This is a genomic window from Paenibacillus sp. MSJ-34, assembly GCF_018918005.1.
GTDB lineage: Bacteria > Bacillota > Bacilli > Paenibacillales > Paenibacillaceae > MSJ-34.
Map to the genome: position 1 here is coordinate 1 of NZ_JAHLPR010000020.1, position 57671 is coordinate 57671.

At 52.2% G+C, this 57671-nt stretch carries 51 protein-coding genes (1 of these 51 running past the window's edge); 31 read left to right on the top strand and 20 right to left on the bottom strand.

The annotated features are described in order from the left end of the window. Positions 1 to 121: 121 nt before the first annotated feature. From proB to KQI79_RS11580, 3 genes are all read right to left on the bottom strand, one after another. Positions 122 to 1219 carry a glutamate 5-kinase gene (gene proB / locus KQI79_RS11570; protein ID WP_216538395.1) on the bottom strand — a complete coding sequence of 366 codons (1098 nt, stop codon included), beginning with the start codon at positions 1217 to 1219 and terminating at the stop codon, positions 122 to 124. A 1142-nt stretch (positions 1220 to 2361) separates the two neighbouring features. Then, positions 2362 to 3576, bottom strand: coding sequence for a pyridoxal phosphate-dependent aminotransferase (locus KQI79_RS11575; RefSeq protein WP_290370072.1), 1215 nt, complete (start codon positions 3574 to 3576; stop codon positions 2362 to 2364). Between the two features lie 108 nt (positions 3577 to 3684). Beyond that, on the bottom strand, positions 3685 to 4149 hold the full coding sequence (locus KQI79_RS11580) for a hypothetical protein (RefSeq protein WP_216538396.1): 465 nt from the start codon (positions 4147 to 4149) through the stop codon (positions 3685 to 3687). 139 nt (positions 4150 to 4288) lie between these two features. Between KQI79_RS11580 and KQI79_RS11585 the strand changes: the two genes are divergently transcribed. Then, positions 4289 to 5083, top strand: a complete 795-nt coding sequence (locus KQI79_RS11585; RefSeq protein ID WP_216538397.1) for a carbon-nitrogen family hydrolase — start codon at positions 4289 to 4291, stop codon at positions 5081 to 5083. Positions 5084 to 5103: 20 nt separating this feature from the next. Beyond that, on the top strand, positions 5104 to 6984 hold the full coding sequence (locus tag KQI79_RS11590) for a glycoside hydrolase family 3 protein (protein WP_216538398.1): 1881 nt from the start codon (positions 5104 to 5106) through the stop codon (positions 6982 to 6984). Between the two features lie 789 nt (positions 6985 to 7773). Here the strand turns inward: KQI79_RS11590 and KQI79_RS11595 are convergent. Further along, a complete protein-coding gene (locus tag KQI79_RS11595; protein ID WP_216538399.1) occupies positions 7774 to 8136 on the bottom strand; it encodes a c-type cytochrome in 363 nt (120 codons plus the stop codon). A 178-nt stretch (positions 8137 to 8314) separates the two neighbouring features. Between KQI79_RS11595 and KQI79_RS11600 the strand changes: the two genes are divergently transcribed. The 7 genes from KQI79_RS11600 to KQI79_RS11630 all read left to right on the top strand — a co-directional run bounded on the left by KQI79_RS11600 (position 8315) and on the right by KQI79_RS11630 (position 14256). Further along, on the top strand, positions 8315 to 9094 hold the full coding sequence (locus KQI79_RS11600; protein WP_216538400.1) for a gluconate 2-dehydrogenase subunit 3 family protein: 780 nt from the start codon (positions 8315 to 8317) through the stop codon (positions 9092 to 9094). A gap of 26 nt (positions 9095 to 9120) precedes the next feature. Continuing rightward, complete coding sequence (locus KQI79_RS11605) at positions 9121 to 10845, top strand: GMC family oxidoreductase (protein ID WP_216538401.1); 1725 nt, start codon at positions 9121 to 9123, stop codon at positions 10843 to 10845. Between the two features lie 26 nt (positions 10846 to 10871). Beyond that, positions 10872 to 11600, top strand: coding sequence for a twin-arginine translocase subunit TatC (gene tatC / locus KQI79_RS11610; protein ID WP_216538402.1), 729 nt, complete (start codon positions 10872 to 10874; stop codon positions 11598 to 11600). Positions 11601 to 11619: 19 nt separating this feature from the next. Continuing rightward, positions 11620 to 11832: a twin-arginine translocase TatA/TatE family subunit gene (locus tag KQI79_RS11615; RefSeq protein WP_216538403.1), complete on the top strand. Its 213-nt coding sequence runs from the start codon at positions 11620 to 11622 to the stop codon at positions 11830 to 11832. A gap of 145 nt (positions 11833 to 11977) precedes the next feature. Further along, positions 11978 to 12811, top strand: a complete 834-nt coding sequence (locus KQI79_RS11620) for an AraC family transcriptional regulator (RefSeq protein WP_216538404.1) — start codon at positions 11978 to 11980, stop codon at positions 12809 to 12811. A gap of 79 nt (positions 12812 to 12890) precedes the next feature. Further along, entirely contained in the window at positions 12891 to 13814 is a 924-nt protein-coding gene (locus KQI79_RS11625) for a hypothetical protein (RefSeq protein WP_216538405.1), read from the top strand. 19 nt (positions 13815 to 13833) lie between these two features. Next, positions 13834 to 14256 (top strand): VOC family protein, encoded by a 423-nt coding sequence (locus tag KQI79_RS11630; RefSeq protein WP_216538406.1) that lies wholly within the window; start codon positions 13834 to 13836, stop codon positions 14254 to 14256. 4 nt (positions 14257 to 14260) lie between these two features. On the opposite strand, the gene KQI79_RS11635 is transcribed toward KQI79_RS11630, so the two are convergent. Both KQI79_RS11635 and KQI79_RS11640 read right to left on the bottom strand, forming a co-directional pair. After that, positions 14261 to 14953 carry an HAD family hydrolase gene (locus KQI79_RS11635; RefSeq protein WP_216538407.1) on the bottom strand — a complete coding sequence of 231 codons (693 nt, stop codon included), beginning with the start codon at positions 14951 to 14953 and terminating at the stop codon, positions 14261 to 14263. A gap of 67 nt (positions 14954 to 15020) precedes the next feature. Next, on the bottom strand, positions 15021 to 15938 hold the full coding sequence (locus KQI79_RS11640) for a LysR family transcriptional regulator (protein WP_216538408.1): 918 nt from the start codon (positions 15936 to 15938) through the stop codon (positions 15021 to 15023). Positions 15939 to 16095: 157 nt separating this feature from the next. On the opposite strand from KQI79_RS11640, the gene leuC reads away from it, so the two are divergent. The 11 genes from leuC (at position 16096) to purT (ending at position 34444) form a co-directional block, all read left to right on the top strand. Then, positions 16096 to 17517, top strand: coding sequence for a 3-isopropylmalate dehydratase large subunit (gene leuC / locus KQI79_RS11645; protein WP_216538409.1), 1422 nt, complete (start codon positions 16096 to 16098; stop codon positions 17515 to 17517). Between the two features lie 20 nt (positions 17518 to 17537). After that, positions 17538 to 18140: a 3-isopropylmalate dehydratase small subunit gene (gene leuD / locus KQI79_RS11650; RefSeq protein WP_216538410.1), complete on the top strand. Its 603-nt coding sequence runs from the start codon at positions 17538 to 17540 to the stop codon at positions 18138 to 18140. 421 nt (positions 18141 to 18561) lie between these two features. Then, on the top strand, positions 18562 to 20037 hold the full coding sequence (locus KQI79_RS11655; RefSeq protein ID WP_216538411.1) for an N-acetylmuramoyl-L-alanine amidase family protein: 1476 nt from the start codon (positions 18562 to 18564) through the stop codon (positions 20035 to 20037). 15 nt (positions 20038 to 20052) lie between these two features. Then, positions 20053 to 20553: a GerMN domain-containing protein gene (locus tag KQI79_RS11660; RefSeq protein ID WP_216538412.1), complete on the top strand. Its 501-nt coding sequence runs from the start codon at positions 20053 to 20055 to the stop codon at positions 20551 to 20553. Positions 20554 to 20805: 252 nt separating this feature from the next. After that, complete coding sequence (locus KQI79_RS11665) at positions 20806 to 23592, top strand: S-layer homology domain-containing protein (RefSeq protein WP_216538413.1); 2787 nt, start codon at positions 20806 to 20808, stop codon at positions 23590 to 23592. An 80-nt stretch (positions 23593 to 23672) separates the two neighbouring features. Continuing rightward, complete coding sequence (gene nth, locus KQI79_RS11670; RefSeq protein ID WP_216538414.1) at positions 23673 to 24347, top strand: endonuclease III; 675 nt, start codon at positions 23673 to 23675, stop codon at positions 24345 to 24347. 18 nt (positions 24348 to 24365) lie between these two features. Continuing rightward, positions 24366 to 24638 carry an NAD/NADP transhydrogenase alpha subunit gene (locus KQI79_RS11675; RefSeq protein ID WP_216538415.1) on the top strand — a complete coding sequence of 91 codons (273 nt, stop codon included), beginning with the start codon at positions 24366 to 24368 and terminating at the stop codon, positions 24636 to 24638. Between the two features lie 401 nt (positions 24639 to 25039). Next, positions 25040 to 28765 (top strand): dynamin family protein, encoded by a 3726-nt coding sequence (locus KQI79_RS11680; RefSeq protein ID WP_216538416.1) that lies wholly within the window; start codon positions 25040 to 25042, stop codon positions 28763 to 28765. Between the two features lie 312 nt (positions 28766 to 29077). Further along, positions 29078 to 30871: an ABC transporter ATP-binding protein gene (locus tag KQI79_RS11685; RefSeq protein ID WP_216538473.1), complete on the top strand. Its 1794-nt coding sequence runs from the start codon at positions 29078 to 29080 to the stop codon at positions 30869 to 30871. Further along, positions 30868 to 32676, top strand: coding sequence for an ABC transporter ATP-binding protein (locus tag KQI79_RS11690; protein ID WP_216538417.1), 1809 nt, complete (start codon positions 30868 to 30870; stop codon positions 32674 to 32676). Before KQI79_RS11685 ends, KQI79_RS11690 begins: the two co-directional genes overlap by 4 nt. Positions 32677 to 33265: 589 nt before the next feature. Continuing rightward, positions 33266 to 34444, top strand: coding sequence for a formate-dependent phosphoribosylglycinamide formyltransferase (gene purT, locus KQI79_RS11695; RefSeq protein WP_216538418.1), 1179 nt, complete (start codon positions 33266 to 33268; stop codon positions 34442 to 34444). Here the strand turns inward: purT and KQI79_RS11700 are convergent. The 6 genes from KQI79_RS11700 to KQI79_RS11725 all read right to left on the bottom strand — a co-directional run bounded on the left by KQI79_RS11700 (position 34431) and on the right by KQI79_RS11725 (position 39076). Beyond that, on the bottom strand, positions 34431 to 34766 hold the full coding sequence (locus KQI79_RS11700; protein ID WP_216538482.1) for a hypothetical protein: 336 nt from the start codon (positions 34764 to 34766) through the stop codon (positions 34431 to 34433). The genes purT and KQI79_RS11700 overlap by 14 nt on opposite strands. Next, positions 34672 to 35088: a M56 family metallopeptidase gene (locus KQI79_RS28235; RefSeq protein WP_367398169.1), complete on the bottom strand. Its 417-nt coding sequence runs from the start codon at positions 35086 to 35088 to the stop codon at positions 34672 to 34674. The genes KQI79_RS11700 and KQI79_RS28235 overlap by 95 nt, the downstream gene beginning before the upstream one ends. Before the next feature lie 7 nt (positions 35089 to 35095). Further along, positions 35096 to 35245 carry a BlaI/MecI/CopY family transcriptional regulator gene (locus tag KQI79_RS28240; protein ID WP_367398171.1) on the bottom strand — a complete coding sequence of 50 codons (150 nt, stop codon included), beginning with the start codon at positions 35243 to 35245 and terminating at the stop codon, positions 35096 to 35098. A 2-nt stretch (positions 35246 to 35247) separates the two neighbouring features. Beyond that, on the bottom strand, positions 35248 to 36615 hold the full coding sequence (locus KQI79_RS11715) for a DUF4129 domain-containing protein (protein WP_216538421.1): 1368 nt from the start codon (positions 36613 to 36615) through the stop codon (positions 35248 to 35250). Between the two features lie 417 nt (positions 36616 to 37032). After that, positions 37033 to 38106 (bottom strand): DUF58 domain-containing protein, encoded by a 1074-nt coding sequence (locus KQI79_RS11720; RefSeq protein ID WP_216538422.1) that lies wholly within the window; start codon positions 38104 to 38106, stop codon positions 37033 to 37035. Between the two features lie 10 nt (positions 38107 to 38116). Continuing rightward, on the bottom strand, positions 38117 to 39076 hold the full coding sequence (locus tag KQI79_RS11725; RefSeq protein ID WP_216538423.1) for an AAA family ATPase: 960 nt from the start codon (positions 39074 to 39076) through the stop codon (positions 38117 to 38119). Positions 39077 to 39227: 151 nt separating this feature from the next. On the opposite strand from KQI79_RS11725, the gene KQI79_RS11730 reads away from it, so the two are divergent. The 7 genes from KQI79_RS11730 to KQI79_RS11760 all read left to right on the top strand — a co-directional run bounded on the left by KQI79_RS11730 (position 39228) and on the right by KQI79_RS11760 (position 48321). Continuing rightward, positions 39228 to 40037 carry a GDSL-type esterase/lipase family protein gene (locus KQI79_RS11730; protein ID WP_216538424.1) on the top strand — a complete coding sequence of 270 codons (810 nt, stop codon included), beginning with the start codon at positions 39228 to 39230 and terminating at the stop codon, positions 40035 to 40037. A 30-nt stretch (positions 40038 to 40067) separates the two neighbouring features. After that, the gene (locus KQI79_RS11735) at positions 40068 to 41030 is read left to right on the top strand and encodes an ABC transporter ATP-binding protein (protein WP_253298100.1); all 963 of its coding nucleotides are present in this window, start codon (positions 40068 to 40070) and stop codon (positions 41028 to 41030) included. Further along, the gene (locus KQI79_RS11740; RefSeq protein WP_216538426.1) at positions 41023 to 42009 is read left to right on the top strand and encodes an ABC transporter permease; all 987 of its coding nucleotides are present in this window, start codon (positions 41023 to 41025) and stop codon (positions 42007 to 42009) included. The genes KQI79_RS11735 and KQI79_RS11740 overlap by 8 nt, the downstream gene beginning before the upstream one ends. Positions 42010 to 42053: 44 nt before the next feature. Continuing rightward, on the top strand, positions 42054 to 44039 hold the full coding sequence (gene parE, locus KQI79_RS11745; RefSeq protein ID WP_216538427.1) for a DNA topoisomerase IV subunit B: 1986 nt from the start codon (positions 42054 to 42056) through the stop codon (positions 44037 to 44039). 12 nt (positions 44040 to 44051) lie between these two features. Beyond that, the gene (gyrA, locus tag KQI79_RS11750; protein WP_216538428.1) at positions 44052 to 46487 is read left to right on the top strand and encodes a DNA gyrase subunit A; all 2436 of its coding nucleotides are present in this window, start codon (positions 44052 to 44054) and stop codon (positions 46485 to 46487) included. Positions 46488 to 46975: 488 nt separating this feature from the next. Then, positions 46976 to 47872 (top strand): transposase, encoded by an 897-nt coding sequence (locus KQI79_RS11755; protein ID WP_216538429.1) that lies wholly within the window; start codon positions 46976 to 46978, stop codon positions 47870 to 47872. Between the two features lie 275 nt (positions 47873 to 48147). Continuing rightward, positions 48148 to 48321, top strand: coding sequence for a hypothetical protein (locus tag KQI79_RS11760; RefSeq protein ID WP_216538430.1), 174 nt, complete (start codon positions 48148 to 48150; stop codon positions 48319 to 48321). Here KQI79_RS11760 and mgtE read toward each other — a convergent pair. After that, positions 48279 to 49637, bottom strand: coding sequence for a magnesium transporter (gene mgtE, locus KQI79_RS11765; protein WP_216538431.1), 1359 nt, complete (start codon positions 49635 to 49637; stop codon positions 48279 to 48281). The genes KQI79_RS11760 and mgtE overlap by 43 nt on opposite strands. A gap of 172 nt (positions 49638 to 49809) precedes the next feature. Between mgtE and KQI79_RS11770 the strand changes: the two genes are divergently transcribed. Next, on the top strand, positions 49810 to 50217 hold the full coding sequence (locus tag KQI79_RS11770; RefSeq protein WP_216538432.1) for a MarR family winged helix-turn-helix transcriptional regulator: 408 nt from the start codon (positions 49810 to 49812) through the stop codon (positions 50215 to 50217). Here KQI79_RS11770 and KQI79_RS11775 read toward each other — a convergent pair. From KQI79_RS11775 to lepB, 5 genes are all read right to left on the bottom strand, one after another. Then, a complete protein-coding gene (locus tag KQI79_RS11775; protein ID WP_230192371.1) occupies positions 50214 to 51527 on the bottom strand; it encodes a CapA family protein in 1314 nt (437 codons plus the stop codon). The two genes, KQI79_RS11770 and KQI79_RS11775, sit on opposite strands and share 4 nt — an antisense overlap. Continuing rightward, positions 51520 to 52230: an RluA family pseudouridine synthase gene (locus KQI79_RS11780; protein ID WP_216538475.1), complete on the bottom strand. Its 711-nt coding sequence runs from the start codon at positions 52228 to 52230 to the stop codon at positions 51520 to 51522. Before KQI79_RS11780 ends, KQI79_RS11775 begins: the two co-directional genes overlap by 8 nt. A gap of 5 nt (positions 52231 to 52235) precedes the next feature. Beyond that, positions 52236 to 53105 carry a class I SAM-dependent methyltransferase gene (locus KQI79_RS11785; protein ID WP_216538433.1) on the bottom strand — a complete coding sequence of 290 codons (870 nt, stop codon included), beginning with the start codon at positions 53103 to 53105 and terminating at the stop codon, positions 52236 to 52238. A gap of 106 nt (positions 53106 to 53211) precedes the next feature. Further along, positions 53212 to 53538: a helix-turn-helix domain-containing protein gene (locus KQI79_RS11790; RefSeq protein WP_216538434.1), complete on the bottom strand. Its 327-nt coding sequence runs from the start codon at positions 53536 to 53538 to the stop codon at positions 53212 to 53214. A gap of 199 nt (positions 53539 to 53737) precedes the next feature. After that, positions 53738 to 54289, bottom strand: coding sequence for a signal peptidase I (lepB, locus tag KQI79_RS11795; RefSeq protein ID WP_216538435.1), 552 nt, complete (start codon positions 54287 to 54289; stop codon positions 53738 to 53740). Positions 54290 to 54408: 119 nt separating this feature from the next. On the opposite strand from lepB, the gene KQI79_RS11800 reads away from it, so the two are divergent. Continuing rightward, complete coding sequence (locus KQI79_RS11800; RefSeq protein WP_216538436.1) at positions 54409 to 54981, top strand: cob(I)yrinic acid a,c-diamide adenosyltransferase; 573 nt, start codon at positions 54409 to 54411, stop codon at positions 54979 to 54981. Between the two features lie 414 nt (positions 54982 to 55395). Next, positions 55396 to 56076 (top strand): TerC family protein, encoded by a 681-nt coding sequence (locus KQI79_RS11805; protein ID WP_216538437.1) that lies wholly within the window; start codon positions 55396 to 55398, stop codon positions 56074 to 56076. 84 nt (positions 56077 to 56160) lie between these two features. Here the strand turns inward: KQI79_RS11805 and KQI79_RS11810 are convergent, their stop codons facing one another. Then, complete coding sequence (locus KQI79_RS11810; RefSeq protein WP_230192369.1) at positions 56161 to 56700, bottom strand: DMT family transporter; 540 nt, start codon at positions 56698 to 56700, stop codon at positions 56161 to 56163. Between the two features lie 142 nt (positions 56701 to 56842). Here KQI79_RS11810 and csaA point away from each other — a divergent pair, with 142 nt between their 5' ends. Next, positions 56843 to 57178, top strand: a complete 336-nt coding sequence (gene csaA, locus KQI79_RS11815) for a chaperone CsaA (RefSeq protein ID WP_216538438.1) — start codon at positions 56843 to 56845, stop codon at positions 57176 to 57178. A gap of 18 nt (positions 57179 to 57196) precedes the next feature. Here the strand turns inward: csaA and KQI79_RS11820 are convergent, their stop codons facing one another. Then, positions 57197 to 57671, bottom strand: partial view of a hypothetical protein gene (locus KQI79_RS11820; RefSeq protein WP_216538439.1) — the 3' portion only. The gene runs 686 nt beyond the window's last position; only the last 475 of its 1161 coding nucleotides appear in the window; its start codon lies off the right edge, out of view — the gene reads right to left on this strand; it ends in the stop codon at positions 57197 to 57199.

Sequence of the window (57671 nt, forward strand, 5' to 3'; positions counted from 1 at the left end):
TCGGGTTCTTTAGCATACGCATTTTTGAAAATTGCTTTCAAAAACACGTTTACATCGATAATTTTAACTCAAGCACCCCAAATTGAGCCTCAATCGCCCGGTTTATTCCGAGATCCTATGTTTATTTCAAAGATATCCATTCGTCGCGGTGAATAATTTCCGCGCGGGGGAGCTCGATGCGTTTTTGAATTTCGTCGGTGCTGAGGCCTGCGACGGCGCGAATCTGCGTCGAATCGTAATTGACGATTCCGCGCCCGATCACTTGGCCGTCCATGTTAAAGACCTCGATCACATCGCCCGAACGGAAGTCTCCTTCGACATGCTTCACTCCGACGGGAAGCAAGCTTTTGCCCCGGGAGATGAGCGCCGCTTCCGCACCGCTGTCGACGAATACTTTGCCGCGCGGGGTCGAGTGGAAGCCGAGCCACTGTTTCTTCATCGGCAGCGAGTGGCGCTGCGTATCGAAGTACGTGCCTTTGCCGTTTCCGTAGACGGCTAGCTGCAAATCGCCGCGTTCCGCCACTTTTCCGACGAACGTCGGGACGCCGCCGCGCATCGCCACTTTGGCCGCTTCGACCTTCGAGCGCATGCCGCCTGTGCCGACGGCGGAACCGGAACCTCCGGCGACGGCATAGATTTCGTCGGTAATTTCACCGATCCGTTCCAGCCGCTTCGCCGCCGGATCTTTCCGCGGATCGGCCGTGTATAACCCGTCGGTATCGGTAATGATGATCAGTCCGTTCGCTTTGACCAGGTTCGCGACAAGGGCGGAGAGCATATCGTTATCCCCGAACTTCAGCTCATCGACCGATACGGTGTCGTTTTCGTTAATAATGGGGACGATCTTTTGCCGCAGCAGTTCCTCGATCGTCATTTGCGCATTGCGGATCCGATTCCGGTTGCTGAAGTCGGAACGGGTCAACAAGATTTGCGCCGCGCAGATCGAGTAAGCGCCAAGCGCTTCTTGGTACGCTTGCATGAGCAATGCTTGACCGACCGCGGCCGCCGCTTGCTTCTCATGCAGCAGCTTGGGGCGCGAGGGATACCCAATCTGCCGGAAACCGGCCGCCACGGCGCCGGAGGTGACAAGCAGCACCTGGGTGTCCGAAGCTGCAAGCTGGGCCAGCTCATGCGCAAAAAAAACGATTTTATCCCGGTTTAATCCGCCTTCGTCCGACGTGAGCGAACTGCTGCCGATTTTTACAACGATGCGATGCATGAAATCACTTCCTAAAAGTTTTGAGAGCGTTACATCTTTGACCAGGCTTCGATCAAAACTCGCTTCGAAAGCACTAGCGTTGCATTAAATCTTCTAGCTGGGATGCGGTACCATGGAAATATAACGGATTTCCGAGGTCTTATTTTTTGAATTCCAGTCGAATATTTGGAATTAACGGATTTTCGAACCGTTAACATGTCGCGATCGGCTGAGGATCCTTGGTTTTGTGAAGTTTCGACAAAAATAGAGCCCTCAAAATCCGCTAACACCGCCAAAATTGCGTTATTGGATCAAATAAGGCCTCCAAAATCCGTTAACCTTGTTCATCCCTATCGCAATCATCGGTTTGAAACGCAGTAAAACATTCGGTGCAACGCTAGTGCTTCGAAAGCCTATGTAACTGCAAAAATCCATTTACAAAAGCCGATTTCAGCAAATTTCACCCGAGCAACTGCAAAAATCCAGCTATTTTTGCCCAATGGACCCTAAAATCGGTGAAACGAACTTCATTAGATGGATGATTGCAGCTACTGCGCTCAAAAAGCGGTTTTGATCGAGAAATTAGATAATTGCAGTTACTATGCTCAGTAGCGCCTGTTTCATCGAGCAAGGAAGGGACCTCAGCAGCTACTGTGCGCCAAAAACGGTTCAAAGGGCGCAAACGAGCGGAAGCATCGCGGCAGCCATGACGCGCACTACCCGAAAACGGCAGCCGCCGAGATCTAGTGCCCCTACGTATGCTTCCTTCGTCGTAAACAAAAAGACCTTCATCCCTTGAAAAGGACGAAAGTCTGGCTTCCGCGGTACCACCTTTTTTGGCGATTTGCATCGCCCTGCTCGCATGCCTTGTAACAGTAGGCACTGTCCGGCATTTCGGCCGGCCGTTCGGGGGTAGGTTCAAAAAGCGTCCGACGGCAAGTTCTTGCAGCCTTTGGAACTTGCTCTCTGAAGCGTCACTTTCTTTTTTACTGGTCCCGTCATAACGTTTCTTTTCTTATAAGAATACATGAGATTCCAACGGTTGTAAAGGGAAGCCGGCACGGTGCCGGCCATACGCTTGCTGTTCCCATAGGGCGCTGTCGGACAGCAATGCCCAAAGGAACGGATTGCCGCAGTTCTCCGGCGATCCGCCGATCCCGTTACTAGCCGAACAAGTTCAATCTGCCGATTCGCTCGGCGGCTTCTTCCAGCCGTTCCTCGTTCGTCAGCAAGCCTACGCGCACATAGCCTTCGCCGTGAGCGCCGAACCCGACGCCCGGCGCGACGACGACATTCGCCTGCGCAAGCAGCATATCGGCGAACTCCACAGAGCCAAACGGCTTCGGAACCGGCAGCCAGCAGAAAAACGATCCGCTCGAAGGCGAAGCTTGCCATCCGATTCGATGCAATGCGCGATAAAAGACGTTTCGGCGCCGTTCGTACCTATCGACCAGATCGGTTACGCATTGCTGCGAAGCGGTCAGCGCGGTCGCCGCCGCCGCTTGGATGCCGCCGAACAGGCTGACGTAGTAATGGTCCTGCATCAGGTTGATCAATCGAATCACCTCGCGATTTCCGAGCGCAAATCCGACCCGCCATCCGGCCATGTTATACGTCTTGGAGAGCGTATAAAATTCCACTCCGACGCTTTTGGCGCCCGGCTGTTCCAGGAAGCTGACGGGGCGGTTTCCGTCAAAACCGATCGCGCCGTAGGCGAAGTCGCTCGCCACCACAATGCCGTGCCGTTCGGCGAACCGGATCGCCTCTTCATAGAAAGCGGCGCTTGCCGTCGCTCCTGTCGGATTGTTCGGATAGTTGAGAAACATCAACTTCGCTTTGCGCAGCGTTTCCGCATCGATCGCGCCGAAATCGGGCAAATAGCCGCCGGCTTCCGTCAACGGCATGAACGCCATCTCGGCTCCCGCCAGGGCGACGCCGGACCAATAATCGGGATAACCGGGATCGGGAACGAGGCATACATCGCCGGGGTTCAGCAATATTTGGCTAATTTCCACCAATCCCGTCTTTCCGCCGAATAGTACGGCCACTTCCGTTTCCGGATCGAGCTCGACGCCGTAATCTTGGGCGTATCGCTCGGCGACGGCTTCCTTTAAGAAAGAAAATCCGCTGAAAGGCGGATATTTATGGTAAAGCGGATTGGCCGCAGCCTCTTGCAAAGCGGTTACGATGTGTGGCGGAGTAGGCCTGTCGGGATTTCCCTGCCCAAGGTTAATGACATCATGGCCTTCCGCGATACGCGCGCTCGCCTTTTGCGCTAATCCGGCGAAAAATTGTTTGGGCAGCCTTTGCATTCGCACTGCGGCTTCAATCGGCATGACGCTGCCTGGCGGTTCTTGTGCGGTCGTTTTTTTCGGCATGTACATTCTCAGTTCACTCCATCCACATCCGGTTCATACGAAAACCGTTCATTCCGATAATTATACTTAATTTAGCATGTTTTCACCGGAGTGTATAGAGGAATTCCGCTATTTCGCCTGATGAATCAACTCGAGAAACGGTTTGATGTCCGCTTTAAAGACTAGCAAATACGGCTTGCGTTCTTTTTTGGAAAATACTAATAGCAGCGGCTTTTTATGCGGACAGTGGATCAAAAAGACGTCATTCACCTGCACTTTCACGCCTTCGATATCGACATCCGCCGTGCGTTCCAGCGGCACTTTGTAAATGTAGCCGCATTTTTCGTCAAGGTCCAATTGAACGGCCAAGCCGGTCGCCGATTGCAGCCAGGACAGGGCTTCCCGCTGATATTCGGCGTTGTTCGGAACGATTTTCGTTACCTTTTCCGCACCCATATCGTAGACTTGGACGGGATCCGCCTTCGCAGATTGATTTGGCTCGGCGAAGATGTGCGCGGGCGCGGAGACGATCAGCATGGCGACGATGACGGCGATCGACAACAATTTGCAACGACCAATACTTAATTTGCTCATGATAAAACTCCTTTAATGAGGGATCGAATTTGCGTATCCTGCGGATATCACGTTATAATGTGCCCATCTTGACATGGAACCATGACACGATATGATAAAAAAAGATTCGAAGGAAACCACCCCAAAGGAGGATGCCGCTATGACGGAGCAAGTGCGGATATCGCTGCTGCAAATGGATATCAGGATCGGAGAACCGGACACGAATTTCGCAAACGCGGAACGAATGATTGCGGAGGCCGCTTCTACCGCCGATAAACCGGATATTATCGTCATGCCTGAAATGTGGAATACCGGTTATGCGCTTGACCGCATTCATCAAATCGCGGATCGTAACGGAGAAAGAACGAAGCAAGTGATGTCGGCATTGAGCAAAGCCCATCAGGTGCATATCGTTGCCGGGTCGATCGCCGAGAAGCGGGGAGACGATATTCTTAATACGATGTACGTGTTCGACCGCGACGGAACGATGACGGCGCAATATTCGAAAATTCATCTGTTCCGGCTCATGGAAGAAGAGAAATATTTGACAGCGGGCGATCGGGCGGGCAAGTTTGAAATCGAAGGGATACCGGCAGGGATGATGATATGCTACGATATCCGCTTTCCAGAACTGTCGCGCAAACTGGCGCTTTCGGGCGCGAAAATGCTGTTCGTGCCGGCCGAATGGCCGAATCCTCGCCAGCATCATTGGAGAACGCTCCTCACGGCCAGAGCGATCGAAAATCAAATGTACGTCATATCGTGCAATCGCGTCGGCGTCAGCGGGACGACGGAATTTTTCGGCCATTCGATGATTGTCGACCCTTGGGGCGAAACGGTTGCCGAAGGCGGCACGATCGAAACGATCGTTACGGCAAACATCGATTTGGCGCTTGCGGACAAAGTTCGCAGCACGATACCTGTCTTTGCGGACCGAAGACCGAACTTATATTAAAAAATACGGAAGTGATGATGATGAATAAAAAGGCGGTCGGTTGGAGCGTTACAGCCGTCATTGTATGTCTTGTCATCGGATTTGTATGGTGGAATTACGCGCGTCCGGATCGTATTCCGCCCGCAGCCGGCACGAATCAATCGCAGCAACCGGCAGATTCGAACGACAATGGCAATACCGAAACCGGCGAAGAGCCGGAAGACGAGCTTCCGCCTGCCGATCAGACGAGCGAAGCGGTGCGAAGCTTGATGGACGGACTCACTTTAGAGCAGAAAATCGAACAAATGTTGATCGTCGATTTGAACTCGCTCGGCGCGGCGAACGGGGAAGAGGCGGCCAAGCTATTGAAAGGCCGGCATTACGGCGGGGTCATTTTATTCCGGAAGGACGTACCTTCGCTGGAACATACCGTACAGCTTCTGCATGATTTGAAGGAGGCGGCGGCGCTGCCGATTTGGACGGCAATCGATCAAGAGGGCGGAACCGTCGTTCGTTTTCCTTGGGGAACGAAGTTTACGGGAAACATGGCCATAGGAGCCGCCGGCGACGAGCGGTACGCGCGCGAAACCGGCCGCTACATCGGCAAACAGTTGAAGGCGTTAGGCTTCAATCTGAATTTCGCGCCTTCGCTTGACGTGAACAACAATCCCGACAATCCGGTTATCGGCTTGCGCTCGTTCGGTTCGGACCCGCATGACGTGGCCCGGCTTGGGACGGCGATGATCGCCGGATTTCACGAGGCGGGAATTGCCGCAACGGCAAAGCATTTCCCCGGACATGGCGATACGGATGTGGATTCGCATCTCGGCTTGCCCACCGTTCCTTACGATATGACGCGCCTGGAAGAGGTTGAACTCGTGCCTTTTAAACAGGCCGCCGCCGATGGCGTCGATATGATTATGACCGCGCATATTACGTTTCCTCATATCGAAACCGCCACCGCCGTCTCCAAAAAGGACGGTTCGGAAATTACGCTTCCGGCGACGCTGTCCCCCCGCTTCTTGACGGACATCGCGCGGAAAGAAATGGGCTATGAAGGCATCCTCGTGACGGACGCCCTGAATATGCAGGCGATCGTCTCGCAATTCGGGGAAGAGGAGGCGGATGTGACGGCCGTACAATCGGGAGTCGATATGCTGCTTATGCCGCCGCATCCGCGCCAAACGGTCGACAATATCGCCGCGGCCGTGAAGGACGGTCGTATCCCGGAAGAACGAATCGATGAAAGCGTCGAACGGATCCTGACGTTGAAAGAGAAGCGCGGATTGTTGGAAGAGCCGCTTGTCTCGGTGAAAGAACAGTTGGCGGACGCGAAAGCGGCTTTCGCCGACAAGGAAGCTGCCGCAATGGAACGGGAAATTGCCGAAAAGGCGGTAACGATGCTGAAAAACGAAGACGGCTTGCTGCCTTTCGAAACGGCGCGAGGGACGAAGCTCGTTCTTATCGCACCCGGCAACGCCTATGATGCGATCCGCAAATCGATCGAACGGACGACGGCCGGACGGGCGTTCCAACTCAGCGGTTGGAAGATGTCCGAATCGTTGACGAAAGAGCAGCGAAATTCGCTCTCTGCGGCCGACCATATTTTGATCGTCACGAACAATTTGCATACGGACGGGACGCAGCGGGATGCGGTCGCGGCTACGCTGAACACCATCGCCGATCTGGGCAAGAAGGCGGCCGTCCTGGCGGTCGGTTCGCCGTACGATATTCGTTATATTCCTGAAGCATCGGCCTACTTGGCCGTATACGGCGTACCGTCCAGCGCGAATACCGACGCGGGAGTGCGCGCCGTATTCGGAGAAATCGAGCCGACGGGCAAGCTGCCTGTGGACATTCCGGACTTAAAGAGCCGAACGATGATGTACGCGCGCGGCAGCGGGCAAAACGATAGCCCCTAACAAACCAAAGAAGACCTCGCTTCGATCTTGGACGCGGGGTCTCTTTAGTGAGCGGAAAATCATGAGCTACTTTGTTATCATTCATTAGCAAGCGGAAGTACCGGTATTTCCCGGAGCTAATGATCGGAATGACGTAATTTTTGCAACTAAACGCGTCGTCACTAGCATTGCATCAATTTTCAAACAGGCTAGGATGACGCAGCAAAGTAGTCATCTTTGCCACTGGCGTTGCATTAACTTCTACCGCCCTGCTCCCCAAGTTCGCGGACACAGGAGACGCTAATTGTGACAAATGACCCGATTTCGGCCAATTTGCGGACAGACGATCCTTTATTCGCGGTAAAAGCGTAAAAATAAGCCCTGCGACGAACGGATAACGGAGCCAATGTCCGCTGAAACAGCGAATAAGCGGTTTTGACGCATAATAACGGTCGTACGGTCCGGATAGCAATTTCTCAATGCAACGCCATTGCATCTTTGCAAAACATCCGCCCCAGCGGGAAGGAATAGTCAGTCAATGAAGGATCTTTCATTCAAAAGCCTGCAACTTTTTCGATGGGTAAACACGTGCATTTTTGAAGGAATTGGTATTCGCCACGTGAGTTGCCGGGCAATCTCGCAGGAGAACTTGCATGAAGTCGAATCTGCAGTTTTCTTCGATGCAACGCCAGCGGGGCGCCACTCGATTTGTATGATTTTTCGTCTACCAGCCATACAAAAAACATGCGGAACATACTCCTAATAAAAACGGGGCATTTCGCATGTTTTCACGTTCCCATGATATGAATGTTATTTTTTCGCTGCCAACCAGTCGGCGACTGCGGAAATTTCGTCGGCGGACAGTTTGTCCTGGAACGGAGGCATGCCTCCTTGTCCGTTGGCGATAATATCGTGGATTTGGTTTCGGTCGTATTTGCCGCCGACCGCCTGCAAACTCGGTCCGACGCCGCCTTCCAAATTGCCGCCGTGGCAGCTGATGCAATTTTGTTTTACAATGGCGTCCGCGTCGACCGTGGCGCTTGGCGTTCCCGTTTCTCCCCCCGGAGCGGGCGTTTGCGTTTCCGGCGGCTTCGATTTCGCACCGCAGGCCGTTACCGTTATTAGCAGCGCCGCAATTGCCGCGATGACCCACACCAACTTGTATTTGCGCATATGGAACCCTCCTCGAAGTCTATAAAATCACCATTAGCTTTACCAATTTGCGATCTTTCATTCGCATGCGGCAACTCTCTTTCCCTGAAACGGACGTCACGCCCTATTTTGCATAATCGATACTCGAATTGAAAATACTGACTCCATCGAATTAATTATTCTGGAGGTCAGATCTACTATGCCAGAAGAGAACAAGATCAAGCAGCCGCCGGACGAATCCCGGCGCAAATTTCTAAAATATTCGGGGACGGCCCTCGGCGGCGTCGTTGTCGGCGGCGTCATCGGCGGATTGATCGGCGCCAATACGAAGAAGACCAAACCGGCTCCTCCGCCGGCGCCGGGACAGAAGCCGGGTGAAAAACCGACACGCGACTACAATCGCGCGTTAATGTTTTTCAATCAAGAGCAATTCGCGTTGACGGAAGCCGCTGCCGAACGCCTTTATCCGGAGGACGAGCTCGGCCCCGGCGCGAAAGGTCTGGGAGTGGCGTATTATATCGACCATCAGTTGGCCAGCCTGTGGGGCGTAAATGCAAGGGAATATATGATGGGTCCCTTCATCGCGGGCGAGAAAACGCAAGGAAATTATCCGAGCATTCGCCGCAAAGATTTGTTTACGCTCGGGCTCGCCGCCATGCAGGACTTAAGCCAGAAAAAATACAAGAAATCGTTCTCCGATTTGGCCGCCGAGGAACAGGACGCGGTGTTGGAACAAATTCAAAACGGCGAAGGCGTCAAAATTAACGGCGCGACGAGCCTTAACTTTTTCAAATTGCTATTATCGCTGACGTTGGAAGGGGTATACTCCGATCCGCTGTACGGAGGGAACAAAGATATGCAAGGGTGGAGGATGCGCAATTATCCCGGCAATCAGATGAGTTACCTCGACATTATCGATAAAGAGGAATTTGTCAAAATCGAGCCCGCAAGCTTGCACGATCATATGTCCGCCCATTAACGAATTGAGAGAAGAGGTGAGAAACGATGGCAAAGAAAATGGATAAAGTGCCGGTAGTTATCGTCGGATTAGGATGGGTCGGCGGCATTATCGCCTCCGAATTGACGAAAAACGGTACGAAAGTGGTCGCGCTGGAACGGGGCAAAGGAAGATCGACGAAAGATTATTATATGGTGCATGATGAGCTGCGTTACGCGTTGCGATACGATTTGATGCAGGATTTGTCCAAAGAAACAATTACGTTTCGCAACAATGAGAAAATGAGTGCGGTTCCGATGCGGGAGTACGGGTCTTTCCTGCTCGGCGAAGGTGTCGGAGGAGCCGGGATTCACTGGAACGGCCAATCGCTGCGATTTTTGCCGTACGACTTCGAGATTTATTCGAAAACGGTCGAGCGTTACGGGAAGAAGAAAATTCCCGACGGCATGCTGATTCAAGATTGGGGCATTACATACGACGAATTGGAGCCTTATTTCGACAAATACGAAAAAATGGCGGGCATTTCGGGAGAAGCGGAGCAAAATCCGATGGTAGGCAAACGCTCCAACCCGTTTCCTACCCCGCCGATGAAAATGTCGCCGGCCTTGAACATGTTTAAGGAAGCGGCCAAGAAGCTCGGTTACCATCCGTATGCGATGCCGTCCGCCAACCTGTCGGAAAATTATACGAATCCCGACGGCATTGCGCGGGCCGCTTGCCAATATTGCGCTTACTGCGAACGTTTCGGATGCGAATACGGGGCGAAAGCCGATCCGGTCGTAACCGTCATTCCGGTAGCGGAAAAAACGGGGAACTTCGAATACCGGACGTACGCCAATGTGACGAAAATATTGCATGACGGCAAAAAAGCGACAGGGGTCGTTTATAGAGACGCCATGACGATGGAAGAATACGAGCAACCTGCCGACATCGTCGTTCTCGCAAGCTATGTGTTCAATAATGTCCGGCTGCTGCTTACATCCAAGCTCGGCAAACCGTACGATCCGAAGACGGGCACGGGCGTAATCGGCAAAAATTACGCTTACCAGGTCAACGGCGGCGCGACGACGGGCTTTTTCGACGATAAACAATTCAACACGTATGCGGGAGCCGGTTCGTTGGGCGTCGAATTCGACGACTTCAACGGCGACAACTTCGACCATTCCGACCTCGATTTCATTCACGGGGCCGGCATACGCATATCGCAAACCGGAAACCGTCCGATCGCCAGCAACCAAATTCCGCATGACGTCCCGTCTTGGGGCAAGGAATTCAAGCAAGCTTCGATCAAATACGCGAACCGTGTGCTCAGCGTCGGCGCGCAAGGAGCGAATATGCCGTGGAGGCATCATTACTTGGATTTGGATCCGACCTATAAGGACGTATACGGATTGCCGCTCTTGCGCATTACGTACGACTTCGAAGATCAAGACCGCAATCTCGTCAAATTTATGGCGGAGAAGACGGCTCAGGTCATGAAAGAGATGAAGCCTACCAAACAAGAGACGTCGGGAGAATTGGTTTCGTACAACATCGTCCCGTACCAATCCACCCACAATACGGGCGGAGTCATTATGGGATCCGATCCCGGCACGTCGGCCGTCAACAATTATTTGCAAATGTGGGATGTCGATAACTTGTTCGTCGTCGGCGCTTCGGCATTTCCTCACAATAGCGGATACAATCCAACAGCGACGGTCGGCGCCCTAGCCTACCGGGCGGCGGAAGGAATCGCCAAATATATGAAGCAAGGCGGCGGTTCGCTCGTTTAATGCAGGAAGAAGCTGGAGGTGATTCGGTGGAACATCTGGAGCAATGGATCAGCCATTTAGCCGAATTGCGCAAACGGTTGATTATGATAAGCATATGGTTTTTCGCCGCATTATGCGTCGGGTTCTACGCCTCCCCGCGAATTTTAACGCGGATTAAGGAGATGCCGGCTGCGAGCAAAATAGAGTGGAACGTATTTTCGTTTACGGACGGCCTATTTCTGTATATGAGATGCGCTTTCGTATTCGCGGTGTTGTTTACGCTGCCGGTGCTGCTCTATCATATCTGGGCCTTCGTGCGGCCCGGGCTGACGGAGAGCGAAGCGAAGGGGACGCTGGCTTACGTCCCGGCGTCGTTCGCCCTGTTTCTCCTTGGCGTGTCATTCGGCTATTTCGGCGTATTTCCGATGATGATCGGATTTATGGAACAGATGAACCAAAGCGTCGGCGCGGTGGAAACGTACGGCATCGACAACTACTTCTCCTTTCTGTTCAATGTCGTTTTTCCGCTTGGAGTCGCCTTTGAAATGCCGATCGTCGTCATGTTTCTCACCAAACTGAAATTGCTCTCGCCGGAGAGGCTCAAAAAAACGAGAAAATACGCTTACGTCTTCCTTGCGGTCGTTGGCGCCTGCATTACGCCTCCCGATTTCGTGTCGCATTTATCGGTGACCGTACCGCTTATTTTGCTGTTTGAAACGAGTTTGTTGTTATCCGGCCGCTACTATCGGAAGCTTGCCGCATTGCCCACGAACTAACGGAAAGGAGGCGAATCCGATGTTGAACAATATTGGCGTTTCGGGACTGGTCATTATTTTAATGATCGCTCTGATCGTGTTCGGCCCGGCCAAACTGCCGCTGCTCGGCAGAGCGTTTGGCGATACGCTGCGGGAATTCCGCAACTCGACGAGAAACATCGAGGAACCGGACGAGACGGTTAACGATGCAAAGGCGCAGAATAAGGAAGACGACCTGCCGAAATTGATTTGACATATCATCGGCACTACATTCATGATTCGCATGCAGCCCTCTGCAACGCATCCTATTGTTGCAATTGGGGCTGCATTTTTTTGCGCGATGTCCCGATAACATGGTACTGTATACATACCTTAAAACGAAAGGGAGCGGGAGGCACATGCGAACTTTTATTCCACTTCAACCGCCGACGCTGCAGCAGGAATGGTCGGATCCGAACTACCGGTATCGGGAATATGCGCCCGGCGACAGCCTGAAACCTTATGTCGCTTGCTATTGGACCGTCGACTTCCGCGCGTCGGGTTCGAGCCGGTTGCATCGTATCATACCGGATGGCTGCGTCGATATTATATTTGACCTGAGATCGCCTTCATTTGCCAAAGGGGGTTTCGTGGCGGGGTTGATGACGGGGTTTGAAGCGATGAACCTGTCAGGCGAGCACTCCTTATTCGGCATTCGTTTCCACTCGGATACCGTACGCCGCTTTATAAGCTATCCCGTCTCCGAATTTACCGGCACCGGGCATCATGTATATCTGGAACATATATGGGGCAATCACGCCTTGATGTTAACGGAACAAATCATGGCAAGCAACGGTACTGCGGAAATCATTGAACAAGTCGAAGACGCGTTATTGCAACGGTTGATTCGATCCGAATCCGATACGGACGATTTGCTGTTCACGAGCATGCAATACATTTACGCAAGCCAAGGCCTTATTTCCATCCGCTCCTTGGCGGAACATTTGAATTACAGCGAAAGAAATATAAGAAGAACGTTTCAGCGCGAGTTGGGTGCCGGGCCGAAAGAATTTGCGGGCATTGTCCGGTTTCAATATTTGCTGCAAGAGCTTTATCGCGGCTCGCAGGCTCGCTTAACCGATCTTGCCGCAAAATACGGATACTACGATCAGCCGCATTTTATCCATCATTTTAAACGCTATTACGGGTTGTCTCCCAATCAGGTTTTTAAAGCAAGTACGGAAATGAAGTAAGGTTGTCCGTTTTTTACAATTCGAAACGGCCTAAGCGTGCGATAATGGTTAGTGAATTTATCGTTGGGGAGGAATACCGATGAATATTGTCGATCCGTCGCGTTTGGCGCTGGCACGGTCCTTTATGAAGCAGCATGCAAGACCGCTGGAACGCGCAATCTATGCATATGAGTTCGAATCGGATTCAAGCGCTCAAGTGTTGGAGGAGCTCGTAAAGTTTCAAAATGCGGACGGCGGGTTCGGCCGCGGATTGGAGCCCGATCTCCGCTGTCAAGAATCGTCCGCTTTGGCGACGACGCGCGGACTTGAGATCTTGGGACTGTTGCCGCCTTCGGATGAGAGAAATGCGATCGTACGGAAAGCGCTCGACTATTTGGCAGCAACGTATCGGGACGAGCGGCGCGGTTGGGATATTATCCCGCCCGAAGCGGAGAACGCTCCGCGCGCGGTCTGGTGGAACTACGGCGCCTTCTCCGATCATTGGGGCAATCCGAATGCGGATATCGTCGCTTATTTTCTGGACTACCGATCACTCGTAACCTATGACAAGCTCGATATGCTCGTCCGTTATGCCGTCGACTATTTGCAGAATGAATGCGATTTGAAGGAAATGCATGAAATGTTCTGCTTCTTGCGTTTGGCCGAGCGGCTTGACGAAGGGGAGCGTGCGGCAATCGAAGCCAAGATGCGGCTCTTCCTCGATAACTGCGTTCCGACGGATCCCAAGCAGCGCAAAGGTTACGGGGCTGAACCGCTGCAAGTAGCCGATTCGCCGAAATCGCGTTATTACGGGAAATATGCAGACATCATTCCGGGCGAATTGGATGCATTGATCGCCGGCCAAGGCGAGGACGGGGCATGGGCGCCTAACTGGACTTGGTACCAGTACGAGGAAGAATGGCGGAATGCCAAGGAAGAATGGAAAGGGATCATTACATTGCAATCGCTGCGAACGCTGCGGAATTACAATCGTCTCGGTTCAACCGCAGCGGAAGAGCAATAACGAGGAGGAGGATTCATTGATGAAACCGCGAATTTCAGTCCTTACGTTAGGCGTGGACGATCTGGAAAGAGCGTTGGCATTTTACCGCGACGGATTGGGGCTGCCGACGGAAGGGATCGTCGGCACCGAATTCGAGCATGGGGCCGTTGCCTTCTTCGACTTGCAGAACGGCGTGAAGCTCGCCATTTGGAAACGCGAAGATCTTGCCCATGAGGCGAAGGTTGTCCGCACTCACAACAGTCCGACCGAATTTACGATCGGCCACAATGTAGCCAGCAAGGAAGAAGTCGACCAAGTGATGAAACAGGCCGGAAAAGCCGGCGCCACGATTACGGACCCGGCGCACGACACTTTCTGGGGCGGATATTCCGGCCACTTCCAAGATCCGGACGGCCATTTATGGGAAGTCGTCTGGAATCCGGCATGGGAGCTCGAAGAATAGAAGGCTACAGATAATCCCTGATCCGATCGATCGAATCGATCTCCGCGAGCGGCTTATGATTCGATTCGGGAGCCTTGTGCCGGTGATTGAACCAGATCGCCCGCCAGCCGGCTTCGATGGACGGGGCGATATCGTTCACCCAGTTGTCCCCGACATAGATGAGACGCTCGGCGGGGAGTCCGACTCTCGCCCGGTATACGTCGAAAATGCGGGAGTCGGGCTTGGCGAAATCGAGCTCGTCCGAAACCAGAATATGCCGCTCTTCGACGAACCGGCTCAAGCCTAAACGGTCGATCTTATCGCGTTGATGCTTAACGGGACCGTTTGTAATAATGCCCACCAAATAACCGTTCCGGCGCAAGTCGCCCAGCAGCCGGGGCACTTCTTCGAACGGAGCGATGCGGCGCTGCGCTTGCTCGTATTCGGCTTGAAACCGGTCGGCTTCCTCTTCCGCCAAATCCAGCCCGAAGTCGCGGCATGCATGGATGATGCGCAGCCTCCGGACTTCTTCCAGCCGGAGGCTGCCCGCCGCATAATCGTTCCACAGCGTATCGCTGTAATGGCGCGTTCTTCGGAACAGCGCTTCCCCGTCGACCGAATGGTCAGGCCCGAAAAATCGGCTTAACGTATCATCAAACGGTTTTAACTGATCGTACATCGTATCGTCCACATCGAAAATAACTCCGCATGGTTCCATTTTTTTCTCCCCATTCCCTGTGTTGGTTTACTTTCTGTTTTGCCTTGCCCCCGACAGTCGCCGACAGTCATTGGAAATGCTTTTGCACCGTCGAAGTGAAAAATTCGATAAACGCCTCGGCCGCTTTGGACAGATAGCGCCCTTTGCGGTAGGCGATCACCAGCGTCCGTGTCGGCGCATGGGCGGTGCCTGCCAGCGGCAAATAAACCGGTATAAATTCGCTTCGTTTAGCGCGCGCAATAAATTGCGGCACAAAGGCGATTCCCATGCCGGCGGCGACGAGCGACTGAACCGTATCGATATTGCTGCTCTCGAATACGATATTCGGCGCAAATCCGGCGCTTTGGCATAAATCGAGCGCAATTTGGCGGAATCCTTGCCCTCTCTTCAGCACGATGAACGGTTCCTCGCGCAATCGCTCAATATGCACCTCTTCGCCGCTTTTGGCATGCTGCAAGGCCAATCGGTGCTGCGGCGGAACGGCGAGCTCGATTTGCTCCTCGATGACCGGTTCGTACGTTAACGATTGTTCGGCGAGCGGCAGCGACAATAAGCTGAGATCGGTCTGGCCGCTGGCGGTCAGCTTCTCCAAATTGGCGGTCGTATCCTCCGTCAGAACGATTTCGATTTCCGGATAACGCTCCCGAAACGCCGGGAGCACGTAAGGCAATATGTGGGAGCCCGTAATCGGCAAGCTGCCGACGACGACCCTGCCTTTGCGCGTCGAGGAAATATCGGCCATTTCCTGTTTCAGCTGTTCCATCGCGTCGACAATCTTCTGCGCTTGTGCGACGAAGACGGAGCCCGCATGCGTTAATTCGACGGAATTCGTATTGCGCTGGAATAGTAGAACGCCGATTTCTCTTTCCAGTTTGGACAACTGCTGGCTTAAGGACGGCTGGGCGATGTGCAGCTTCTCCGCCGCGCGCGAGAAATTCCGCTCTTCCGCGATTTGAATGGCGTATTGAAGTTGACGCAGTTCCATGGCAAACCTCCTGTATCGTTTTCCTTCGATTATCGTTTTCTTATAGTTTGTAACTATTACACTTATAGATATTATATCTTGGAACAATGAATAAAGAAATGATATATTCGCTTTAAGGTGTAAGGGAGCGAGACGCTCGACAGAGAAAGGGTGAATCATGATGGCAAAAACGATGTACGAAAAAATTTGGGAAAATCACGTTATCCATCAGGAAGCGGGGAAACCGGGCATTATTTATATCGATCTTCATCTTGTGCACGAAGTAACTTCGCCGCAAGCTTTTGAAGGATTGCGTTTAAGCAACCGCAAAGTCCGTCGTCCCGACTTGACATTTGCGACAATGGATCATAATGTGCCGACGAAAGACCGCTTTAACATTGCGGATCCGATTTCCAAGCAGCAAATCGACACTTTGTCGAAAAACTGCGCCGATTTCGGCGTAAAATGTTTCGATTTGAACAGTATCGATCAAGGGGTCGTCCACGTTATGGGGCCGGAGCTTGGCCTTACGCATCCCGGCAAAACGATCGTATGCGGCGACAGCCATACGTCGACGCACGGCGCGTTCGGCGCGCTCGCGTTCGGGATCGGAACGAGCGAAGTCGAGCATGTGCTGGCCACGCAATGCTTGCAGCAAGCGAAAGCGAAAACGCTCGAAGTCCGTTTCGTCGGCAAGCGTAAAGCGGGCGTAACGGCGAAAGACTTGATTCTAGGCGTCATTGCGAAGTACGGCACCGATTTCGCGACAGGATATGTTATCGAATATACGGGCGAGGCGATTCGCGGATTATCGATGGAAGAACGGATGACCGTCTGCAATATGTCGATCGAGGCCGGCGCAAGAGCGGGTCTGATCGCTCCCGACGAAGTGACGTTCGAATATTTGCGCGGACGCGAATACGTGCCGCAAGGCGAGGCGTTCGACCGCGCGGTGCAAGAATGGAAGAAGCTTACGACCGATGAAGGCGCGGTTTACGACCGCGTCGTCGAGTTCGACGTGGACAGCTTGATTCCGCAAGTAACCTGGGGCACGAGCCCGGGCATGGGTACCGATATTACGTCGGCCGTTCCGGATCCGCAGAGCTTTGCGACGGAGAACGAGCGGAAAGCGGCGGAAAAAGCGCTCGAGTATATGGATTTGAAACCGGGAACTCCGATGACGGATATCGCCGTCGACTATGTGTTTATCGGCTCCTGCACGAACGGCCGGATCGAGGATCTGCGCGCCGCGGCGCAAGTGGCCAAAGGATATAAAGTGTCCGATCGGGTGACGGCGATCGTCGTGCCGGGCTCGGGACGGGTGAAAATTCAGGCGGAGAAGGAAGGCCTGGACAAAGTGTTTATCGAAGCGGGTTTCGAATGGCGCGACGCGGGCTGCAGCATGTGCCTTGCGATGAACCCGGACGTACTGCAGCCGGGACAGCGCTGCGCGTCGACATCGAACCGCAACTTCGAGGGACGCCAAGGACGCGGAGGACGCACGCATCTCGTATCGCCGGCCATGGCGGCGGCGGCTGCCATTAAGGGACGGTTCGTAGACGTCCGCGACTGGGAATTCAAAACGGAAGCAATCGTGTAATAGAGAGGAGACGATTTACAATGGAACCGTTCAAACAACTGACAGGAATTGTGGCGCCGGTCGACCGCGTCAACGTCGATACGGATGCGATCATTCCGAAGCAATTTTTGAAACGCATCGAACGCACCGGTTTCGGACAATTTCTATTTTTCGAATGGAGATTTCATGAAAACGGCGATATCAATAACGAATTCGAAATGAACAAACCGCGCTATCAAGGGGCTTCCGTTCTCATCTCGCGGGCCAACTTCGGCTGCGGATCTTCCCGTGAGCATGCGCCGTGGGCGATTCTGGATTACGGATTCAAATGCGTGATCGCGCCTTCTTTTGCCGACATTTTCTATAATAACTGCTTCAAAAACGGCATTTTGCCGATCAAGCTGTCGGAAGAGCAAGTAGAAGAGCTGTTCCAGCGCACGGCGGCACATGAAGGATACGAATTGTCCGTCGATTTGGAAAACAAGACAATAACCGACAAGCACGGCCTTGAGATCGCATTCGATTTGGACGAACACCGAAGACAGTTTTTGCTGCAAGGCTTGGACGATATCGGTCTGACGCTGCAGCACGAAGCGGAAATTGCTGCGTACGAAGAAAAGCATCAAGCGAGACTTGCATACTAATAGGGGTTGTCCAAAAAGTCCCCTTTCGATCACAAGCATGTCTGAAAGGATGTTCGACATCGAATCTTGCGTTTACGAAGTATGTTTCCTCCGGAAACATTGCAGGTGCTCATGCAGGTTTTGCCTACACTCCGCTCCTCCTGAAAGTTTTGCATAGCAAAACTCGCTTCGGAAGCATACGCTTCGGGTTCTCGCAACCTTCTCGGTGCTGAAAAGTTGACTTTTTGAACTCGCATTATAATCTAATACGACTAGCAAATTTTACTAGAGCTTCGAACGCCGGAAACCGGCGTCGCCGAAGCTCTTTTTTTGTCAGAACCTCGCAACTTTTGCCCGTTTTCGACGTCTAATATAAAGCGTGTACAATTTCCTGTCCGAAGCGGCAGCAACGCAAAAAAATTGATGAATGTAGGGGTGAATGATGAGGAAATTAACTGTTCTGCTGTTTTTCTGTTTCACATTGCTGGCGATTCCGGGATTGGGACATGCGGCGACGAATCCGACGCTTTACTTAGACGGAGAGTCACTATCGCTTCCGGAAGAAATTACGATGAAGAATAATTCTGTCATGATTCCGCTTCGTGTCGTGGTAGAGGAGCTAGGTTTTCAAGTCGATTGGGATGCGAAGACACGTACGGTGACCATACATAAAAGCGATCAAGTAATTAAGCTTGTGGTTGACAAAAAAGAGGCGGAAGTAAACGGAAAGAAAATTGCGCTCGACACGCTTCCGTACATTAAGAGCGGCACGACGCTCGTTCCGCTTCGCTTCGTTGGCGAGCAAATGGGCCTCGTCGTCGACTGGGACAACGCTACGAAATCGGTCTACCTGTTTACGGCGGATTACGGTTCCGAAGTAACCGAGCCGTCCACTCCGGCATCCCCGCCGTCTGACGGCGACGGAACGGTCGGCAAGCCTGGCGCAAGCGAAGGACCGGAAGACCATGGCGGCGCGGCCGGCCCGGACGAGAGCGAAACGGCGTCGGTCGGCACGATCTCGTTTGCGAACGACCGCTTATGGATCGGCATAGCCGGCTCGGTCAAGCCGAAACAGCAAACGTTGACGAATCCGGATCGGATCGTGGTCGATTTGCCGCATACGAAATTTACGGACGCCTTCTTGAGCGGCCAAAGTTTCGATAACACCGGGCAAGGCCGCGTGGAAGTGGAAGATCATCCGGTCGTCGAAAGCATCCGCTTTTCGCAATTTACGGACTCGCCCGCTACGGTGCGAATCGTCATCGATTTGAAGCAGCGCCATCACTTCCGGGTCAGCACGGATCCGGACGTCGGCCTGGTCATGATAGACGTCAGCGAGAATGCCGTTCCGGATTCCAATGCGGACAAGCCTGCCGACGGGAAATATGTCGTCGTGATCGACGCGGGGCATGGGGACCACGATCCGGGAGCGATCAGCGTACGCAAACGCAACGAGAAGGATTTCAATCTTGCGCTCGCGCTTAAAGTAAGAGACGCATTCGAGAACGATCCCGACGTTCAAATTATGATGACAAGATCCGACGATACGTTTGTCGATTTGTACGATCGTGCCGGGTATGCGAACTCGAACGATGCGGATTTATTCGTTTCGATTCATGCGAACAGCATCGATAAGCCTTCCGTCAGCGGAACCGAAGTTTATTATCGAACGCCGCAAAGCGAGGAATTCGCGAAGGTGATGCATCGCAACGTAGTTCGCGGCGCCGGATTGCCCGATCGCAACGTGCGCACGGCCAACTTTGTAGTTATCCGGGAAACGACGATGCCGTCCGTATTGCTTGAAATCGGATATTTGACGAATACGACGGACGAAGCATTGCTGTTTGACGAAGATTTCCAAAAACGGGTTGCGCAGTCCATTAAAGACGGCATCAAGGAATACTTGGGATTACAATAAGGCGAGGTGACGCTAATGCGTAAAATAGTAACGTTAAGTTTCGTTCTGCTGCTTATTGCCGCCGTCTTCGCCGGCTGCGGCGCCAAAACAAAGCAGCAGCAAGGGGCGGTTGAGCCGCCTCCGCTCGAGACGGCGAACGTACATGTATACTTTACGGACGATCAATTGATGGAATTGACGGAGAAATCCGTTGAAATTTCGTATGAATCTCCCGATCAAAAATATATGGCGGCGCTGCAAGCTCTGCAGCACACGGACGACCCGAATTTGATTTCCTTGTGGGCGAAGGCGGAGTTTCTGTCGGCGGACAACAAGGAAGGCGCGCTGACGGTGGATATGAATATTCCGGCAGAGGCGCGGCTGGGAGCTCCCGGCGAGGAGCTTGCGGTGAATGCATTGCTGCAAACGATGTTCCAATTTGACGAAGTGCAATCGATCGAACTGTTGGTAGACGGGCAAAAAGTCGAATCGCTCATGGGACATGTCGATTTGCAATCGCCTTTTCAAAGGAATTAAAAGAAATTAGGCAGGAATCCTGCATAGTTGTGTCGAATTTGAACATATGCGGGTTCATAAAGTCTTGCTTACGGCAAAGGGAAGTATTCGAATTGATCGTCAAAACTCGCATCGGGGCGTCGCCCGCGCATGGACGCGGCGCTTCCGAAGCGAGTTTTGCTGCGCAAAACGGGGCATTTGCTTTGCTTCGCGAAGACTTTACCGCAACATCTTTCACAGGATGCCAAACAATTAGGGAGAGGAGATATACATATGAAAGCAAAAGTAATTTCGTTTACGTTGGCCGCGATGATGGTGCTCGGCACAGGCAGCGCGGCATACGCGGAAGTTGTGCCGGGGGGGCTGTCAGGCGAAAATTCTTCGTCGGACACGTCTGCATTCAACCAGACGCAATCGTCGTCCGCGCCGCTCTTCAGCGATGTGAAAAGCGGCTTTTGGGCGGAAAAGCATATTACCAAATTGGCTTTGGAGAAAATTTTGTTAGGCAATAACGGCAAATTTCGTCCGAACGATCCCGTCACCCAGCAGGAAGCGGTAACGATGGCGATTCGTTTCATGAATTTGGAGCAAGAGGTGAATTCGGGCAATTCCGTCGCTTTCCAGGAAGAATTTAAAGTCGGCACTTACTTCAAACCGTATGTCGCTTTGGCCTTCCAAAAAGGACTGCTGGACAAAAACGAGGAAATGACCGAGGAAAACATGAAAGAGCCTTGGGGCGACAAAAAAGCGACGCGCGAATGGGTAACCAAAATATTGGTGCGCGCGATCGGCAAGCAAAACGAAGCCCAAGCGGCGATGACGACGCAGACGTCGTTCGCGGACAACGGCAAAATTTCGCCTTCCGCCCTCGGCTATGTCAATGCGGCCGTATCGCTCAAGCTGACGACGGGGCTTGAAGGCAATAAATTCGAGCCGCAAGGCAACGTAACGCGAGCGCAGTTGGCGACGTTCTTCAGCCGGGGCGGTCAATACATCGATGTGAATTACAGCAACGTATATGAAGGCGTCATTACGAACCTGACGAGCACGTCGCTCGATTTATACGACCAGAACGGGAAAATACATAGTTTTGCACGGACGCCGGGAGCCGCTTATTTCCGCTTCGATGCCGAATATTCGATTTCCGCGAGTGACGTGAAGCCGTATTTGAAAGTATCCGTCATCGAGAACGAAGGCGCGGCGGCATATGTGGAAATTTTGGATTTGAAGCCGCAAATGGAGACTACGGAATATAAATTCGACCGCCTGCTGACGACAAGCGGCAAAACGCAATTGCTCGTTCAAGGCGCTAGCGGCGGCGACAATCTGATGGACATCGACAACTCGGTGACCGTCCTCGATCAAGCCGGAAACGAAATCCAGCTGAGCGAACTTCCGCAAAAGAGCACGATTGAAGTCAAGCGCGAAACGTTTACCCAGGATCGTAAAATTGTAATCGTTCAAGTGAAGAGCGCCCCGGTGAACAAAGTAAGCGAAGGAACGGTCGTTTCCGTCGATACGGCTCAAAGTACGGTCAAAGTGAAAGATTCGGCCAATCAGGAAGAAACGTTCAAGGTCGCCGACAAGGCGGAGGTACGGTATAAGGACCGGTACTTGTCGAACGGTCTTGCGGACATTAAAGCCGCCGATTTGATTTCTTACCGTGTCGAAGACGGTGTCATCGTGTCCATCGAAGTGAAACAGACGAGCGAGTATACGGTTAAAGGCATGCTTTTCAACTTAGACGATAATAGAACGTTTGTTTCCTATTTCAAAGATAACGATAAATCGAATATCGAAACCAGATTTTTGGCCGATCGGGTGGAAGTATCGATCGACGGATTGGCGAAAGCGAGTCTGGACGATTTGATCGCGGATACCGAGAGCGGTGATATGATCGAGGTTGCGATCAATAACGAAGGCCAAGTAACCAAAATCGTCGTTTCGAACCGGAAAGTCAAGACGTTGAACGAAGCGACCGTCGTGCTTTACGACACGAAAAACAACTTGCTGGTCGTGCAAGACGAGAACGTCAAGCCGAAACCGGCGGCATATACGCTATACGTCGACCAAGATACGAAGCTGGATATCAACACGAACATTACCAAGCTGAGCGAGCTTGAGGCGTATCTGCCGCCCGAGACGCGCGTAAACTTGACGTTTATCGACAACAAGGCGATTATGGTGCAAAAGGTGTATAAATACGACGGCATTCTGAAATATATCGATTACGGCAAACAGACGATTACGCTGACGACGGCGAACGGCAAGGAGCTCGTTCTTCCTTACGAAGGCAACGCGGCCGTATTCTTATACGGCAAAAACAACGCCTCCTTCGCGGATTTGAAAATCGGCGGGCCGGTCTCCGCGCAATTGAACAACAAGCAAGACAAAGTCGGCCGCATTTCGATCAAAACGAATGTACAGTTCGAGGTTGACACGGTGAACGCGAAAGACAAAAAATTGCGCGTCAAAACGGCCGACAACCGCTTTGAAGATTATGTGATCGATTCCGTTCCGGTCTTTAACGAGAACAACGAGCTTAGCGCTCTCGCCGATTTGGCTCCGGAGCAAGTCGTTACGATTCAGTTCGCCGGCAATGTTCCGACTTCGGTGCACCGCGTGAAATTGACTTACGCCAAAGTTGAAGCGGTAGATACGTCCAGCCAGAAAATCATCGTCAAAGATTTCGAAGGCAAGACGCAAGAAGTCAAATTGACGACAAGCTATCAAATCCAACGCGGCAACTCCAGCGACGCCAGCTTGAGCGGCTTGAAAGCGGGAGAACGGGTCGAAATCCGTCTGGACGCCAATCAAAATACGGTTGTCAAAGTGCTGCCGGAGATGAACGGGCGGTCCTTCTGGAAGTTCGATCGGACGTACAACGAAGTTTACGTGAAACGTACGGCCAACTTGGGCGAGAAAATTCAATTCGTTCTTGCGCCGAATGCATATATTCATCAAGGTGACACAATATTAAACGTGCAATCGCTGCAAGATGGTGATAAAATTAATATATATTTCACTAAAGATAAAATTGTCGAAATTGAGAAGCTATAAGTGTTGATCCCCAAACCGTTCTGACATGGATTCATCCGCGGCGGAACGGTTTTTCCCGTTGTAAGGAGGTTAAGAACCGTATGAATGCAGCGAAAACCCGGGAAGCGCTCGGGAAAATTGCGGAAATGTTCCCGGACGCCCATTGCGAATTGAATCATTCCAACCCGTTCGAACTGACGATCGCCGTGCTGTTGTCCGCCCAATGTACCGATGAAACGGTGAACAAGGTGACGGCGACATTATTCCAGAAATACCGCAAGCCGGAAGATTATATATCGGTCCCGATCGAGGAGTTGGAACAAGATATTCGGCGGATCGGATTATTTCGCAGCAAAGCGAAACATATTCAGCAGTTATGTCGTATATTGTTGGAGCGGTATGACGGCGAGGTGCCGCGCGAGCACGAGAAGTTGGTCGAACTGCCGGGCGTCGGCCGCAAAACGGCCAATGTCGTCGTTTCGAACGCGTTCGGCGTACCCGCTATCGCCGTTGATACGCATGTCGAACGGGTCGCCAAGCGGTTAGGCTTTGCGGCTTGGAACGACTCCGTGCTGGAAGTGGAAAAGAAGCTGATGCGCAAAGTGCCGAAGGAAGAGTGGACGCTGACGCATCATCGGCTCATCTTCTTCGGCAGATACCATTGCAAGGCGCAAAACCCCCAATGCGAAGTTTGTCCGCTGCTGGACGACTGCCGCGAAGGGAAAAAACGTATGAAATCAAGCCCGGTTTGGAAAGATAAGGGTGAAAAAAACTAGAGCAGAGGATGAGACCTGATGAGATGCATCTCCGTTTACACCAATAATTTTGAACTGTTTTCCGACATTTACGAGCAAATAATCGCCACGCCGCTTCAAGAGAACGAAGAAACGGAAGTGGAAGGAATTACGGTCAGCGACTCGGGCGAAGCGCCGGAACATTATTTGGAGAAAATGAAAGCTAGACCCGACGTCGTCGTGATGAAGGTGAAAGATCGCGATATTACGATATTGCAGCACGGCAAAGTATTCGAAATTTTTATTCCGGCAAAAGAAAAAGTCGTTCACTAGAAGAAGCTTGCGCGAAGTAGAATGTTTTCTTGTCCGGCCGAATCCTAGCGTTGCATCGAAAGTTTTACTGCGTTTTCAAACTGATGATTCCGACGGGCGATGAAGAGGGTAACGGATTTTGAAGGCTTTATTTTGTCCCAAATAAGACCTCGAAAATCCGTTATATGTTAGCACTATCATCCCAGTTCGAAAAATGTAAGGCAACGTTAATATGCCGGCCGGCTCCTAAAAACCGAAATGTTATGGTAAAATAAAGTAACGGCGTAAACCGGATATTTCCGGTTTACCCTATCAGAAATTTTACATTCCGATAGGCATACAAAAGCCGCCTTTACCAACGGACCGGCTTCTGTGTGAGTGCTCCGACAGGAGCTTTTTTCATTTATGATAGGGGAATAGGAATGGCATTGTATACAGCAAACGAACAAACGAGGCGGCTTTCGATGCTGCAAGAACTGGAACGCGAATTGATGGAAGCGCATCATCATGCGAGCGCTTCGAAAATCCGGGAGTTGCAAGCGAAATGGGAGGCCGGCCAGGTTGCATTGGCCTTCTGCGGGCATTTCTCCGCCGGCAAATCCACATTAATTAACCGGCTGTGCGGCAAATCGATTCTGCCTTCCAGCCCGATTCCGACGAGCGCCAACGTCGTCACGATCCGGAACGGAGAACCGGGAGCGGTCATTACGAAAATGGGCGCTAACAGCGACGGAAGCGGCGAAAAGGAACGAATTGCGGTTCCGCTGGATCAAGTGGAGGCATACTGCGTGAACGGCGCAGATGTGGAGGCGGTTCAGCTTACGGACCGGATTCCTTGGCTCGGCGATCGCGCGGCGCTGCTCGATACCCCAGGCGTCGATTCGACGGACGACGCTCACCGGCTATCGACCGAATCGGCGCTCCATCTGGCCGATGTCGTGTTCTATGTGATGGATTACAATCATGTGCAATCGGAGATGAATTTCGCGTTTGCCAAGCAGATCGCGGATTGGGGCAAACCGCTTTATTTGATCGTGAACCAGATCGACAAGCATCGGGAGCGGGAATTGCCGTTTGCGGATTACCGGAAAAGCGTGGAGCAAGCTTTTGCATATTGGCATTTAGAGCCGGCCGGCATTATTTATTTATCATTGAAAGAACCGGATCATCGCTATAACGAGTGGCATAAGCTGGAATGGCTTGTCCGCCGGCTTATGGAGCGGGCGGAAGCGCTATGCCGCTACAGTGTCGAACAATCGGCGGCGCAGCTTGCGAAAGATCATATGCGTTGGTTTGCCGCGCAAAACGAGCCGCTCAAGCGGCAATTGCTTCAGGAAGCGGGCGGGGAAGAAGAAGCCGGAAGGCTGGACGAGGAGCTGGAGCGGCTGCAAGCCTGTATCACGGAGGCGAAGCAAGCGTCCGGTACGGAGCGGGAACAGTTCCGGAAGGAATTGATGTCGCTGCTGGATAATGCCAATCTCATTCCGGCCCAAACGCGGGATTTGGCCGGGGCTTATTTGGAAAGCCGCAAACCGGGCTTCAAGGCCGGATTCCTGGCAAGCAAAGGCAAGACGGCGGCGGAAATCGAGCGGAGATTGGCGGCGTTTCACGGCCATTTGCTGGAGCAGGTGCAGGCGCATGCGGACTGGCATGTGCGCGATTTGCTGCGCCGGCTGGCGCAGCGCGCCGGAGCGGACGAGAACGTCTGGACGGAGACGTTCGAGCAAGAGCTCGGCGGGATGACGCCGGCCTGGCTGGCTTCGCTCGTGAATCCGGGCGCCGGATTCACGAGCGAATATACGATGAACTACGCGAAGTCGATTAGCGCGGAAGTGAAATCATTGTACCGCAAGCGGGCGCTTGCCGCTGCGGAACCATTATTCGAGCGGCTTGCGGCGCAGGCGGCGGAGCAAGCCGCAGAGCTCGAAGCGCGCGAGCGCGAACTGCTCGAGCGCGCGCAATCATTCGCTCGCTTGCGCGGCATCGAGCGGGAGGAACAGGCGCGCGAAGCGCGCCTGCAAGCGCTGCTGGCCGCGCAGCGCGGCAGCGCCGAATCCGGCGCAGGCTTGCTGCCGGATTTGGCGCAAGCGCCTGCCGCCGGGGCGGACCGCCCGGCGGCGGAACAGCCGCCGCAGGCGGCCGGCGGCGCCGCGCACGGCGCGCCGGGGCAAGCGCCCGCGCGCGCGGCGGACGCGGGCGAGAGCGCTCCGCCTGCGGCAAGGAGCGCCGCCCCGGCTGCGCGCGAGGCGCTGCAAGCCGCGGCCGCGAAGCTGCGCCGCGCCGCGGGGCTTGTCGCCCCGTACCCGGCGATGCAATCGCTCGCGGCCGGGCTCGCGCACAAAGCGGAGCGGCTCGCGGAGAGCCGCTTCACGATCGCATTGTTCGGCGCATTCAGCGCCGGCAAATCGTCGTTCGCCAATGCGCTTATCGGCGAATACGTCTTGCCGGTCTCGCCGAACCCGACGACGGCCGCCATCAACCGTTTGATGGCGCCGCAAGACGGTTGGCCGCACGGTACGGCCAAAATAATCGTCAAAACAAAGGAAGCGGTGCTCGAAGAAATCCGCTATTCCTTGACGATGTTAGGCATGCCCGGCGAAGAAGCGAAGAAACTGCCGGAAGCCGGCATCATGGAAGCGATTCGCGCGCTGCGCCCCGAACATATTCATCCGGCGGGCAAACCGCATTACAGCTTCCTTAAAGCTGTCGAACAAGGATGGGATGACGCGGAACCGTTGTTCGGACAAGAGGTGCGCGCGGATCTCGAGCAGTACCGCGCCTATGTGGCGGAGGAAGCCAAATCATGCTTTGTGCAACTGATCGAGCTGCATTACAGCTCTCCGTTGACGGACCAAGGCATCGTACTCGTCGATACGCCCGGCGCCGACTCGATCAATGCGCGGCATACCGGCGTCGCCTTTAATTATATTAAGAACGCCGACGCGATCTTGTTCGTGACGTATTACAATCATGCATTTTCTCAAGCGGACAGCCAATTTTTGCATCAATTGGGCCGCGTGAAGGACAGCTTCGAGCTTGATAAAATGTTTTTCCTCGTCAACGCCGCCGACTTGGCCGCTTCGGAAGAGGAATTGCAAGGCGTCGTCGATCACGTCTCAGCCAATTTGCTGGAGCATGGCATTCGCTTCCCGCGCATTTATCCGGTATCGAGCGTAAACGCCTTGGATGCCAAATTGGATGGGAATCCGGCGTCGCTTCAACAGTCAGGTTTAACGACATTCGAACGGGATTTTTCTCGATTTATAATAGAAGAATTAGGCCAGATGGCGATTCAATCCGGGCTGCAAGACGTTGCGCGCGCGGCGCATGTCGTGCGGCAATGGATCCAAGCCGCGCAATCCGACGAGGCGGAGCGGCAGCGTCAGGCGCAGCGTATGAAGGAAGCGCTGCAGGCGGCGCTGACGGAATGCGAGCGGTTGAAAGAACCCGATTCGAGCGGCGAGCAGTTACTGGAACAGGAAATTCAGGAACTGGCTTACTATGTCAAACAGCGAGTTCAATTCCGTTTTGGCGAATTGTACAATGCTTCCTTCCACCCGTCCACGTTGCGGGAGGACGGACGGGACATGCGCAAAGCGCTGCAAAGCTGCTTGCTGGAATTGATCCGGACGCTCTCTCTGGAGCTGTCGAACGAAATGCTCGCCACCTCGTTAAGGGTCGAACATTACGCCAAACGGGAAGCCGTCAAGCGCGCCGAAGCGCAAATCGCGGCAATTGCTTCACTTATTCCGGAATTTACGTCACAGTCGCTAACGAGCCCGGATTGGGAAGCGCCTGCCGTTGACGAGACGCTCGCAACGGACCCAATCGATCCGAAACGGTTATGGTCATATTTCAAAAACGCGAAATCGTTCTTCGAAGGCGACGGGAAGCAGCGCTTAAGACAGGCGCTGGAAGCGGATTTGGCCCCTGCCGTCCAAAGATACGTCGAATCGCATCAAGCTCGTTATATCGACGGTTATACGTCTCGTTTCCGGCGTTTGCTGCAGCAATATGCGGCCGAATTGCGGGAGAGCGTAACCGAACAAGCGAACGGCCTGATCGCATCTTTCACCGAGGAAACCGATGTATCCAAGCTGCGGCAATTGCATGAACAGTTGCATAGTGAGTTGGAATCATCATCCTGAAACTTCGTAACGATATCAACTGCATCAAAGAAATGGACTGCAAAAGCCCGATACTAAGTACGTATCGCGGCTTTTTGTCTTACCTTTCCTATTAAACGGGAAGGATTTCGACCTTTCAAGCGAATCCGTCGGATTTGTTGGCTGAATTGTAGGAAGATGGAATGTAAAGGTTCAAAATGGGTGAATTCCCTCTTTGAACCTTTATCATCATGATGTTAAACTTCATAAATATTCCGTAGCAAATCAAAAGGAATCGCGAACGCGCGTGCCGCTGCGGACCGTTTGTACGGACATTTTTAGGGGGAGAGAATGATGGACGTTTTCAGGAGACTCAGGCGATTTTATTGGGGTAAAATGGGTTTGCTTCTCGCTTCGATTGTCAGCTTGATGGTTGCAACCGCACTCGGACTTGTCTATCCGAATATGCTGCGCATCCTCATCGACGATGTATTTAAGCAAGAGGAATACGGATTGGTGCTCGGACTCGCGCTCACCGTCCTCATCGTTGTCAGCATCAAAGGGTGCATGCAGTTTTTGCACGGGTTTTTCGGAGGAAGACTAGGCAACTTCGTCGCTTACGGCATGCGCAACGCATGTTACGAGAAATTGCAGTTTTTATCTTTTCGTTATTACGATACGGCCAAAACGGGCGATTTAATGTCCCGTTTAACCGCAGATTTGGAAGCGATTCGAAATTTCATCGGCTTCGGGTTCGCCCAAATTCTCAATATGTTTCTTATGATTATATTCGGCGGAATCATGATGGTCTCCATCAATTGGCAGCTTACGCTCATTACGCTCATTGCCATCCCGGTTCTCGCTTATACGGCGATTCGCTTCGAATCGAAAATACATCCGGCGTTCCGCGAAATGCGGATTGCAATGAGCCAATTGACGACGGCGGTCCAAGAAAACATAACCGGCGTTCGCACCGTCAAATCGTTCGCGCGGGAATCGTTTGAAATCGACAAATTTTCAGGCAAGAACGAAGCTTATAAAGACAATCAAATCTACGCCTCCAAGCTTTGGGGCACCTATTTTCCGATTATGGAACTGCTGGCCAGCCTCAGCATCGTCATTTTGCTGGGCGTAGGCGGCAGCCTTGTCGTCAACGAGACGATTACGCTTGGGGAACTGGTAGCGTTCTTTAGTTTAATCTGGTATATCGTCGGCCCGATGTGGGGGATCGGTTTCCATATTAACAACTATACGCAATCAAAGGCGTCGGGAGAACGCGTACTTGAACTGCTCGATCAACCGTCGGATGTCCAAGACTCGGAACAAGCGGTCGCGCTCGAAGCGGATCGCGTCCGGGGCCATGTCCGCTTCGAAGACGTGTCGTTCGGCTACATAAACAAAGGGCAATCTTTGGCGAACGTATCTTTCGACGCCCCTCCGGGCAAAGTGATCGGCTTGATCGGCGGAACCGGCGCGGGCAAGTCGACCATTATTCAACTGCTAATGAGAGCGTATGACGTCAAAAAAGGAAAAATTACGCTGGATGGAATCGATATACGCGATATTCGGCTGGAAAGCTTGCGGGAACAAATTGCAACGGTGTTCCAGGAGACGTTCCTGTTCTCGGCCACGATCCGCAACAATATCGCCTACGGCATGCGCGATGTGACGATGGAACAGATCATTCGGGCGGCACAACTCGCGAAAGCCCATGATTTTATTATGGAGCTGCCGGAAGGATACGATACCGTTGTCGGCGAACGCGGAATGGGATTGTCAGGGGGGCAGAAGCAACGGATCGCCATCGCACGGGCTTTGCTGAAAAATCCGAAAATATTGATTTTAGACGACGCGACAAGCGCCGTCGATATGGAGACGGAGCATGAAATTCAGGCCGGTTTCCGCGAATTGATGAAAGGCCGTACGACTTTCGTCATTGCGCATCGAATTTCGTCCTTGCGCCATGCCCATGAAATTTTGATGCTCGATCAAGGACGGATCGTGCAGCGGGGCACGCATGACGAACTTATTGCGCAACCGGGTCCGTACCGCGATGTATATGACATTCAATATGCCGATAAAATCGCTTTGGATCAATCGGACGACATATTACAGCCGACTTCGGTAAGAGAGCAGGTGAACCAATGAGCGCGTCTCAACAACGTTTCGTATACCAAGACGACGATGTGATCGAAAAGGCGTTTAACTGGAAGCAATTCCGCCGCTTGTTCGCCTATATGAAGCCGTACAGCAAGCAGCTGCTGCCGGTCGTGCTGGTCATGATGGTGCTTGGCACGATTACTCGTTTGGCCATTCCGTTTTTGATCAGTTTGGCGATCGATAAAGCGATCGCTCCCAAACTCGGCAATCCGAATTTATCGCTATTGTATATTTATACAGGCGTTGTGCTCGCCCTATACATTATTCAATGGGCGGCCAATACGTACCGCATCAAATTTACGAATGTGATCGGACAACGGGTCATTTACGATTTGCGTGCGGATTTGTTCAAACATATTCAAAAGCTGTCTTTCCGATTTTACGATACGAGACCGGCCGGTTCGGTGTTGGTGCGGATCACGAACGACGTTAACTCTCTTCAGGATTTGTTTACGAACGGTGTCGTCAACCTGGTGATCGATTGCGTGCAACTGATCGGTATCGTGATCATTTTGCTCGTGCTCAATTTCAAGCTCGGTCTAGCCGTGATGATTACGGTTCCGATCATGTTTCTCGTTTCCACCAAGCTGCGCAAAAAAATCCGGCTTGGCTGGCAAGACGTACGCATTAAGCAATCTCGAATCAACGCCCATTTGAATGAAGCCATTCAAGGCATTCGCGTGACGCAGGCTTATGTGCAGGAAAAAGAGAACATGAAATTTTTCGACCATATGAATACGGTTAACTTGAAATCTTGGAACCGCGCTTCTGCACTGAACCAAATGTTCGGTCCTTTTATCGAAATTACAGGGGCGATCGGGTCGTTCATTTTGTTCTGGTACGGATCGTTTCTGATTCAGCACGGGGAACTGACGATCGGTTTGTTCGTCGCTTTCGCCAACTATGTCGGCAACTTCTGGGATCCGATCAATCGTCTCGGTCAAATGTATTCGCAATTGCTCGTCGCGATGGCTTCCTCCGAACGGATCTTTGAGTTTATGGATGAACGGCCGACCGTCGGCGAGCTTCCGGATGCGAAAGCAATGCCGCACATTCGCGGAGACATCGAATTTGATAATATCGTATTCCAGTATGAGGTGGGGAGACACGCGCTGCGCGGCATTTCCCTGAAAGTGCAGGCCGGGCAATCGATCGCACTCGTCGGCCATACCGGTTCGGGCAAAAGCACGATCATCAACCTGCTCAGCCGGTTCTACGATCCCGTTGAAGGAAGGGTGCTCGTCGACGGTATCGATTTGCGCGATATTACGATTGAAAGCTTGCGTTCGCAAATCGGAATCGTGTTGCAGGATACGTTTATTTTCTCGGGAACGATCCGTGACAACATTCGCTTCGGACGGCTGGATGCGACCGACGAGGAAGTGGAAGCGGCGGCGAAGGCCGTCTTCGCTCACGATTTTATTATGGGATTGCCGCAAGGCTATCGAACGGAAGTGCAGGAGCGGGGCAATATTTTATCGATGGGGCAACGCCAATTGCTTTCGTTCGCCCGGGCGTTGCTTGCCAATCCGCGCATCTTAATTTTGGACGAAGCGACAGCCAGCATCGATACCGAAACGGAAGTGAAAATCCAGGAGGCGTTGAAAACGCTGCTGCAAGGAAGAACTTCTTTTATTATCGCGCACCGGTTATCGACGATCCGCCATGCCGACCATATCGTCGTCCTCGACCACGGCTTGATTAAAGAACAGGGAACGCATGACGAGCTCATGGCGATGAGAGGAACTTATTACGGGCTGATCGAAGCGCAATATAAATTTTTGTCGGCATAATTTGTCGGCTCGCGAGACTGCTCCGCTATGCGGAGCAGTTTTTGCGTTTTCGAGAGATAGAGCGATTGTGCTTTTTTTGGCCCTTTTGTGGAAATCCCCTTCGTTCAGAAAATGGTCTCTGTCGGTCGGATCACTGATCGATGGAATGTTGTGCATTTCGCCCTTTTGTAGAAATCCCCTTCGTTCAGAAAGGCGATTTCGTTCAGGCGTTACCGCAATTTTGATCGCCGAGCGATGTCTTAAACGAGTAATCATTTCAGCCTGGTGACGCAGTGGCTGCGCTGCTCACGGCATAACTGGGCCCCGTCCTTGCTATCAAGTATGCATTATGATGAAGTGCGGCAGCAAGCACGTGAGTATTCTGCCTTCTGAACGAGGGGGATTTCGACAGAAGGCGGATGAGAAGACATGCCGGCATCAAAAGAACCAGAAAAAGGAAACGGTCCCGAACCAATACAGAGAAAAGACTACATCAAGAAGCGCCAATAAAGAGCCACGACAGGTACGATCCGCTCGGCGCAACCGGCTTGCATTTTATCGTTGAAACTAGCACAATTGAAACATGAAAATAATAGGAGGACGAGTTGCAATGAATGTACGATCGAATCACAAACCAGTTCGCAAAATGATGCTCCTCGGTGCGGGCGAGCTCGGCAAAGAGGTTGTAATCGAGGCGCAGCGTCTAGGGGTCGAAACGGTTGCAGTCGACCGTTATGAAGGCGCGCCGGCGATGCAAGTAGCGCATCGCTCTTACGTGATCGATATGCTGGACGGGGAAAAGTTGACGGCGCTGATTCGCAGCGAAATGCCGGATTTGATCGTGCCCGAGATTGAAGCGATCGCCACGCAGGCGCTTGTCGAGCTGGAGCGGCAAGGGTTTCGCGTCGTGCCGACGGCCAATGCGGCCAGGCTGACGATGGATCGTGAAGGCATTCGCCGGCTGGCTGCGGAAACGCTCCGTTTGCCGACCGCAAAATACGAATTTGCGAGCAGTTTGGAGGAATTGGAGCAAGCGGTGGCCGATATCGGTACGCCATGCGTCATCAAACCGCTCATGAGTTCTTCCGGTAAAGGCCAAAGCGTCTGCCGAACGCCGGACGACGTGAAATCGTGCTGGGAGTACGCCTTGGAAGGCGGACGCGCCAAACAAATGCGCGTAATCGTAGAGCAATTCATTGAGTTTGAATCGGAAATTACGCTGCTCACGGTTCGTTCCGCCGGCGGAACGATCTATTGCGAGCCGATCGGACATGTGCAGAAAGACGGCGATTATGTAGAATCGTGGCAGCCGCATCCGATGACGGCGGAGAGAATCGCCGAGGCGCGGGAAATCGCGAAGTCCATTACGGATGCGCTTGGAGGATACGGCATTTACGGCGTGGAATTGTTTGTCACGAAGGAAGGCATCGTGTTTAGCGAAGTTTCGCCTAGACCGCATGATACCGGTATGGTGACGATGGCGACGCAAGACTTGTCCGAATTCGCGCTTCATGTGCGCGCGATCCTGGGGCTTCCAATCCCGTCGGTTCGTCTATTGTCGCCCGGAGCCTCTACTACGCTCAAAGCGGATCGCGATCATCAACGGTTCGATATCGGCGGAATCGACGAGGCGCTGGCGCTGGAAGGCACGCAAGTGCGCATTTTCGGCAAGCCGGAAACGAAGCCCGGCCGCAGAATGGCCGTCGCGTTATGCGCCGCCGCCGATATCGAAACCGCGCGCGCAAGAGCGAAAGAAGCGGCGGGTAAACTTTATATTACTTATGAATGATGATTTCATGTTCATATTTGCGGTAGATGCGATCCATAAAATCGGCGACGGCTATTTTAAGTTCGGGGCCTTGCAATTGATCGATGTTTACATTTGTGTTGTCTAAATATTGATTCACGACAGAGCGGTTGATTTCCGTATCGTCGGCTTCCACGCCCGCTTTTTGCGCTTCAACGTATGTCATCCACCAGGACAGCATGATTTTGAAATCTTGTTCGTCCGAGAGATCATGCGCGAACACGATAGGGTCGTTCTTGTATAATTGGGCGCTGCCGTCCTTGAATCGGACAATGGCGCGCTCCTCCGGCGCGGAATGGGTCAATGCGGCGCAACCGAGCAATAGGAAGAGAAGCAGTCCCGCGGCAGACCATCTGAATGTTTGCGGTCTGTACCTTGGCGATCATGGCGATTCTTCTCTGCAATTGCTTTTTCGAGCCTGAGAAGCTTGCCGTGAAAGGCTGCCGGGACAGTTCGGAAACGTCCTCCAGCAGTTTGATCATGGCGTGCCCGTACGCTCCGGATTCCCCCGGCCGGATGCGAGATAAAACGAGCGCATCGCATGCGATTTCCTGATCCGCCCGCATCCGGTAATAGGCGTACCACAAAATCGGGTTAAACCAATGCAACGCGAGCAGACAGCACATGAGGCAATTAACGGTTCCCCTCCTTACCCAACATCTTTTTCAAGTCTTCGATGTCGTCGGGGGTCAAGCGATGCCGCTTGATGAAATGGGCCAAAGCCGGCTTTAAAGCTCCGCCGAACACGCGGTCGAGAAATGATTCGCTTTCCGCTTCAGTAATCGTTAGTTGTCAAACCCTAGTTTATCGGATTTGTCCACTTGCGAACGCATTTGTTGCACTTCGGCATCGTTTATTTTACCGGTTCCGTAGCGGGCGCGGTTGTACAATTCGGCTATTAAGCGAAATTCGTCCGAGTCGGCCGAGCGGTTTTCGCCTGTTTTGGATTGCGTTTCACTTAGCCACCGGCTTACTTCGTCCAGCGTTTCGCGTGGAGTATAAGAGGCATGAAACGAGTAGCCTTTTTGCACCGAGCGTTTAATCAGCATGCGGTATAAGTAGCGTACCCGGAGCCGGTTATCCGCCAATGCTTCGTACGGGAGCTCGCGCTCCGGTCGTTGCTTGCCCGGGAAAATTCGTGTTTTCAAGCGCTGTTTCATCATTTGCAATGTCAATAAATTGGTATGTTCGTCCATATATCCGTTCTCTTGTTGGTCGGCATCGTAGGCGCGGAACAACCGCATCAACCATGCCCAAAGCGCCGGCATCCAGCGGCGGACGATGCTTCTCAGAACGAAGAAGATTAAGGCGGCGGCTGCGATTCCTGCGATGATCCAAGCGATAACGTTCAATACGGTTAAAAGGAGCTGCATCCATTCGGAAGTATGCCGCTCTTCCTGCGGCAGGGGCAGAAGCGGAGCAGGTGCCTGCTCCGCCGAAGGGGGAGGTTCCGATACAGGGCGCTCCCGGAACAGCCACGCCATGAGCCGGCGAAACCACGACCACAGCACGACGGATAAATCCGGTATAACGTACGCGGCAAGAAGAACGGCAGCCGTTAACGCCGCGGAGTAGACCGCATTGAATTTGCGGATCGCTTTCGGAACGGCGGAACGGCCGGGTTCGTCCAGGTTGGCGCGGCTCAGATGCATTCTGTTCGAGATTGTGATCGTATAGATGACGCTGACCGTTCCTGCGACGGCAACCGCAACGGCGTACGGTTTCAACGAATCGACCGCTTGCATGAGCAGAAAGGCGACAAAATAGGAGAGAATGCCGATCCAATAATACGGCAGCGGATAGACGGTATAGCCGTTCTTCTCCGAAATTTGCGCACTGCGGTAACAGAGGACGGCAATGGCGGCGAACGCCGGAAGATGGCTCGGCTGCCACCCCATCAACAACCATGCGGCGGCGACTCCGGCCATCGCAAGACCCAGTCTGACGAGCATTTTCCTGTTCGTCGGAATGATCGAACCGATCGCGCAGCAAGCCGCGCATAGGATTAGCGAGCTGCCGAACCAATACGGGAGGGCGGCAGGACCTACTCCATATACGCCGGCAATGAGCAGGAATGGAAAGTAAAACAATATTTCCGTCCATGCGGCGAGCGACCGCAATCCGATGTTTGCCAAACGGTTCGGTTGTGACATAAATACCCTCCTAAACTTGATATGGGCGTAGTTTCTTTAGGAATATCGAACGCAACCCGGCTTGGAAGCGTTTGTCTTAACGCGCCGCAGGATTTTGTCCAATGTTTTATCCGATCCAACGGTGTAAATCGGCTTTTCATTGGATTTTATACAGCAGAAGTTGGAAAAAACGAGACAGATGGGCGAAAAAGGGGCGAATCCATTGGATATTTTCCAATGGGGACCCGTTTAATCGCAACAAACCGGCCATTCTGTTGGATGATTTCCAATGGGGGTTGAAGCATCGCCTTCCTGCAACTGTGCGACTGCCGCTTACGGTAAGCTTAGGCCGACTAATCTTACACGCGCCGCTCTCGGCCGGTGGTCGGACTGCTGCCGGCCACCGCCGGCACATGACGCGGCTTGACGCGCGCACGATTACGATAGCTTCACCGTTTCGACGTGATGCCCCCGCGCCCGTAAACGCTCGAGCCGCAGCTCCGTTTCTTCGGACATCGTCGCTGTCAAAACGAGGTAATCGACCTGTTCCGCATCCCGTTCGATTTCGCGTTCCAGCAACGTATGAAAGTTCGACGCGATGCGCATTTCCAGCCTCGCCATCGTATCGAGCAAATGCGTCAAATGAGCGAGACCGCCGCCCTCCGGTATGCTGACCGTTCGATGGGGATCGCTTGGCAAACGGCCGTTGCAGCAGAAGCCGACTTCCATGCCTTGAGAGACGATATAATCGGCGACCGCAGCCGCACAGCCCAGCAAATATTCGACCAGCTCCGGCTTTGTTACTTGGTTCCACATACGCTCCGTCGTTTCGAAATTGACCAATAACGTCAGCTTGCGCTCGGATGTGTAATCGTTTTGCCGCACTTGCAACGTGCCGGCGCGCGCGGTCGCTTGCCAATGGATCGATCGTAACGAATCGCCCGGCACGTAATCGCGGACGCCCGACGTGAGGAACGGGTCCTCCATCGTCCAGCGCCGCACCGTCAGCTCGCCCATCCAGCCCCGATTGGAGAACGGAATCGCGTCCAGCAGGACAGGCTCCGGATAGACGACCAGTTCAAGCGACAGCTTGACCGTTTGCACGGCTTCCGCCAGCCCGAACGGATCGCCTGCGGTCATCGTCGCGCTGTCGAGCCGATATACGCCCCTCTTGGCGCAACGAACGCGGTGGCGGCGCACGATTTGCCGATACGGCAGCAGCGAGAACAAGCTTTTATGATTTTGCAAACGATCGCCGCGGTGAATATCCAAGTTCTCTTGCCGATCGAAATGGAGCCCGCTTTGCATCATCGATTCGAGCCGGATCCAAGGGAGCGGCAGCAGCTTATCGTTCGCGATCGTTTCGACCATTTGCACCGTTTCGCCGGCGAAGACGGCTCGCTTGTCGAAGGTACGCGCATAACGGACCCGTTTCAATGCCGATCGCTTGTAAATCATGCTTAATAGCAACAGCGTCAACAGTGTGATGAGAATCAACCAATGCAGCGGCATATGGCGATCCTTATTCCCGCAGCTGCGGCTCGGCGGGAACGGCAGTTTGTGCGACGATACGGTCGAGAATCGTTTCGGCGCCGTCTTTGCGAAGCTGCGAACGGTTTTTTAAGACGATGCGGTGAGCCAGTACAGGCTTGACCAGCGTTTTAATATCGTCCGGAACGACATAACTGCGCCCGCGGATGACGGCATAGGCCTGAACCGCTTTCAATAAAGCTCCCGCGCCGCGCGGGCTGACTCCCAATGCGATTTCGTCATGATTTCTGGTATGTTCTACAATAATCAGGAGATATTTTAATATATCTTCATCTAGCTGCACATGCGCATAGCGCGTTTGCGCTTGCATAATGTCGGCGGCGGAGGCGACCGGCTGGAGCGAGCGGAGCGGATCGTCGGTTCGGAACCGCCGTAAAATGTCCAGCCCTTCCTCGAACGTCGGATAACCCATGCTCGTTTTCATTAGAAAACGGTCAAGCTGCGCCTCGGGCAATGGGAAGGTGCCATGGCTTTCGACCGGATTTTGCGTGGCGATGACGATAAACGGCGAGGATAAAACATGCGTTTCGCCGGCAATTGTCACTTGGCGTTCTTCCATGCACTCGAGCAGGCTCGATTGCGTTCTCGGCGTGGCGCGGTTAATTTCGTCCGCGAGCAAAATGTTGGTATGTACGGGACCGGGCCGGAATTCGAAATCGCCCGATTTTTGATTATAATAATGAATGCCGGCAATATCGGACGGGAGCAGATCCGGCGTAAACTGGATGCGGGAGAACCGGCAGTCGATCGATTTGGCGAGCGCTTTGGCCAGCATCGTTTTTCCTGTGCCCGGCACGTCTTCGAGCAGCATATGTCCCGACGTGAAGAGCGCAACGAGCAGCAAATCGACAATCTCGTCCTTGCCGACGAGCGCCTGCGCGACATTGCGTTTGATTCGATCCGCGAGCTGCCGTATTTGTCCGAATTCCATAAAAAACACCGCCTTGTTTTATCGTTTGAATGTAGCCCATTTGTCTTCATTTTAACACAAAAAATTTTGAAATCTTTCGTTTTTCGCGGTATAAACAAAAAAGAGCGGAAACCATGATATAATAGAGAGGTTCAACGCAAGGAGGGATTCGATGAAATCGTCGCAGTTCATTTGGAGATTAGTCGGCATTACGGCGATCGCCGCAGCGGTCGTACTGCTGTTCGGTTTCGGGTATGCCGTATACGATATATTGAATCCTTCGGCAGCGTCATGGCAAGGTTCCGCCCAGAAGCCGGCGCATACAACGGATAAGTTTACGGATCGGAACGAAATCGGCATGACGGCGATTGGCGATTCGCTGACGCGGGGAACGGGCGATGCGACAGGCAGCGGTTATGTGCGCGGCGTCGCCGAGCTGCTTGAAACGAAGCTGCAGAAGCCGGTTCGAATACTGAACAATCTTGGCATTAACGGGTTAAGAGCCGATCAACTTGTGTCGAAATTGGACGAGACAGGCATCCGCTATTCGCTCGCGCAGGCGGACGTTATCATGTTTACGATCGGCGGCAACGACCTATTTCAAAGCGCGCTCGATCAAAATTTTACTTCGGGCGAGTTTGAAGCGGAAGATTTATTCCGCAAAGTTGAAGAAGGATTGGCGAACGTAACGGACATCGCCGATAAAATAAATGAGATCAACCCGGACGCCAGAGTCGTCTACGTCGGATTGTACAATCCGCTCGCTGATTTGGAAGAGATGCGCGAACTGGGCAATCGAGTCGTGCAGAAGTGGAACGACGGCGTATTTGCGGTCCTGAACCGCTATCCGAATATGACGCTCGTGCCGACGCTCGATCTATTTCAAGCGGCGTTTGCGCAATACATAGGGACGGATCACTTCCATCCGAACGCGGAAGGGTACCGGGCGATCTCCGAAAGAATCGCGCAAAGCTTCTTTTAAGCATTGGTCACTGACAGGAGGGATGTTGGTTTGAGCGGACAAGAAGTCGTACTGGCCGTCCATCGGATTGCGAAAAAAATACGAGGAAAATGGATCGTCAACGACGTTACATTCGACGTGCGCGCAGGAGAAATATTCGGTTTTCTCGGGCCGAACGGCGCCGGCAAGACGACGACGATCCGAATGCTGGTCGATCTGATCAAGCCGACGTCGGGCTCCATCGAATTGTGCGGCTTCGACGTCAACCGCAATCCGGAGCAAGCTTTGCGGTATGTCGGCTGCATCGTCGAAAATCCGGAGGTTTATACGTACTTGACGGGTTGGGAAAATCTCGAGCATTTTGCGCGCATGCAGCCGGATGTGGACGAAGACCGGATCGGCGAAGTGGTGGAGATCGTCGGATTGCATCATAGAATTAACGACAAAGTACGCACGTATTCGCTCGGGATGCGCCAAAGGCTTGGCATTGCCCAAGCGCTGCTCGGACGGCCGAATCTGCTTATATTGGACGAACCGACGAACGGGCTCGATCCGAAAGGGATCAAAGAATTGCGGCAATTTATACGCCGGTTGGCGGACGAAGGGATGGCGCTGTTCATCTCCAGCCATTTGCTCTCCGAAATCCAGCTGATGTGCGATCGCGTCGCCATCATTAGCCACGGCGAAGTGCTGGCGGTCGGGGATGTGGACGAACTGATCGAACAAGGCAGCAATTACGTCGTTTGGCAATTGGACCCGGCGGAGCGGGGCCGGGAATTGCTTGCGCAGGCCGATGCGGTCGAATTGGTCGATATCCATCAAACCGACATCGACGAGACGATGCTGGCGGGCCTGGACGAATCCGCGATCATTACCGCGATGGACCCGAACCGCATTCCGTCGTTGAACCGGCTTTTCGTCGAAGCGGGCGTTGACGTGCAGGCGGTGCAGCGCATGAATCCGACGCTGGAGCAGCTATTTCTGAAAATGACGGAAGGTGAAGGCATTGAATAGCGTGCTGCCTTTAATTAAAAACGAAACGTTAAAGATCGTAAAAAAGAAACGGTTTCATGTCATCGTATTAATATTGCTGGTGCTTATACCGGTATTTACATACGCGCAAATGAAAACGACGGAGAGCAACCGCGAGAAGTTCAAAGACTGGCGTCTTGCGCTGCAGCAGCAAATTACCGACAATCAAAATTCGCTCGCCAGCGCCCGCGTTCCGGAGGAATGGAAAAAATACCGCTTGATTATGATCCAACAATGGCAATATTATTTGGATCATGACGTCGATCCGAGCTCGCCGAATGCGGTAACGTTTACGCGAATGTTCATGGATAATTCCGCAACGCTGTTCATCCCGCTGCTCGTTATGGCGATCGGCTCGGATCTCGTGTCGTCCGAACGGACGACGGGCACGATCAAAATGCTGCTCACCCGGCCGGTACGCCGGTGGAAAATTTTGCTGAGCAAATTGGTGGCCTTATCGATGTTTGTCGGTCTGATCATCGTCGTGACGTTCGCGTTGTCCTATTTGATATCGGGCATCGTGTTCGGCTATGGCGGTTGGACGTTTCCGCTCTTTACCGGGTTTCAAATCAACGGCACCGACGTCGACGTTTCGGCCGTTCATCCGGTCCCGCAATGGTTTTATTTATTGATGCAATGCGGGTTAATCTGGTTTACGAGCATGGTGGTGGCGGTGCTCGCGTTTATGGTTTCCGTACTGTTGCGGAGTACGGCCGCCAGCATCGTAACGATTATGGCGACATTGATCGCCGGAACGATTTTAACCAATATGTCATCTTCTTGGCCGAGCGCAAAATATTTTTTTATGGTAAATTTGAAGTTGACCGATTATTTGGGAGGCACGCCGCCGCCGATCGAAGGGATGACATTGCCGTTTTCGCTCGCCGTTCTAGGCGTTTGGGCGATTGCGGCGTTAGTCGTAAGTTTCCTTGTCTTTACGAAACAGGATATTTTGAATTAAAATGAACAAATATATGATTTCGAAAATCTTAAGGGGGAGCATGAGTGGTCGAGCAGATCGATTTATTTGCAAATGAATTCGCAGGCGATAACGGAACGGCTTCAGGATACGATGCTGACGACATTCAAGTGCTTGAAGGGCTGGTCGCGGTTCGGAAACGGCCCGGGATGTATATCGGCAGTACAAGCTCGTCTGGCCTTCATCATTTGATATGGGAAATCGTGGACAACGCGGTCGACGAACATTTAGCCAATTTTTGCTCCAAAATCGATGTCACGATACATAAAGATCATTCGGTCACCGTTCTGGACAACGGGCGCGGGATTCCGACGGGCATTCACAAGACCGGCGTTCCGACGCCGCAGGTCGTATTCACGATGCTGCATGCGGGCGGGAAATTCGGCGGCTCCGGATACAAGAAATCCGGGGGATTGCACGGCGTTGGCGCATCCGTGACGAACGCGTTATCCGAATGGCTGGAGGTGGAAATATACCACAAAGGCAAAATCCATAAACAGCGCTTTGAGTATTGGAAAGATGCGGACGGCAAAGAGCATGTAGGCGAACCGACGACCGGATTGGAAGTGGTCGGCAATACGAACCGCACCGGAACGAAGGTAACGTTCAAGCCGGATGCGCGCGTTTTTCCAAGCGGGATTCATATTAGCTACGATACGCTCGCGGAACGGTTGCAGGAGATCGCGTTTCTCAATTCCGGCTTGAAAGTGGTGCTCAAAGACGAGCGCACCGGAGAGGAAGACGTGTTCCATTACGAAGGCGGAGCGAGCCAGTTCGTACAATTTCTGAACGAGAGCAAAACGGCGCTGCACGAAGAAGTGATCCATTTCTCCGCGGAGAAGGACGACATCGAAGTGGAAGTCGCGCTGCAGTATAACGACGGATATACGGAAACGATCGCTTCGTTCGTCAACTCGATTCCGACGCGCGGGGGCGGTACGCATGAAACGGGGTTCAAGACGGCGTTTACCCGGGTGATGAACGAATATGCGCGCAAGATCGGCTTATTGAAAGAAAAAGACAAAAACTTGGAAGGCAATGATTTGCGCGAAGGCATGATGTGCGTCATAAGCGTCAAAATGTCCGAGGTGGAATTCGTCGGCCAGACCAAAGACCAACTCGGCAGCGCCACGGCACGCAGCGCGGTCGATGCGGTCGTCTCGGAGAAGATGGCGCTGTTCCTTGAGGAAAATCCGCAGGTTGCGCAAATGCTCGTGAAGAAGGCGATCCAAGCGTCCAAAGCGCGGGAAGCGGCGCGCAAAGCGCGGGAAGAAGTGCGCAGCGGCAAGAAGCGAAGCGAAAGCTCGAATTTTGGCGGCAAGCTGACGCCTGCGCAATCGAAAGATTATACGCGAACGGAACTGTTTATCGTCGAAGGAGATTCGGCGGGAGGATCGGCGAAGCAAGGGCGCGATTCAAAGATTCAGGCGATTTTGCCGCTGAAGGGAAAGCCGATGAATCCGGAGAAGGCGAAATTGGCCGACATTTTGAAAAACGACGAATACCGCTATATTATCGCTGCGATCGGCGCGGGCGTCGGGGCTGATTTCGAGCTGGAAGAGAGCAACTACTCCAAAATAATTATTATGACGGATGCCGATACGGACGGAGCGCATATTCAAGTGCTGCTGCTTACGTTCTTTTACCGTTACATGAAGCCTTTGATCGATGCGGGACGGGTCTATATCGCGCAGCCGCCGCTTTATAAAATTACGCGCAAATCGGGCAAACTGGTTACGGTTCGCTACGCTTGGACGGATGAGCAGCTTGCCAATTATTTGAAAGAATTCGGCAAAAACTTCGAACTGCAGCGTTATAAAGGTTTGGGAGAAATGAACCCGGAACAATTGTGGGAAACGACGATGAATCCGGAAACCCGCACTTTATTGCAGGTGCAGATCGAAGACGCCGCCAAAGCGGAGCGCCGCGTATCCACCTTAATGGGCGATAAAGTCGATCCGCGCAAGCGCTGGATCGTCGAAAACGTGGACTTTACGGAATATGAGGAGTAAGGGGGGATCGTGATGGACTTGTTGGAACAATTTTTACCGGCGTTTCTGGAAGATGTCGTCGGGGATCGTTTCGGCCGTTATTCCAAATACATTATTCAAGATCGAGCCATACCCGATATCCGTGACGGCTTGAAGCCGGTCCAACGGCGCATATTATACGCGATGTACGATGCGGGCAATACGCCGGACAAGCCGTACCGCAAATCGGCGAAAACGGTCGGGGACGTGATGGGGAATTATCATCCGCACGGCGATTCGTCGATTTACGAAGGCATGGTGCGCATGGCCCAGCCTTGGAAGATGGGGCATGTGCTCATCGACGGACACGGCAACTGGGGCTCGCAAGACGACGATCCGGCCGCGGCTATGCGGTACACCGAGGCGCGCTTATCGCCGATCGCGATGGAACTTCTGCGCGATATCGAGAAGCGAACGGTATTGTTTAAAGACAATTTCGATAATACGACGAAAGAACCGGTAGTCCTGCCTTCCCGTTATCCGAACTTGTTGGTGAACGGGGTAAGCGGGATTTCGTCGGGTTTTGCGACCGAAATTCCGCCCCATAATTTACGCGAAGTCATCGATGCTTGCATCGCCGTTATGGATCGGGACAACATTACGCTCGAAGAACTGATGCAAATCGTGAAAGGCCCGGATTTTCCGACCGGCGGGCTCATTATGGGCGAGGAAGGAATTAGGGACGCTTATCAGACGGGTAAAGGCCGCATACATGTCCGTTCGAAGACGGAAATCGAAGAAATGCGCGGCGGACGCAAACAAATTATCGTCACGGAAATTCCGTATCAAGTCGTCAAGTCGCGGCTCGTGACTGCGATCGAAAATATTCGGCTGGAGAAAAAAGTCGAAGGCATCGCCGAAGTGCGCGACGAAAGCGGCCGAGGCGGATTGCGAATCGTCATCGAGCTCAAAAAGGATGCGGATGCACAGGGCATATTGGCATATTTGTTGAAAAAGACGGATCTGCAAGTAAACTACAATTTCAACATGGTCGCTATCGTCAATAAAGCTCCGAGACAACTCGGCCTGAAGCAAATGCTCGAAGCGTATATCGAGCACCAGAAGGAAGTTGTCACGTACCGCACGAAGTACGATTTGGAAAAGGCGGAAGACCGGGCGCATGTGCTCGAAGGACTCGTCAAGGCGCTCAATCTGTTGGACGATATTATCGCGACGATTAAAGGCTCGAAAAACCGGCAGGACGCGCAAAATAATTTGATCGACAAGTTTCAATTTACGGAACGCCAAGCGGACGCCATTCTGACGCTCCAATTATATCGTCTGACCAATTTGGAGATTACATCGCTCGAGAAAGAGCTTCATGATATTTCCAAGAAAATCGCGAATTACCGTTCGATTTTGGAGAATACCAAAAAGCTGCTCAAGGTCATCAAGGACGAATTGATTGAAATTCGCGAAAAATACGGCATTGATCGCCGTTCCTCCATCCAAAGCGAGGTGGAGGAATTGAAGGTGAATTTGGAGGTCATGGTTACGCCGGAAGACGTTCTCGTCACGTTGTCGAACGAAGGATATTTGAAACGGACAAGCATGCTGTCGTTTACGCGTTCCGGCGGGGAGTTGGACAGTTCGGGCGTGAAGGAAGGCGACGTCGTCCGCTATTTGTTCGAAGTGAACACGATCGACAATCTGCTCTTATTTACCCGGAAAGGCCAATACTTCTTGCTGCCGGTTCATCAAGTTCCGGAGTTTAAATGGAAGGACAACGGCACGGCTATCGTCAACGTTATCCCGATCGCGAAGGACGATCAAATCGTCGCTGTCATTCCGGTCAAAAATTTCGAAGAACCGAATCGATCGCTCGTGTTCGTAACGGGACGCGGCCAAGTGAAGCGTACGGAGCTGAAAGAATATTTCACCAGCCGTTCGATCGCGATCGCCGCCTGCAAGTTGGCCGAAGGAGACGAAGTGGTTGCCGTCCATGAAAGCGACGGTACGAAAGACATTATGCTTGTGACGAAAGACGGAATGAGCATTCGCTTTCACGAATCGGAGGTCAATTCGATGGGACGCGTATCCGGCGGTGTGCGCGGCATCCAATTGAAGGACGGGGATCAAGTGGTGGCCGCCGAGTGGGTGGACGACGAAGGAGAATTGATCACGATATCCGAACTCGGCTTTGCCAAGCGTACGCTGTTGGTAGATTACCCGACCCAAGGCAGAGGCGGCAAAGGGATCATTACGTTCGAGTTTAAAGAGGGCAAGAGGGTTCGTCCGAATGGAACCCGCCTCGTAGGCGCATTCCATTGCAAAGAGCCGTATACGCTGACGGTGCTGACGAGCGGCGGTGCGGTGCATACGTTCTCGACGGAGCAGCCTCCGATCGACGAGCGCAAATCGGTCGGCAAATCGGTCGTTTCGCTGGAGAAGAAGGAAACGATCGCTCATATTTGGCGCCGAAACGAATAAAGTTTGCGGTGCATGCGAAAAAGTCGATGCTGTTGGACGGTTCAACAGTATCGACTTTATTTCTTTTGTCGAAATCCCCGTCGCTCAGAAATGTCGGTTCCTTGCGGTCAATGCGTTGTACTATTGCTTTTTTTCCCCCCTTTTGTCGAAATCCCATTCGTTCAGAAAGCTCAAAAAAACTAGTTGTCGAAATTCCCCTCGTTCAGAAAGCCCAAATAACTTTTTGTCCAATCCCCTTCGTTCAGAAAACCTCAGAAAACTAGCTGTCGATAAACTCCGGAAAACCAGCATCGGTTCATAAAGAGCAAAAAAGTGGCTTTCGTTAGTGACGTAAGCTTGTATTTTTTCTTCCTAAGGGAAGCTTTTGAAATAGCAAGACGGTGACCATATTTTCCTAAAAAATAAAATTTGAAAGTTGAAATAGGAACATTTGTTTGGTAAAATAAAGGGGAACGTAAGTTCTAATTATTGTGCCGGGAGGGATTGTCATGACCGAGTTGTTATCCTTTGAAGCGTTCTCAGCTTATTATGAGAAGGAAGAGACATGCGCGAAAGCATGGTACGACATGAGATGGCCGGACGGGTTCCGATGCCCCCGGTGTCAGCATCATGCCGCTTACGTCATTACGACCCGCAAACTCCCTCTCTATGAGTGCCAATCCTGCAAAGCGCAAACTTCGCTCATTGCCGGTACGGTCATGGAAGGCAGCCGCACCTCGCTGCGCAAATGGTTTCAGGCGATTTATCTCCATGCTCGGCCGGAGGGCGTCAACGCGATACAATTATCCCGAATCATCGAGGTAACTTACAAAACCGCTTGGCTCATCTGCCACAAGCTGCGGTATGCCATGTCCCAGACGGAATCGACGGAGCTGTTGTCCGGACTGGTTCGCATTTCGGAAGCGATCTATGCCTTGAGGATCACGCCCGGCTCGAATTGGCATAAACAAGCACAACCTCTGCTTATCGGCGCTTCGGAGGATGACAACGGGGTGATGGTGAAAATAAAAATCGAAAAACAGCGGAAAGAACCGATCAAAACTTGCTTTAAGCCTTTTCCGGTGGAGCATTTTATTGATCGTTATGTGGATCCGAAGGCGGCTGCCGGTGCGATTGTGACGCGCCGCATCGGACGCGACAGGAACCTAACGTTAATACGGCTTGCAGGGGAAGTGGAAACGTGGCTTGCTTGCCGGTTCGGCGGCATTGGAAGCAAGCATCTGCAAGCTTATTTGAATCATTATTGTTACATGTTTAACCATAGTCAACCATCCCCGCTGAAATCGCTATTCAACAGCTGCGTTACTTCACGAACGATTACTTATCCTGAGCTTGTCGGTCATATTGATAATTCCGGCCAGGTTGCTTATAAATTCGCCTCTTAATGAAATAGCGCTAGTTTCGCTTGCTAAATACGAGTACACATTTTTATCATAACAACTATTAGTGTTGAAAGCAGAATCGGCTCCGCGTTACACATAAGATTCATTTACATTCTATCCTGACCGAGCGGGATATCAACAGAAAAGGGGGGGCCTGACTGAGCGGGATATCGACAGAAGGGCGGAAAAAAGGAAAGGGAAGGGCGTAGAAAGGCCTGAAGTGAGCTGAAAAAGTTCGCCAAAGAGTTGAAAAAGAAAGAGCGGAAAAGAGCGACAAAGTGAAGAAAAGTTGGAAAGAAGCGAGAAGAAGCGAGAAAAGCGAAAGAAGTGAAAAGAAGCGAGCAAGTGAGGAGGAAAAGCATGAACAGGGGCCGGCCGAAGCGGGGCTAACGGCAACGCCGACCCGAATTTACAGCAGCCGGGAAATAAACAAGGAAGCGATGCTGAAATAAACCGTTAACGAGAAGACGTCGTTCAACGTTGTAATTAAAGGCCCGGAAGCGACGGCCGGGTCCACTTTGAACAAATATAGCAGCAGCGGAATCAACGTCCCGGCCAACGTGCCGATAATAAGCGTCGCCAACAGCGTGCTGCCGACGACCAAACCGAGAACCGGATCGCCTTGCCAAACGATTGCGATCATCGTAATTAAGATGCCGCATACCGCGCCAATAATGACGCCGACGCCCAATTCGCGCAGCAGCAGGCGCATCACGCTTCTGCGGTTAATCTCGTTGGACATGAGCCCGCGTACGACGACAACGAGCGATTGCGTGCCGGTATTGCCTGTCATCCCCGAAATCATCGGCATGAAATAAGTGAGCGCCACGACTTTCGTGAGCGTTTCTTCGAAGCCGCTCAAGATGCTGCCGGTTAGGACTCCCAGTCCTAATAGCAATACGAGCCAAGGCAAACGGCGCGCGGCAGCGGTCAATGTACTCGTACTCCAATCGATCGTTTTGCCCGATGCGGACAGTTTGGCGATATCTTCGTTGGCTTCTTCGATAATGACATCCACGATGTCGTCAACGGTTACGATGCCGATCAAGCGGCTCTGTTCATCGATGACAGGGACGGAAATGAAGTCATACTGCTCTATGACGCGCGCCACTTGCTCCTGATCCATATCGACCGGCACGGAGATGACGCGAGTATACATAATATCTTCCACTTTATCGAATAATTCGGCCAGCAATAGATCGCGGTATGAAACGACGCCGACCAGCCGTTTGTTATCGTCAAGGACGTACAGATAGTAAATGTTCTCGGCGATATCGGCAAATGATTTCAATTTGTCAACCGCTTCTCTCACGGTGTAAGTTTGACGGATCCAAACGTAACGGTTCGTCATGATTCCTCCCGCGGTTTCGGGAGGGTAACGCAGCAAATCTTTAATATGATTGGATTCTTCGGCTTGCATGGAGGATAAAAATTGCTCGATCTTATCGACCGACAATTGATGAAGCAAATCGGCCAAATCGTCATTTTCCATCAAATCCATAATATTGGATGATTGCTGAACTCCAAGTTTATGTAGTATATCGATTTGCATGGGTGGATGAAGCTCTTGAATGAGATTGGCGATTTGTTTCGGTTGAAGCATACCAAGAAATTTGAGCCGATGCTTTTCCGGCAAATTCGAATAAAGCTGCCCGATATCGTAAGGCTGCAATTCATCGATGATTTGTTGTATCTCGTCGCGCTTATGCTCTTTTATATTTTGGATAACCAACAGCATGATTTCTTCTTCCGACATCGTATGTACCATCTTTACGCACCATCCTTACGGCAATGTTTATAGCCCATTTCCATTTTTCCCTCCAAGTTCAAGAATCATCCGACGCCGATTTCCTTTTCTTTCAAGCAAAAATGTGGTAAACTAGATATAGTTAATTGGATTAAACATTTACTACATTAACGAATTTTGGAGGAATAAGTCGATGCAAACCGATGAATTTGTAAAACTTTGGGCCAAGCTGTCGAAGGACTATAAAATTCATCTGGAACAACGGTTGGCGCCCTCGTTAACGGAAGCGCAGCTCGACGTTTTGGAAGTGATCGATCAGCATGGCAAGATGAAGCCTTCGGATTTAATGCCTTTCCTGGAAACATCGCCGCCCGCCATTACGACTTTGTTGGATCGGATGGAAAAAGGGGGGCTGATTACGCGCGTTCGGACGGAAGAGGACCGCAGGGCGATTTGGGTGGAACTGACGGAGAAAGGGAAAGAAGAAATGCGCCGGGGAATGAAGGTTCGCGACGAATATGTTTCATCCGTCTTGAGCCGCATTTCGGCGCATAATCAACAACTGTTCATCTATTTGCTAGGCAAAATTACGAGCGCTTAATCGACGGCCGGGGGAGAAGCTTGTACCCGAACCGTTTCGTTCATCGATTCCAAGTGGGCGGTCAACGCTTGCAATTTCTCTTTCAGCCGTTTGTAGTCGGCTTCGCGGAGCAACGGATTGTTGCGATGCTCGATCGTCTGCTGCACCGGCAAAATGCGATATTGCCGTTTGGCCCGCGGGCCGGAGATATGGACCCAGGTTGGGATGGCGCTTGCGTCGTGTAACTCTACGGTTCCTTCCGGAAAATGCTTTTTGATATGTACGGAAAAAATAATGCCGTAATCGGTATACTCGTCTTTCATATTCGATAGGAAATTACCCATGGAGTAGACAATATATCCGGTTCGTTTGGATCCGTCTTCGTTCGTTACTTCGACTTTTTCGTATGGTTGTACGACATGCGCATGAGCCCCGAGAATGATGTCGGCTCCCGCTTGAATGCATTCGCGCGCCAATTCCATTTGCTGTTTGTTGGGCTTTCGCTGATATTCGGTTCCGAAATGGAGCGCGATCGTTACGACATCGGCTCCGGCCTCGCGCAATCCGGCAATATCCGCCATCATTTTCGGTTTGTCGATCAGAGAGATCAGATAAGGCTTGTCTTCCGGGACCTTAATTCCGTTCGTTCCATATGTATAGGCCAGAATCCCCATTTTGATATCGTTTTTCGTCACGATCGTCCATTGTTCCGCTTCTTCGGCGCTTGCCGCCGTTCCTTTCGTCACAAGCCCTTGCTCCTTAAGCCGATCCAATGTGCGAATCACTCCGATTTCTTTGCGGTCCATCGCATGGTTGTTTGCCGTCGTTACGATCGTAAAACCCGCGTATTTCAATGCTGCCGCCAATTCGGGCGGAGCGTTGAACATCGGGTAGCCGCTATAGCCCAAATCCTCGCCGCCCAGCGGCGCCTCCAGATTGGCCAGCACCCAATCCCCTTCTTCCAAAATCGGCTTCACATGCGTAAAAAAATTGTTGAAATTATACGTCTTTGTCTTCGCGTCGTAAGAAGCCGGCAATTGCGGCATGTGCATCATAATATCGCCGACGGCGAGCAATGCCGCTTCCGTTGTGTAAGAAGGGATTACGGTTTCGGGGCCCTCCTGGGTTTGATCAAGCCACGGGTCGGAAGTTTCCGCCGGAGCGCCGAAATCGGACGGACTCGATGTTTCCTCATCCGGTAGGGAGATTGGCGCCGCGGTATGTACCGATGAAATCGGCTGGCAACCGGACAGTACCAATGCGAAACAGAGGAAAACGATCGCGTTCGCCAGACGGATTGTACGAAAGGGGCGGAGTATCCGATTATTCAAACGCATCACCCCACAAATTCCAAGGGTAAGCGTCGGGCGGAACCGACCGGAACATTACCCGCTCTTTCGTGATCGGGTGAGGGAATCCGATGGACGCCGACCATAAGGCGATTTGCTGGCCGGGTGCGTTCAGGCGCGCGCCATATTTCTGATCGCCGACAAGCGGGCATCCGATCGCATTCATCTGAACGCGGATTTGATGCGGACGCCCCGTGTGAAGCCGGATGCGGACGAGGCTCAGCTTGTCGCGCGCGGCGACGGTCGAGTACTCGAGCACCGCCTTTTTCGCTCCGTCCGCGCGTTCGTCGACGATCGAGACGGTATTCGTTCTCGCGTCTTTGCGCAAATAATGAACGAGCTCTTCGGCAGGCTTGGACGGCGTGCCGTGCACAACCGCATAATATTCCTTGTCGAATGAGCGGCTGCGAACCGCCTCGGACAAGCGGGAAGCGGCTTTCGACGTTTTGGCGAACACCATCGCTCCGCCGACGGGCCTGTCCAGACGGTGCACTAAACCGAGATAGACGTTTCCCGGTTTGTTGTATCTCGTTTTTAAATCCGCCCGCAAAATCGTCAACATATCCGGATCGCCGCTGGCATCTTCCTGGGAAGGGATGTTGACCGGTTTCTCCACGACGAGGACATGGTTGTCTTCAAATAAGACGGCGATATTCGGGTATTCCGGTGCATGATTCGATTGCATCATAATTACGAGGATGCCTCCCACCGGCCTAATATGCCGCAAGGCAGGACGAGCCCGGAATGGGTAATCGGAAGGCCGATTTCGCCCGAAGTAATGTTTCCGCCGAACTTGCGCTTCATCGTCATGCTGAGCAAATTATGCAGCACGGCCGGCGACAATCCGGTCGTATACGAATTGACGAGCACAAATAACGGGTTGTCCGACATAATCGATAAGCAAAATTCAAGAAACGGATACAGATTGGTTTCCAGTTTCCACATTTCGCCGCCCGGTCCTCTTCCGTAAGAGGGCGGATCCATTATGATTGCGTCGTATTGATTGCCGCGCCGTTGTTCGCGTTGTACGAATTTGAACACGTCATCCGTAATAAATCGGACCGGCCGGTCGCTCAAACCCGACAAATGCAAGTTTTCCTTCGCCCACTGCACCATGCCTTTGGCCGCATCGACGTGGCATACTTCCGCGCCCGCATATGCGCAAGCCACCGTAGCTCCGCCCGTATACGCGAATAAATTCAATACTTTAATCGGCCGCTGCGCCGATCGAATTTTGTCGATCATCCAGCTCCAGTTGACGGCTTGTTCGGGAAACAAACCCGTATGCTTGAAGCTTGTCGGTTTAATGTGGAAGGACAGTTCGCCGTATGCGACGGTCCAGCGATCGGGGACTTGTTTTTTCATTTCCCAATGCCCGCCGCCGGACGAACTGCGGTGATAGTGGCCGTGCACGTCTTTCCAACGTTTCGTTTCCTGCGCGAGCGGCCAAATGATTTGCGGATCCGGCCTGCGCAGCACGACGTCGCCCCAGCGCTCCAGCTTCTCGCCGCCGCCGGTGTCGATGAGTTCATAATCTTGCCAATCTTTTGCCACGTACATGTAGATACCATCCTTGTCACGTAGATTTGATTCGTTTATCATATTGGACACTAACCTACATTATAGCCAATGGCATAGGACGAAGGCAATGATTGGCTGTGATCGGTCAAATAACGGTTTCGTCGTTTTGTTTAATCATGTTCATCATTAAATCGATGGTGTATTTGCGCTTATCCTGATCCATCGTGTTTAGCAGCCGAATGATTTCATTCGCTTCGCCGGCATCAGGCCGGCTGGATACGCCGCTTACGATATAATCGAGCGAAACGTCGTAGAATGCGGCTAATTTCAGCAATGTTTCATAGACGGGCTGCCGATTGTTAATTTCGTAATGGCTGTAGGCCGAACGGGTAATTCCGATCGTGCGCGCCACTTCTTCTTGTGAAATGTTCCTGTTCATCCGAAGCTGTCTCAAACGATCACCCATGGTCATTGTCATATACTCCTTCTATCAAAGATTGCCGCAAGCGGAAGTTGCACAATGAAGCCTTTCCCTTTTAATAGTAATTTATGATACAAATTGTATCATGTTAAGCTTGTACATTGCATTTGCGTCGAAATTTGCATAAAAAAGGATCGCCGCCCGTTTAACGCGGGGCGAACGATCCGATAGCATTTGCAGCCGATTTCATTCAAAATATTTTTTTGCCGATGACATGATCGAGCGGGATATAGCCGATGTCTCTGCTGTCCGTGCTGTGATTGCGGTTGTCTCCCATGACGAAAATATGGCCTTCCGGCACGACTCTTTTTTCCTTGGTCATATACAGCATCGTTTCGTTTAAATATGGCTCGTCCAGCGCTTCACCGTTCCGGTATACCTTATGGTTTTTGAATTCCAAAACGTCGCCGGGCTTGCCGATGACCCGTTTCACATAAAAAATATGTTCATTGTTATACCCGGTAATCAGGCTGAATAGAGGGGACTCGATAATATCGTCCCTAAACGAGCGCTCCCGGTCGACGCGGCTGTCTATGATCACAATATCGCCGTAATCCGGCAAGGAGGAAAACGTATGCGACAGCTTGGATATGTAGATACGCTGCGTATCGCTCAAAGTAGGTTCCATGGAATGGCCGAGCACTTTGGACGGTTGAAAAATAAAAATGCTGACGATAAGAGACAGAACGAATGCGATCGCAATGGAGCCGGCCCAACTGCCGATTTCTTTGACTAGTTTCACGAATATTCCTGCCTTTCTTCAAAACGTATTCTTTTTGATTATACGCAGCGGACGGATAAAGGTTTCTTTTATTGTTGCGGCTTGTGTGCTATCATTTTCGTAAAGAGGAGACGATGAATATGAGAATTTATACTCGTACCGGCGATAAAGGTACTACGGCGGTCATCGGAGGCCGTGTCGATAAAGACGATATTCGCGTGGAAGCGTACGGGACGGTCGATGAGTTGAACAGCTTTACCGGCATGGCGCATAGTATGATGGACGATTCGATTTATAAGGATATGAAAGAAGATATCGCGACGATTCAACAGGAGTTGTTCGATTGCGGCCATGACTTGGCATTAGCCAAACAAGATTTGCGGCCGTACCGCGTTACCGCCGAAATGGCGGACAAATTGGAAGCTTGGATCGACCGGTATGACGCGGAAACGCCGGATATTACAAAATTCATTATGCCGGGCGGATGCTCCGTATCCTCGGCGCTGCATGTTTGCCGCACGGTGTGCCGGCGCGCGGAACGCCGAATCGTTACGCTCGGCAAGTCCGAGGAAATCAATCAGGACGTTCTGAAATATATAAATCGATTGTCCGATTTGTTCTTTACATTGGCCAGAACGGCTAATTTCCGCGAAAAAGTGGAAGGCGTCGAATACGTGCGCAGCGGAAACGTCTTTCGCCGGAATAACAAATAATGTTCTATTTCACGCGAATTATTTCAATCAGGACATTTTCCGGCTTGACAATGTGCAAGCCCATTCGATATAATCAGCTCATAAATTAATAGTCTATGGAAACTCACAAAGGGGAGTAGCTTTCACAATAAAGTCGTCAGTTCGGGATAGGAAATATCCCCGGCTTTATTGGCAATGTACCATTGTTAGCAAGACCTTTGCCGATTAAGGTAAAGGTCCGGATATATACATATGTAGACCTTTGCCGTTAACGGTGAAGGTCTATTTCTTTGTGTGGGCCTAAATAATTTGGGGGCAGGTGAAAAATAATAATCATCGGACGGAATGGATGGATTAGTCTGCAATTAGGGGACGACCGGTAAGGAAAATAATGATGCTACAGGTTGCCATTTTTAAAATGAGGAGTGTGTCGTGATGGACGTGTTCAGCTTCCAATTTTTATCCGCACTAATTAGTATTATTATCATCGACCTTGTGCTTGCCGGAGACAATGCGATCGTGATCGGATTGGCTGCGCGCAATGTCCCGAAGGAGATGCAGAAGAGGGTTATCATTTGGGGAACGGTCGGCGCCATTGTTGTTCGCGCCCTTGCCACGCTGGCAGTCGCTTGGCTGTTGAAGCTGCCGGGACTGCTGCTTATCGGCGGTATTCTGCTTGTATGGATTGCCTATAAGCTGCTCGTTGGCGAGAAAAAGCATGAGATGGAAGCGAAGTCGGGCGTGCTTGCCGCGATCGGCACGATTCTCGTCGCCGACGTCGTCATGAGTTTGGACAATGTGCTGGCTGTGGCCGGCGCAGCACACGGCAATTTCTTGCTGATCATTATCGGGCTCCTCGTCAGCATCCCGATCATCGTCTGGGGAAGCACCTTGTTTATTAAGCTTATGGATCGTTTCAAATGGATCATTTATATCGGGTCCGGCATCCTGGCTTATACGGCGGCCAAAATGATCGTCGACGAGAAATTCATCCATCCGTTTTTCGCAGCCAATCCGGCATTGAAATGGGTGTTTATCGTCGTCGTGGTTATCGCTGTGCTCGGACTTGGCGTCATGAAAAACCGCAGCCGATTAGCGGCCAAAGGAGCCGCATAATCGACCGATTGCGTTATAAAAGCCGCGCCGCTATCGCGAACCGCTTCATATGCGGCTTGCGAGGCGGCGCGTTTTTTTGAACGATTATTCCTTATGTTCAGCGATTTGGCTGGCGGCAGAGTCGACGGATTGGGCGCGATGCGAACCGGATTTCGACCCTGCATGTTGTTGTTTCGATGTGCCCGTATTTCCGCTGTAGATCAGCAGCAGGGCCGCGAACAGCAAGACGGCTCCCAAGATGCGCTGCCAATTCAACTCGACAGGCTGTCTGCCGAACCATCCGAAGTGGTCGATAGCCAAGCTCATGACGATTTGTCCCACGATTGCGCAAACGACAAAGGTGCCAACGCCGAGCCGCGGAACGGCAAACACCATCATAAAGACGTAAAAAGCTCCGATCAGGCCGCCGAAAAGCTGCCATTTCGGCACTTGAAACACATGGGTGACATTCCCTTTGCCGATAAAAAACATCAATAGCATTAATGCGACGCATCCGATGAAAAAAGAGATGAAAGCTCCTTCAATCGTTCCGATCTTTTTGCCGAGTTCTCCGTTCACACCGGATTGTACGCTCATACCGGCGCCGCTAAGCAGCACCAACAGCAGCATAATAATGTTGTTCAATTTTCTCAACTCCCTCTATCTGTCATTCTATTGTATTGCTCCATCCCGCTTTTGAAAAGAGAAAATTAGGCTCAGGCATGCTCCAAGCGTATATGTTACAATACAAAACATAACAAAAAGAGTTGTAGAGAGGAAGAAAGATATGACAACAGCGGCAATAGAGGACTTCGACAAGTTGGATATTCGAATCGGTACGATCGTACGGGCCGAGCCGTTTCCCGAAGCGCGCAAGCCCGCGATCAAACTGGAAATCGATTTCGGCGATCTCGGCGTGAAGCGTTCCAGCGCGCAAATTACGGCTCGTTATTGCCCCGAGCGTCTGGTCGGCCGCCAAATTGCGGCAGTCGTTAATTTTCCGCCCAGACGGATTGCAGGCTATGTGTCCGAAGTTTTGGTATTGGGCGCCGTTCCCGGTGAAGGAGACGTCGTGCTGCTCGGTCCCGATCAACCGGTAGCGAACGGAACGCCGATCGCTTAAAGGGAAGGAGAGAGCGATTTACTTGCGCTTTGCCGTTTGAACCGTTGCTACGTCCCGGAACCGCCACGGCGATTGGCTTGAATCCCTTTCAAATATAATCCGGTACGTAACCTGCTGCGCTCTGCTTCCTTTCCGGTAAAGCGTCGCCCTGAAGCGAATTTCTTTAAACAATAACTCTTCCTCGGCGGCATCGTTTCCCGGCTTATTCGCATGACGGAGCCTTTCGAACTGAATGGAGGTCAGTTCGCTCAACTCCCGTTCAATAGATGCGAGTTGGGCGGGAGATACGCCTTCAAGCAATTGCCTTATCATATCAATATCCTTTTGCTGCATCGCTTCCTTCCATATTTCCGTCAATTGCTCCGGCGAGGCGGACTGGAAAAAGGTCTTCAACATGCCTGCCGCTTTATGAACCATTAATTGATGGGCCAAGTCCGGGCGATCGGAGCGATGGGTCGTGCTGCCGCTGAAATGAATGCAGAAATGGCCCGAA

Excerpts from the sequence above, each read along its gene's own strand:
- proB (WP_216538395.1), bottom strand. The coding sequence starts at position 1,219 with ATGCATCGCATCGTTGTAAAAATCGGCAGCAGTTCGCTCACGTCGGAC.
- KQI79_RS11575 (WP_290370072.1), bottom strand. The coding sequence starts at position 3,576 with ATGCCGAAAAAAACGACCGCACAAGAACCGCCAGGCAGCGTCATGCCG.
- KQI79_RS11580 (WP_216538396.1), bottom strand. The coding sequence starts at position 4,149 with ATGAGCAAATTAAGTATTGGTCGTTGCAAATTGTTGTCGATCGCCGTC.
- KQI79_RS11585 (WP_216538397.1), top strand. The coding sequence starts at position 4,289 with ATGACGGAGCAAGTGCGGATATCGCTGCTGCAAATGGATATCAGGATC.
- KQI79_RS11590 (WP_216538398.1), top strand. The coding sequence starts at position 5,104 with ATGAATAAAAAGGCGGTCGGTTGGAGCGTTACAGCCGTCATTGTATGT.
- KQI79_RS11595 (WP_216538399.1), bottom strand. The coding sequence starts at position 8,136 with ATGCGCAAATACAAGTTGGTGTGGGTCATCGCGGCAATTGCGGCGCTG.
- KQI79_RS11600 (WP_216538400.1), top strand. The coding sequence starts at position 8,315 with ATGCCAGAAGAGAACAAGATCAAGCAGCCGCCGGACGAATCCCGGCGC.
- KQI79_RS11605 (WP_216538401.1), top strand. The coding sequence starts at position 9,121 with ATGGCAAAGAAAATGGATAAAGTGCCGGTAGTTATCGTCGGATTAGGA.
- KQI79_RS11615 (WP_216538403.1), top strand. The coding sequence starts at position 11,620 with ATGTTGAACAATATTGGCGTTTCGGGACTGGTCATTATTTTAATGATC.
- KQI79_RS11620 (WP_216538404.1), top strand. The coding sequence starts at position 11,978 with ATGCGAACTTTTATTCCACTTCAACCGCCGACGCTGCAGCAGGAATGG.
- KQI79_RS11625 (WP_216538405.1), top strand. The coding sequence starts at position 12,891 with ATGAATATTGTCGATCCGTCGCGTTTGGCGCTGGCACGGTCCTTTATG.
- KQI79_RS11630 (WP_216538406.1), top strand. The coding sequence starts at position 13,834 with ATGAAACCGCGAATTTCAGTCCTTACGTTAGGCGTGGACGATCTGGAA.
- KQI79_RS11635 (WP_216538407.1), bottom strand. The coding sequence starts at position 14,953 with ATGGAACCATGCGGAGTTATTTTCGATGTGGACGATACGATGTACGAT.
- KQI79_RS11640 (WP_216538408.1), bottom strand. The coding sequence starts at position 15,938 with ATGGAACTGCGTCAACTTCAATACGCCATTCAAATCGCGGAAGAGCGG.
- leuC (WP_216538409.1), top strand. The coding sequence starts at position 16,096 with ATGATGGCAAAAACGATGTACGAAAAAATTTGGGAAAATCACGTTATC.
- leuD (WP_216538410.1), top strand. The coding sequence starts at position 17,538 with ATGGAACCGTTCAAACAACTGACAGGAATTGTGGCGCCGGTCGACCGC.
- KQI79_RS11655 (WP_216538411.1), top strand. The coding sequence starts at position 18,562 with ATGAGGAAATTAACTGTTCTGCTGTTTTTCTGTTTCACATTGCTGGCG.
- KQI79_RS11660 (WP_216538412.1), top strand. The coding sequence starts at position 20,053 with ATGCGTAAAATAGTAACGTTAAGTTTCGTTCTGCTGCTTATTGCCGCC.
- KQI79_RS11665 (WP_216538413.1), top strand. The coding sequence starts at position 20,806 with ATGAAAGCAAAAGTAATTTCGTTTACGTTGGCCGCGATGATGGTGCTC.
- nth (WP_216538414.1), top strand. The coding sequence starts at position 23,673 with ATGAATGCAGCGAAAACCCGGGAAGCGCTCGGGAAAATTGCGGAAATG.
- KQI79_RS11675 (WP_216538415.1), top strand. The coding sequence starts at position 24,366 with ATGAGATGCATCTCCGTTTACACCAATAATTTTGAACTGTTTTCCGAC.
- KQI79_RS11680 (WP_216538416.1), top strand. The coding sequence starts at position 25,040 with ATGGCATTGTATACAGCAAACGAACAAACGAGGCGGCTTTCGATGCTG.
- KQI79_RS11685 (WP_216538473.1), top strand. The coding sequence starts at position 29,078 with ATGGACGTTTTCAGGAGACTCAGGCGATTTTATTGGGGTAAAATGGGT.
- KQI79_RS11690 (WP_216538417.1), top strand. The coding sequence starts at position 30,868 with ATGAGCGCGTCTCAACAACGTTTCGTATACCAAGACGACGATGTGATC.
- purT (WP_216538418.1), top strand. The coding sequence starts at position 33,266 with ATGAATGTACGATCGAATCACAAACCAGTTCGCAAAATGATGCTCCTC.
- KQI79_RS28235 (WP_367398169.1), bottom strand. The coding sequence starts at position 35,088 with ATGTGCTGTCTGCTCGCGTTGCATTGGTTTAACCCGATTTTGTGGTAC.
- KQI79_RS11715 (WP_216538421.1), bottom strand. The coding sequence starts at position 36,615 with ATGTCACAACCGAACCGTTTGGCAAACATCGGATTGCGGTCGCTCGCC.
- KQI79_RS11720 (WP_216538422.1), bottom strand. The coding sequence starts at position 38,106 with ATGCCGCTGCATTGGTTGATTCTCATCACACTGTTGACGCTGTTGCTA.
- KQI79_RS11725 (WP_216538423.1), bottom strand. The coding sequence starts at position 39,076 with ATGGAATTCGGACAAATACGGCAGCTCGCGGATCGAATCAAACGCAAT.
- KQI79_RS11730 (WP_216538424.1), top strand. The coding sequence starts at position 39,228 with ATGAAATCGTCGCAGTTCATTTGGAGATTAGTCGGCATTACGGCGATC.
- gyrA (WP_216538428.1), top strand. The coding sequence starts at position 44,052 with ATGGACTTGTTGGAACAATTTTTACCGGCGTTTCTGGAAGATGTCGTC.
- KQI79_RS11755 (WP_216538429.1), top strand. The coding sequence starts at position 46,976 with ATGACCGAGTTGTTATCCTTTGAAGCGTTCTCAGCTTATTATGAGAAG.
- mgtE (WP_216538431.1), bottom strand. The coding sequence starts at position 49,637 with ATGGTACATACGATGTCGGAAGAAGAAATCATGCTGTTGGTTATCCAA.
- KQI79_RS11770 (WP_216538432.1), top strand. The coding sequence starts at position 49,810 with ATGCAAACCGATGAATTTGTAAAACTTTGGGCCAAGCTGTCGAAGGAC.
- KQI79_RS11780 (WP_216538475.1), bottom strand. The coding sequence starts at position 52,230 with ATGCAATCGAATCATGCACCGGAATACCCGAATATCGCCGTCTTATTT.
- KQI79_RS11785 (WP_216538433.1), bottom strand. The coding sequence starts at position 53,105 with ATGTACGTGGCAAAAGATTGGCAAGATTATGAACTCATCGACACCGGC.
- KQI79_RS11790 (WP_216538434.1), bottom strand. The coding sequence starts at position 53,538 with ATGACCATGGGTGATCGTTTGAGACAGCTTCGGATGAACAGGAACATT.
- KQI79_RS11800 (WP_216538436.1), top strand. The coding sequence starts at position 54,409 with ATGAGAATTTATACTCGTACCGGCGATAAAGGTACTACGGCGGTCATC.
- KQI79_RS11805 (WP_216538437.1), top strand. The coding sequence starts at position 55,396 with ATGGACGTGTTCAGCTTCCAATTTTTATCCGCACTAATTAGTATTATT.
- csaA (WP_216538438.1), top strand. The coding sequence starts at position 56,843 with ATGACAACAGCGGCAATAGAGGACTTCGACAAGTTGGATATTCGAATC.